This is a genomic window from Pseudomonas sp. FYR_5 (assembly GCF_043106315.1).
In the GTDB taxonomy this organism is placed as follows: domain Bacteria; phylum Pseudomonadota; class Gammaproteobacteria; order Pseudomonadales; family Pseudomonadaceae; genus Aquipseudomonas; species Aquipseudomonas putida_Y.
In genome coordinates, this window is sequence record NZ_JBICMK010000034.1 from 1 (window position 1) to 46,215 (window position 46,215).

Consider the following 46,215-nt stretch of genomic DNA (forward strand, 5'->3'; position numbering starts at 1 on the left):
CCCCGGCCCTTTCGCGATGAACCCGCGCCTACAAGGGGTGGGGCATGGGTGGTTACCTCATACCGGGTCGGCGTGCACCATCACGTCCGCCTGTGGGTAACGCTGGCGGATCACCCGCGAGGCCTCCACGCACAAGCTATGCGCCTCATGCAACGGCAGGTGCCCCGGCAGCTCCAGGTGCAGTTGCACAAACCACTGGTTGCCCGACACGCGCGTGCGCAGGTCATGCACGCCTTTCACGCCTGCAACGGCCAGCACCAGCGCGGCCATGTCCTCGCCAACATCGCTGGGTAACGCCTTGTCCATCAGGATCGCCGTACTTTCGCGGGCAATTTGCAGCGCACTCCAGAGGATGTAAAAGGCGATGCCCAGGCCGAACAGCGCATCCAACTGAGGCCAGCCAAAACGCGCCAGCAACAAGGCCAGCAGAATGCTGCCGTTGAGCAGCAAGTCCGAGCGGTAGTGCAGGGAATCTGCCCGCACCGCAGTAGAGCCGGTGAGCCGGATAACCTTGTACTGCAGTGCCAGCAGGGCGACCGTCAGCACCAGCGACAGCAGCATCACCGCGATGCCGATGGCGGTATCACCCAGCGGTTGCGGGGTGTAAAGGCGCTCGACCGCCTGCACCCCGATCAGCACCGCACTGACTCCGATGAACAGCGCCTGGGCCATACCGGCCAAGGCCTCGGCCTTGCCATGGCCAAACCGGTGATCGTCGTCGGCCGGGCGCAGGGCATAGTGCACCGCCAGCAGGTTGAGGAACGAGGCCACTGCGTCCAGTGCCGAATCGGTCAGCCCAGCCAGCAGGCTCACCGACCCACTCAGCCACCAGGCCAGCGCCTTGCTCAGCACCAGGATGCTGGCCACTGCCAGTGACGCGCGTGTGGCCAGGCGCAGCAGGCGCTGGTGTTCAGCTGGGGTCGTGGTCATCCGTGGTCAGCGTCCGTGTGGCTCAGGCTGCCGGGACCAGGCCGAGGCTGGCCAGTTGTTCGATGCTGCCGCGGTGCTGGATCAGCCGTGGGTCGTTCAGCGGCAGGCGCTGGCCCAGTTCGCTTTCCAGAATGGCCTGCAACTTCAGGTTGTCGACCTTGCCATCGGGGCTGACGGCTTCTTGCAGTTTGGCCGGGTCAACCTGGGCAGTACGGCCACCCGGGTAGTAGATGGCGCCGGTGGCAAAGTCGATGCCGAAGGCAATGAGCCCCGGGATCACGTAGAAAAGAATACCGATGGCATCCATTGCAGCAACCACAGGGTCGATCTTGCCGCCGATCTGGCCGCGCCGGTCCGGGTAGAAAATGGTGCCGCAGGCCGTCAGTTGAGTCAGCAGGGTGGCGATGAGGGCGCCACCGATGACGCGGGTCGAGATGCGCATGTAAATCTCCGAGAAGGTGTTCAGCAGGACAAGCGATGCGCCTGCACCTGATGTTAAGACCATGATAGAGCAGGCTGGGTTCGCCGTTATACTCGCGACACTGTTCGAGGACCACCATGATTTCATTACCCATTGATGCTGCCTTGCCCGCCCTGCGCCAGGCGCTGGAAAACCGTGACGAAGTGGTGCTTGAAGCCCCGCCCGGCGCTGGCAAGACCACCCGCGTGCCACTGGCGCTGCTGCACGAACCGTGGCTGGCTGGGCAGACCATCCTCATGCTCGAGCCTCGGCGCCTGGCTGCGCGTGCTGCGGCCGAACGGCTGGCCAGTGAACTGGGCGAGCAGGTTGGGGAAACCGTGGGTTACCGCATCCGCCTGGACAGCAAGGTCGGGCCGAAAACCCGTATTGAAGTGGTGACCGAAGGCATCCTCACACGCCGTCTGCAAGCCGACCCGGCGCTGGAAGGTGTGGGCTTGCTGATCTTCGATGAATTTCATGAGCGCAGCCTGGATGCCGATCTGGCCCTGGCGCTGAGCCTTAACGGCCGCGAGTTGCTTCGTGACGACCCGCCCCTGAAGATTCTGCTGATGTCGGCGACGCTGGAAGGCGAGCGCCTGTCGCGGCTGTTGGACGATGCCCCGGTGGTCACAAGCGAAGGGCGCATGCATCCGGTGGATATCCGCTGGGGGCGGCCGTTCCAGCCAGGCGAGTTCATCGAGCCACGGGTGGTGGACAGCGTGCTGCATGCGCTGGCTGACCAGGCCGGCAGCGTGCTGGTGTTCCTGCCTGGGCAAGCCGAGATCCGCCGGGTTCACCAAAGCCTTCAGGAGGCGCTGGGGGCGCGCCCCGAGATTCTGCTGTGCCCGCTGCATGGCGAGCTCGACCTCAATGCCCAGCGCGCCGCTATCGACCCGCCGGCCAAGGGCCTGCGCAAGGTGGTGCTGGCCACCAACATCGCCGAAACCAGCCTGACCATCGATGGCGTGCGCGTGGTGATCGACGCAGGGCTGGCCCGGGTGCCGCGCTTCGACCCCGGCAGCGGCATGACCCGCCTGGACACCCAGCGCATTTCCCGCGCCAGTGCCACCCAGCGCGCCGGGCGTGCCGGCCGTCTGGAGCCCGGCGTGTGCTACCGCCTTTGGTCCGAGGCCCAGCATGACCAGTTGGCCGCCCATGGCAGTGCCGAGATCCTCCAGGCCGACCTGGCCGGGCTGGCCCTGCAACTGACCCGCTGGGGTGTAACCCCCGAGCAGTTGCGTTGGCTCGACCAGCCGCCTGCGGCAGCGTTCGCTCAGGCGCAGGACCTGTTGGCGCGACTCAGCGCCTTCAAGCCGGGCAGCCGCGACAACCTCAGCGAGCATGGCCAGGCCATGGCCGAACTGCCGGCTCACCCACGCATCGCGCACTTGTTGCTGCGCGGTCAGGACCTGGGCCTGGCACAGATGGCATGCGATGTGGCTGCACTGCTGGGGGAGCGGGACATTCAGCGCGGCGGTGGTGCCGACTTGCACAGCCGACTTGCGCTGGTCAGCGGTGAGAGCAAGGCTGCGCGTGGCGGCCAGGGTGGGGTGCAGCGTGCTCGCCAGCTGGCCCGGCAATACCGTGGCCTGTTGCGTGGCAAGGTTGGTGCGCCGGTCGCCGACCCGGACCACCCTCGCTGGTTGGGCGCCCTGCTGGCGCTGGCCTACCCTGACCGGGTCGCCCAGCAGCGCCGGGCGGGTGGGGCTGAGTATCGGCTCGCCAACGGCCGTGCGGCCCTGTTTGGCGAAGTCGATGCCTTGATGAAGTCCCCATGGCTGGTGATCGCCGACCTGGGTAGCCGCCAGGGGCAGCGTGAGGAGCGGATCTATCTGGCAGCCGAATTCGATCCGGCGTTGCTCGAGGGTGTACTGGCCGAGCAGGTCGAGCGGTTCGATATCCTCGATTGGGACGAGCGCGAGCAGGTGTTGCGCGCCGAGCGCCAGGTGAAGGTTGGCGAACTGGTCCTCAGCCGCGAGCCGCTGCCCGGGCTGGATGACGAAGCCAGGGCCCGAGCGCTGCTTGGCCTGGTCCGGCGCAAAGGTTTGAACCTGCTGACCTGGACGCCCGAGCTGCGGCAATGGCAGGCACGCGTGGCACTGCTGCGTCAGCTCGACCTGGAGAAGGATGGCCACAGTGAATGGCCTGACCTGGGGGACGAGGCCCTGCTGGCCAGCCTGGAAGACTGGCTACAGCCTTACCTGAGCAAAGTATCGCGTCTCAGCCACTTTGCCGCGCTGGACTTGCCGTCGATGCTGCGCAATCTGCTGCCCTGGCCGCTGCCGCAACGCCTGGAAGAACAGGCCCCGGCGCATTTGGCCGTGCCGTCCGGCTCGAACATCCGCCTGGATTACAGCGAAACCCCGCCGATTCTCGCCGTGCGTCTGCAAGAACTGTTCGGCCTTGCCGACACCCCGCGCATCGCCAATGGCCGGCAGCAGGTCAAGCTGCACCTGCTGTCACCGGCGCGTCGGCCGGTGCAGGTGACCCAGGACCTGGCCAGTTTCTGGCGCACGACCTATGCCGAGGTGAAGAAAGACCTGAAAGGGCGATATCCGAAGCACTACTGGCCGGACGACCCTCTGGTGGCCGAGGCTACCGCCAGGGCCAAGCCGAGAGGGAGCTGATGCACACCACCGAGTACGGCAGGCCGAAAAATCATGCTCTGGCCACGACGTGGCAGTGGTCGTGCCATTTATCGTATTGCCCCCGTCAGTGAAGCTCGATCTGCCTGCCTCAACAGGAACGTGATCACTTCGCCTTCCTCGACGTTGAGCCAGGCTACCCACTCCCCACTCCTGTGCGGCGTATCCGTGAGGGCGCCGACCCTGTAGCCCCGCTGGTCGCGCAGATGGCAGACAAGGCCTTCATCTGTCAGCGCCAGCGGCTCGATTTTCCAGTATTCGCCAACCTCTGCATGCCAGTAGAAGCCCAGATAGCCATTGCGGCTGAATCCTAGCTTCTTGGTCTCCGGGCGCCCTGGCATGCTGATGCGGTAGTGCAGGCGATCGTTGGTCCGCGAGTGGTAATGAAAGTCCATCACCGGCGAGTCCTGCCTACCTCCCGCCTGCAACCAGTCATCCTCGGGGGTAATGCCCCAGCCGAATTTGTCTGTACTGCGGCTGAGGCGCAGCGGGATGTCTCGGTCGACGGCGCGCATGTACAGTTGGCCGCGAAATGACCGGGCGTACCCTGCCTTGATGGTTTCGTTCATGGTGCACTCCTTGAATGGCGTTGAGGGTGTGCACTCTGGCGCCAAGGCTGGGCAGCCGGCAGATCGAAAACATTCCCCGGTGGCCTCAGGTGCTGGCTTCACCTTCCAGCAACATGAACAGGCGATACAGCACCACGGTGCTGAACAACTGCAGGAAGCCGCTGAGGCTGTCCATGGCCAGTTCCATCCCTGGTGATGGCTCGGGGAAGGCCATCAACAGCAGCCCGTCGATCAGCCAGATCGGCGCCAGCACGCCTAAAACGCAGATCATGATGCGCATGAAGTGCCCGGTGGTCATGCTCGCGCTTTCGCGCATCGCCTGCACCACCGGCCGGCCGCGCAGTACCAGCAGGTACTCGGCGAACACCAGGTTGATCATGATCCACACCCCCGGGAAGATGAACAGCGCAAGGCCGGCCATGATCAGCAGCGAGCTGATCAGGATCAGCAGGGCCAGTTGTGGCCACAACTGCAGGGCGCGGGCGAACAGGTCGCGCTTGGCGATTTCCTGGCCGTTGCTGCGCGTGTCCAGGTACAGGATCAGGGCTGCGCTGTACAACGGGTAGAACAACAGGCTGACCAGCATGCCGTAGGCCGGTGATGCCTGGTCGCCCAGCTGTCGGTCCAGCAACTGGGTGAGCAGGGCTTCCACGACCACCAGCGGCAGGCACAGCTGGAGGATGTTTGGCAGGTGACGGCGGAAGAAGTACAGGGAGTCGCGCAGAACGCTCAGCGGATTCATCAGTCAACATCGCATGGCAGTAAAAACAGGGGCCTAACTTTAGCCCAAAGCAGGCCTGGGGCTGTCACTTGCTGAAAAAAGTTTCACCGCAGCAGTGATTGAATCCCGCGCCTGTACGCCCCATCTTTGACGCTGTCCGTTGTCCCGCTACCCCACGAGGTCGCCCCATGAACACTGAAGAACAAACCCTGATCGACGGCCTGTTCGGCCGTCTCAAGCAAGCCGAAGACCCGAGCCAGCCGCGTGACGCGCAAGCCCAGGCGTGTATCGAGCAGCACGTGCGTCAGCAACCGGCGGCGCCTTACTACATGACCCAGGCGATTCTGGTGCAGGAGGCCGCGATCAAGCGCCTCGACGAACAGAACAAGCAGCTGCAAGCCGAGCTGCAACAGGCACGTGCCCAGGCTCAGGTGGCACAAGCCGCCAGCAGTGCGCCGAGCAATGGCGGGGGTGGCTTCTTGTCCGGCATCTTTGGTTCGGGTGGGCGCAACGCGGCCCCGGCGGTGCAGCCACAGCGTCCTTCGGCGCCCCCAGTAGCGTCCGGTGGTGGCTGGCGCGAGCCGTCGGCACCTGGTTTCGCCCGGCCTCAGGCGCCGCAGCCTGGCTATGGCGCCGCGCCTGCGCGCAGTGGGGCCAGCAGCTTCCTTGGCGGGGCCATGCAGACTGCCGCCGGCGTGGCAGGTGGTGTGTTGCTGGCGCAGGGTATCAGCAGCCTGTTCAACCACAACTCGCAACCGGAGGAAGTGGTCGAGGTCATCAAGGAAGAGCCGGTACCAGCCAGTGACAGTGGCGGCTGGAACGATCAGGGCGGGCAGCAGCAGGTGGCTGACAACGGTGGCTGGGGCAGTGACCAGGGCGGTTACGCCGACAGTGATTACGGCAGCGATGATGGCGGGTTCTTCTCGGACGACGACTCGTTCGTCTGACAGGTCTGGCATACTGCTGGCATTTCCGGGGGCGCTTTGCGCCCCTTCGCGGGCACGCCCGCTCCCACAGATGTACGCGCGACACCTGTGGGAGCGGGCGTGCCCGCGAAGGGCTGCGCAGCAGCCCCCCCCAGCACTCCAGGCCAAATGAGGTTCCCAGGTGAAAAAGATCGCGCTGTTCGCCGATGTGCAGAACCTCTACTACACCGTACGCCAGGCCCACGGCTGCCACTTCAACTACACCGCCCTGTGGGCTGACGTCAGCCGCGAAGGCCAGATCGTCGAGGCCGTGGCCTATGCCATCGACCGTGGCGACAGCAAACAGCAGCAGTTCCAGCAGATCTTGCGCAACCTCGGTTTCGATGTGCGCCTCAAACCGTTCATCCAGCGCAGCGATGGCTCGGCCAAAGGCGACTGGGATGTGGGCATTACCCTGGATGTGATCGACGCGGCCAGCCGGGTCGACCAGGTGGTGCTGGCCTCCGGCGACGGTGACTTCGACCTGCTGCTGGAGCGGGTAATCCAGCGCCATGGCACCGAAGCGGTGGTGTATGGCGTGCCGGGGCTGACGGCGTTGTCACTGATCCGTGCTGCCACCCGCTACGTGCCCATCGAAGGCGCGCTGTTGCTCAAACACTAAGGTCTTTTCATGGAACGTATCGCTGTCATCGACTTTGAAACCACCGGCATTTCCCCCGGTACCGGCTGCCGTGCCACCGAGGTGGCGGTGGTAATGCTCGAGGGTGGGCGCATTGTCGAGCGCTACCAGAGCCTGATGAACGCCGGTGTGCCGGTGCCGGCCTTCGTCGCAGGGCTGACCGGCATCACCACCGCCATGCTGCGTGGTGCGCCGCCGGTGGACAAAGTGATGAACGAGGTGGCCGAGTTCGTCGGTAGCACCCCATTGTTGGCGCACAACGCTGCTTTCGACCAGAAGTTCTGGGACTATGAGCTGGGCCGTATTGGCCGCAACCGCAGCCAGCCCTTCGCGTGTTCCCTGTTGCTGTCACGGCGCCTGCTGCCCACCGCGCCCAACCACAAGCTGGGCACTTTGACACGCTGGGCTGGGTTACCTGACACGGGCACCGCGCACCGGGCCATGGCCGATGCCGAAATGGCCGCCAACCTGCTGCAGCATCTGGCGGGTGTGTTGCACCAGGACCACGGGGTTCAGCAACTGTCGCACGAGCTGCTTTGCCGGCTGCAGAAAACCCCGGCTGCGAAGGTGCGCGAAGCGCTGGCCAAGTATCGTCAGGGCTAGCAGGTGATCGTCTGGGGTGTCGCCTGCGCCGCACGCACCAGAATTGTGCCGCTCATTTGCACCCGTTCTGTAACGTACCTTCACTCAGGCAGGCCGTTAAACTGAGCCACCCGTAAATGGATTTCGAGTTTTCCCCATGCCTGCCTCCCGTCGTTTCCCGCTGTTGCTGATTGGCGCCTTCCTGGCCCTTTATCTGGTCTGGGGTTCCACTTACCTGTTCATTCGCATCGGCGTCGAGAGCTGGCCTCCGATGCTCATGGCCGGGGTGCGCTTCCTGATCGCCGGGGGGCTGCTATACGGCTTCCTGCGTTGGCGCGGCGTGCCGGCACCTACCTGGCCGCAATGGCGGGCGGCAGGGGCGATCGGTTTCTTGCTGCTCAGTTGTGGCAACGGCGGGGTGACCGTGGCCGAGCATGCGGGTGTGGCTTCGGGCGTGGCGGCTTTGGCAGTGGCGACGGTGCCGCTGTTCACCTTGCTGTTCGGCCTGTTGTTCGGGCACCGCAATTCCAAGCTGGAATGGGCGGGGATCGCCCTTGGGCTGGTGGGCATCGGCCTGCTGAACCTGGGTTCCAACCTGCAGGCAAGCCCGATAGGTGCGGCGCTGATCATCTTCGCGGCGGCGTCCTGGGCATTCGGCTCGGTGTGGAGCAAGACCTTGCCGCTGCCCCAGGGGCCGATGGCCAGCGCAGCGGAAATGCTGGTCGGGGGTGCGGTGCTGTTGCTGGGCAGTGTGCTGTCGGGCGAACGCATGACACAGCTGCCGACCGCTGCTGGCTGGGGGGCGTTGGCCTACCTGGTGTTCTTCGGTTCGATCCTGGCGTTCAGTGCCTACATGTACCTGCTCAAGCACGTGCGCCCGGCAGCGGCCACCAGCTACGCCTACGTCAACCCGGCGGTGGCGGTGCTGCTGGGTATCGTCTTTGCCGGTGAGCAGATTGGCGCTGAAGAGTGCGTGGCGATGGCAGTGATCATCGGCGCGGTGGTGCTGATCGGCCTGCCACAGTGGCGCAAGGCGCCCGTAACTGTGCCACCGTTGAAAGGTGAAATCTGCAAGTAGGCAGGGGCGATGCGGTAAACTTGCCGCCTTCGCTGAACCCCCTGACGGTATTGCCATGAATTTCGCCAAACTCGGCCTGATCGAACCGCTGCTGCGCACGCTGCAGCAACTGGACTACACCACCCCGACCCCAGTGCAGGCCAAAGCCATCCCCGCCGTGCTGGCCGGCCGCGACCTGATGGCCGCAGCCCAGACCGGTACCGGCAAGACCGCAGGCTTCGCCCTGCCTGTGCTGCAGCGCCTGGCGCTGGAGGGCGAGAAGGTGGCCAGTAATTCGATCCGCGCCTTGGTGCTGGTACCCACCCGCGAGCTGGCCGAGCAGGTGCACAACAACGTGCGCGAATACGCCGAGAACCTGCCACTGAGTACTTACGCGGTGTATGGCGGGGTCAGTATCAACCCGCAGATGATGCGCCTGCGTCGTGGTGTCGACCTGCTGGTGGCTACACCTGGCCGCTTGCTCGACCTGTTCCGGCAGAACGCCGTGAAGTTCAACCAGGTGCAGACCCTGGTGCTGGATGAAGCCGACCGCATGCTTGACCTGGGCTTTGCCGAAGAGCTGCAGTCGGTGTATGCGGCACTGCCGCGCAAGCGCCAGACGCTGCTGTTTTCCGCCACTTTCTCTGATCAGATTCGCATGCTGGCGGGGCTTGCGCTGAATGACCCGCTCAGTATCGAAGTGAGCCCGCGCAACGCCACGGCCACCAGCGTCAAGCAGTGGCTGGTGCCTGTGGACAAGAAGCGCAAGGCCGACCTGTTCTGCCACCTGCTGCGCAAACAGCGCTGGAAGCAGGTGCTGGTGTTCGCCAAGACCCGTAATGGCGTCGATCAACTGGTGGAGCGCTTGCTGGCCGAAGGCGTGAATGCCGACGGCATCCACGGTGATCGCCCACAGGCGACCCGGCAGCGTGCGCTGGACAGCTTCAAGGCCCGTGAGGTGCAAGTGCTGGTGGCGACCGATGTGGCGGCCCGTGGCCTGGATATCGATGACTTGCCGCTGGTCGTCAACCTCGACCTGCCGATCGTTGCCGAAGACTACGTGCACCGCATCGGGCGTACCGGGCGGGCGGGCAACAAGGGCGAGGCGATTTCGCTGGTGTGTGCGGATGAAGTGCAACTGCTGGCGGCTATCGAGGTGCTGACCCGGCAGACCCTGCCGCGTCATGAAGAGCCGGATTTCATCCCCGAGCACCGGGTGCCGATGACCGATGCCAGCGGGCAGGTTATCAAGAAACCGAAGAAGCCCAAGAAGCCGAAAGAAAACAGCGCCAAGCGCGGGCTGGGGCGCTGGATGGACAGCACTGAAACCGGCAGCGCGGAACCGGCGGTGAAGGCTGTTCGCAAGGTGCCGAGCTTCAATGGTGGGCCGCGCAAGCGTAAGCCTTGAGGTTTTGGGGCCGCTTTGCGGCCCTTTCGCGACGCCAGGCCGCTCCCACAAGGACTGCGCCAGGCTTTAGATGTGTACGGCGACCTTCAGGGCTTCCAGCGCCGGCTCGACCTTGATGCCCAGCGCTGCACCCAGCTCCATTACCCAGGGTTGATGGGCGGGTTTGCGGTGATGATGTTTCTCGACACTGCACTGGGCTGAGGCTGAACACCGGCCTGTGGGAGCGGCCTTGTGTCGCGAAAGGGCCGCGAAGCGGCCCCGGCATTATTTGCATCGACGCTGAAACCCCCGGGGCTGCTGTGCAGTCCTTTCGCGACGCAAGGCCGCTCCCACACGGATCGCGCCAGCTTTCAGAAATTGAGCAAGACAGTTGCTCCCACATGGGCTGCGCAATCTGGATTGATGCAGTACTTGTGGAAGCAGCCCCGGCAAGCTGTCAGGAAGCCCGCACCCAATCCGCCGCTGCCCGCCCGGCGCGCAAGCCACTGGCAAAGCACGCCGTGAGCAGATACCCCCCGGTTGGCGCCTCCCAGTCCAGCATCTCGCCGGCACAGAATACCCCCGGCATGCCCTTTACCATCAATCCCTCATCCAGCCCCTCGAAGCGGACCCCGCCGGCACTGCTGATCGCCTCATCCAGCGGCCGCGTGCGTATCAGGGTGATGGGCAATGCCTTGATGGCTCGAGCCAAGGCATCAACGTCGGCAAAGGTCGCCGGATCAGTCAGCTCGCGCAGCAGTGCGGCCTTGACCCCATCAATTCCCAGCTGGCTGTGCAGGTGCTTGGCCATGGAGCGTGAACCGCGTGGTTTGGCCAGTGCCTGGGTAATCTTGTCCACAGGCTTGTCCGGCAGCAGGTCGAGCAACAACACCCCATGGCCTTCACGGTGGATGGCCTCGCGTACCGGTGCCGACCAGGCATACACCAGGCTGCCTTCCACACCTTGAGCGGTGAGGATGAACTCGCCCTTGCGCGGTGTGCTGCCCGGGACACTGAGGGCGATGTTCTTCAGCGGTGCGCCCGCGAACTTGTCCTTGAGCAGCGCGCTCCAGCCCTCTACTTCAAAACCGCAGTTGCTCGGCTGCAAAGGCGAGATATCCACAGCCCGTTCTGCCAGCAGCGGTTGCCAGCTGCCGTCAGAACCCAAGCGTGCCCAGCTGGCGCCACCCAGCGCCAGCACCACGACCGAGGCTTTCACCTGCCGTTCGCCCTGTGGATAAGCAATTCGCAAGCTGCCATCGGTGTTCCAGCCCAACCAGCGATGGCGGGTGTGGATAACTACCCCGCTGTCGCGCAGGCGCTTGAGCCAGGCACGCAGCAACGGTGCGGCTTTCATGTCGGTGGGGAACACCCGGCCCGAGGTGCCGACGAAGGTTTCGATGCCCAAAGCATGAATCCACTGGCGCAACGCGTCAGCATCGAAGTCGCGTAGCAGGGCCTCGATTTCGCCCTGGCGTTCGGCATAGCGGGCCACGAACGCCGGGTAGGGCTCGGAATGGGTGATGTTCATGCCGCCGACACCCGCCAGCAGGAACTTGCGCCCAACCGAAGGCATGGCATCGAACACCTCGACCGCCAGGCCTGCGTTGGCCAGTGCTTCGGCAGCCATCAGGCCGGCGGGGCCGCCACCGATGACGACAGCGGGAGGAGGGGATGCGGGGTTCAGATCGGGCATGGTGGGCAGCAGGCTGTGGAAAAGAGGCGCATTCTACCGCAGCGCTGCCCACGGAAGCACTGGTCAAAAAATAGCCAGCGTCACGCAGGCCTTGCCAGCAAAGGGCTACAGCGCCTTTCGCGCAGGTTATCCACAAGCGGTTCCACAGTCATTGTGAACAACCCATGACACGTGCCGCGCTGTGGTGAAGGATGCCGTGGCGTTTGGCCAGGGCTGTGCGGTCCTTGCTGTAGCCTCCACCGATCACGCCCACCACCGGGATATCGCGGCCCAGGCAATGGCGCAGCACGGCTTCGTCACGGGCGGCAACGCCTGCGTCGGTCAGTTGCAGGTAGCCCAGGGCGTCGTCCTTGTGCACATCGACACCGGCGTCATACAACACTAGGTCGGGTTGATAAAGCGGCAGCAGGTAGTTGAGGGCGTCGTCCACCACCTTCAGGTAGGCCGCGTCGCCCATGCCTCGGGGCAGAGGGATGTCCCAGTCGCTTTGTGCCTTGCGGGCGGGGAAGTTCTGTTCGCAGTGCAGCGACACGGTGATGGCCTCAGGCGTGTCGTGCAGGATGCGCGCGGTGCCGTCACCCTGGTGCACGTCGCAATCGAAGATCAGCACCCGGTGTACCCGGCCTGCTTCCAGCAGGTAGCGGCTGATGACCGCCAGGTCGTTGAAAATGCAGAAGCCGGCGGGGTGGTCGTAATGAGCGTGGTGGGTGCCACCGGCGAGGTGGCAGGCGATGCCGTGCTGCAGCGCCATCTCGGCAGTCAGCAGTGAGCCGCCGACGGCGCGCACGGTACGCCGGGCCAGGGCCTCGCTCCAGGGCAGGCCGAGGCGGCGCTGGTCCTCGCGCGACAGCTCGCCGTTCATGTAGCGCTCGATGTAGCTGCGGTCATGGGCCAGGGCGAGGATGTCGTTGGGGCAGATGTCCGGGCGCAGCAGGGCCTGGTCGGTGGTCAGCCCGCTGCCGACCAGGTGGTCGTGCAGCAGTCGGAACTTGTCCATTGGGAAGCGGTGTTCGGCGGGGAACTCCGGGCTGTAATCTTCGTGGTAGATCAGCGGCAACGGCATGGTTGAGGTCGTAATCAGGGCTAGTGCTGATCTTGCCATGACGGGTGACTGTAATGGGAGTACCTGTTTCTTGCGCCGGTACCGGCCCTTTGTGGGAGCGGCCTTGTGTCGCGATTGGGCTGCACAGCAGCCCCAAAATTTCAGCGCAGATGCACACATTGCTGGGGCTGCTGCGCAGCCCAATCGCGACACAAGGCCGCTCCCACAGAGATGGCCGCTATTTTCCTGTGCTGGCCAATACGCGTTGCCAGTCCGGTTCGTTCAGGCGCCCCAGGATGCGTGCCTTGCCATTGCCATCCACCGATACGAACAGGGCGCTGGCATAGTTACTTTGACGTTCGCCGCCGGCAACGTGCTGCTGGCGGGCAAAGTGGTCGATGCAGCCGTTGTGAGTCACCAGCACCAGGTTGTGGCCCGCGCGTTTGTGTGCAAGCGCTTCGTTGGCGAACTGGCTGTCGCAGCTTTCCAGCCAGTCTTCGCTGGCCACCGCCTGGCCGAGGATGAAGTGCGCGGTTTGCCGGGTGCGCCGTTTCGGGCTGGTGAGCAAGTCGGCGTTGTTCAGGCCCAGCCGGTGCAGCCCCTGGCCAACGCGGGCGGCAGCCTGGCTACCGCTCAGGGTGATCCCCGTGGGGTCGTCCAGGCAGGGGCCGGGGGCGCTGTCGCAGCGTTCGGCGTGGCGGATCATCACGATCACCGCACCTTCGGCCCAGTCCTGCAGCAGGCCGCTGTCACTCAGTTGTTGCTCGTTGCCAAGGTCCACGATATGCGTCCTCGTCGCCAGCCAGGTGGTCAACGCCGCCACGACCATGCACAGGCCCAGGGCGGCTCCGAGGGCTTTGCGGGTCAGGCGTCGCTTGCGCCGGGCGTGAATGGCAGAGTGCCCCAGAGTATTGCTCAATTGCATGCGTGGCTCCGTTGGCATGGCCGTGCTTGGCGCGGCAGGGATGGCGGCATCCTGCCAAGTGGCCTGTCGGGGGCCGGTGAAGGGCGTGTGAAAATTGCATTCGGCTACTACCGGCTGGGTGAAACCCGCGCCCGCGCCTACGCTGTAAACTGCAACACGGCAAAACCGGAGCAGGCCCGATGACCCCTATTCTTGAACTGGAAAGCGCACGGTTGGTGCTGCGCCAATGGCATGACGACGACCTGCGCGAGTTCGCCGCGCTGTGCGCCGACCCGCAGGTAATGCGTTACTTTCCGGCGCCGTTGACGCGTCTTGAGGCCGCTGCGTTGATCGGCCGGGTGCGTGGGCACTTCAATGAATACGGTTTTGGTTTGTGGGCCCTGGAGCGCAAGGACAGCGGCGCGTTCATCGGCATGACTGGCTTGCTGCACGTGGGCTTTGACGCCGATTTCACCCCCGCCGTAGAGATTGGCTGGCGCCTGGCCCGCCGCCACTGGGGCCTTGGCTTTGCCAGCGAAGCGGCGTGGACCTGCCTGCGTTGTGCTTTTGCCCAATTGCGCCTGGAGGAGGTCGTGTCGTTCACTAGCGAATGCAACCTGCCGTCGCAGAAGGTCATGCAGGCCATCGGCATGCAGCAGGACCCACACGGCAGTTTCGAGCACCCCCGCCTGCCCATTGGCCACCCACTGCGCCCGCATGTGCTGTACCGCATTGACCGCGCGCACTGGGAGCGCACCCTGCGCGCCTGAATGCACGGCCATGCCCGGCGCGAATGACAAACGCTGTATCATTTGCCCATCTTGGAAGGCGCTTGCCCGTAACACGTTCAGCGCCTGTGAAATCGAGCGCCGCTCGGGCGGCGCATCGCGAGCTAGGCTCGCTCCTACGGAGATCCCCCGATGAGTCATGTGTTGGACGACCTGGTCGACCTGTTGAGCCTCGAATCCATCGAGGAGAACCTGTTCCGTGGACGTAGCCAGGACCTGGGCTTCCGCCAGCTTTACGGTGGGCAGGTGCTGGGCCAGTCGTTGTCGGCTGCCAGTCAGACCGTCGAGGACGCGCGCCATGTGCATTCGTTGCACGGTTACTTCCTGCGCCCGGGCGATGCCAGCCTTCCAGTGGTGTACTCGGTGGACCGGGTGCGCGATGGCGGCAGCTTCAGTACACGGCGGGTGACGGCGATCCAGAAGGGCCAGACCATCTTCACCTGCAGCGCGTCGTTCCAGTACGACGAGGAAGGCTTCGAGCACCAGGCGCAGATGCCTGACGTGGTCGGCCCGGAAAACCTGCCTACCGAGGTGGAACTGGCCCGTGCCATGGCTGACCAGTTGCCTGAGCGCATCCGCGACAAGGTGCTGTGCGCCAAGCCGATCGAGATCCGCCCGGTCACCGAGCGCGACCCGTTCAACCCCAAGCCGGGCGACCCGGTGAAATACGCCTGGTTCCGCGCCGACGGCAACCTGCCTGACGTGCCTGCCCTGCACAAGTACATGCTGGCCTACGCCTCGGACTTCGGCCTGCTGACCACGGCGTTGCTGCCCCATGGCAAATCGGTATGGCAGCGCGACATGCAGATCGCCAGCCTCGACCATTCGCTGTGGTTTCACGGCAACCTGCGCGCCGACGAGTGGCTACTGTACGCCACCGATAGCCCCTGGGCCGGCAATTCCCGTGGTTTCTGCCGCGGCAGCATTTTCAACCAGGCCGGGCAATTGGTGGCATCGTCGAGCCAGGAAGGCCTGATTCGCCATCGCAAGGACTGGGCATGAGCCTGGGCGAGGTGCGCAACTGGGTGTTCGACATGGACGGCACCCTGACCGTGGCCGTGCACGACTTCGCCGCCATTCGGGTGGCGCTGGACATCCCGGCCGAGCACGACATCCTCACCCACCTGGCGGCCTTGCCGGCGGCGGAAGCGGCGGCCAAGCATGCCTGGTTGCTGGAACACGAAAGGGACCTGGCAACGGCCTCCACGGCGGCCACCGGGGCGGTGGAACTGGTGCGCGAGTTGGCCGAGCGCGGGTGCCGGCTGGGTATTCTGACCCGCAATGCGCGTGAGCTTGCGCATGTAACGCTGGAGGCCATCGGCCTGGCGGACTGCTTCCCGGTGGAACATATTCTTGGGCGTGACGAGGCTGCGCCCAAGCCGAGCCCGGATGGGCTGCTGAAGATTGCCAGCGCCTGGGGCGTGACACCGAGCGAACTGGTGATGGTGGGGGATTACCGCTTTGACTTGGACTGTGGGCGGGCTGCAGGAGCACGCACGGTGCTGGTGAACCTGCCGGACAACCCCTGGCCAGAGCTGGTGGATTGGCATGCGGCGGATTGCCGGGCGTTGAAGGTGATGCTGGGCTGATGCGTGTGTTGGCCATGCGGGCCTCTTCGCGGGCACGCCCGCTCCCACAGGTATTGCGCACGTCTCGGGGCCTGTGGTGCCCCTGTGGGGGCGGGCGTGCCCGCGAAAGGGCCGGATCTGTCTATGCTGAACCCCATTCTTTGCTCTGATACGGAGACCCACCCATGAGCAGCAAGGCCATCTACGTACAACCCGGCGGCGGCTACGACAAAGTCGAGGTCGGCACCTGCGAGGCCCAGGCCCCCCAGGCCGACGAGATTACCGTGCGCCTGCACGCCAGTTCCCTCAACTACCACGATTTCGCCGTGGTCAGCGGCATGTGGGGCCCGAGCGAGCGACGCATCCCCATGGCCGATGGCGCCGGCGAGGTGGTTGCGGTGGGGGCTGGCGTCACTGAGTTCCAGGTCGGCGACAACGTGGTCAGCACCTTCTTCCCCGACTGGCTCGATGGCCAGGCCAATGTCGAGGGCTTTGCCCGGGTGCCCGGCGACGGCATCGATGGCTACGCCCGTGAGCAGGTGACTGCCCGCGCCAGCGCCTTCACCTTGGCACCCCAGGGTTTCAGCCATGCCGAGGCTGCCACCCTGACCACCGCCGGCCTTACCGCCTGGCGCGCGCTGATGAGCGATGATCACCTCAAACCCGGCGACACGGTGCTGGTGCAGGGGACCGGCGGTGTGTCGATTTTCGCCCTGCAGTTCGCCAAGCTGGCGGGTGCGACCGTGATCGCCACCTCGTCCAGCGATGCCAAGCTGGAGCGCCTGAAGGCTCTGGGTGCCGACCACCTGATCAACTACAGGAGCACCCCGGCCTGGGGTGAGAAGGTGCGCGAGCTGACTGGCAACCGCGGTGTCGATCATGTGATTGAAGTGGGCGGCCCGGCGACGCTGGAGCAGTCGATGATTGCCGCGCGCATTGGCGGGCATGTTTCGCTGATCGGCATCCTTACCGGGGTGGCCGGGCAGTTGCCGCTGGTGCAGGCGCTGGTGCGGCAGATTCGGCTGCAAGGGGTGCTGGTTGGCAGCCGAGCGCAGCAGCAGGCGATGGTGCGGGCGATCGACGCCAACGGCCTGCGGCCGGTGGTGGACAAGCATTTCGAACTGGAGCAGATCGTCGAGGCGTTCCGTTACCAGGAAAGCAACCGGCACTTCGGCAAGATCTGCCTGACCTGGTGAAGTGAGGGCAGGGTAGCTGGATGTAACGGCCACCCTGCATGCCATTATCCTCGTCTTGCACTGCCTGACAGTCAGTCCGGCAATAGCCGGTCGCGGCTGTTGGACAGGTGCAGGCACACCGCCGCCCGCGCCGCATCCGGGTCTTGTCGGCGGATGGCATTGAGGATCGCCTCATGCTCCAGGTTGGCCAGGTACGCTTGCCGCGCCAGCTTGGCCCCCGCGCGCTCGGCCTTGGCCATGCGGTTGCGCGGGATCAGACCATTGCCCAGTTGCAGCAGCATCTCGGTGAAATACAGATTGCCGGTGGCCTCGGCAATCAGCAGGTGAAAGCGCCGGTCGGCTTCGATGCAGCTGTCGCCAGCAGCGGCCAGGTCCTGATAGTCATCCAGTGCCTGGCGCATGCGCGCCAGTTGCCCCTCGTCACGACGCAGCGCGGCCAGTGCGGCAGCCTGGCCCTCAAGGCCAATACGCAGCTCCAGCAGATCGCGCACATTCGCCGCGCTCTCCGCCGCAACGCGCAGGCCGGCCTGGGCCTGGCGCTCCATCACGAAAGTACCGATCCCGTGGCGCGGCTCCACCAGCCCCGAGGCTTGCAGCTTCGACAAGGCTTCGCGAACCACCGTGCGGCTGACCCCGTGCTCGCGCACCAGGGTGTTTTCCGAAGGCAGTTTGTCGCCTGGTTTGAAGGTGCCCAGCAGAATTTGCTGGGTCAGGCTGGAAACCAGGTCATGGGCACGGCTATGGCCGCGTTTGCGCGCGTGTTCGGGTTCCATGAGTGATTCGCTTCTTGATTACTTGTACGACAAGTTAATCGATAGAAAAATTTTTTGCCGATTTTTCGCGCATCCAATTCAGCATGTAATTGATCTGTTTCTGCACGTTCGGATCAAATTAGCATTGTGACAGCTTGTATATTGCTATTTTGCCGACGTTAATGATCTTGTCGTACAACTTCGCTGCGCATAAGCTCCTCCCCACTGCCATGTCAGACAACCCGACCCGCACAAAAACAATTAGTGGGAGATCCGCAAGTGAACGACACCCTCGCTCCGTCTGCCCGGCATGAAGGCGACGCGTTGGCCAGTGCCGTGGCCAAGGTCAAGCGCCACGTCCTGCCGCTGTTCGTCATCATGTTCATCGTCAACTACCTCGACCGCGTCAACATTGGCTTCGTCCGCCCGCACCTGGAAAGCGACCTGGGCATCAGCGCTGCGGCCTTTGGCTTTGGTGCCGGGCTGTTCTTCATCGGTTACGCGCTGTTCGAAGTACCTTCGAACATGCTGCTGCAAAAGGTCGGCGCCCGGCTGTGGCTGACCCGTATCATGTTCACCTGGGGGCTGGTGGCCACGGCCATGGCCTTCGTGCAGAACGAAACCCAGTTCTACGTGTTGCGTTTTCTGCTCGGGGTGGCCGAAGCCGGCTTCTTTCCTGGCGTGATCTACTACTTCACCCGTTGGCTGCCGGCGGCCGAGCGCGGCAAGGCCATTGCTATCTTCCTCAGCGGTTCTGCACTGGCATCGCTGATTTCCGGGCCGCTGGCCGGGGCGTTGATGCAGATCCAGGGCCTGGGCCTGCATGGCTGGCAGTGGATGCTGTTCATTGAAGGCATGGCCTCGGTGGCGCTGTGCTTCTTTGTGTTCTTCTGGCTGGACTCGAAGCCGCAGGACGCCAAATGGCTGAGCAAGGCCGAGCAGGACGCGCTGGTCGCCACCATCGACCGCGAGCAGCAAGCGCGTGAGGCCATCGGCGCGGTCAGGCCGTCGGCCTGGCGCCTGCTCAAGGACCGCCAGATCGTGCTGTTCTGCCTGATCTACTTCTGTATTCAGCTGACCATCTACGCTGCGACCTTCTGGCTGCCTAGCATCATCAAGCGTATGGGCGACCTCAGTGACATGCAGGTCGGTTTCTTCAACTCGATCCCTTGGCTGATATCGATCCTGGCCATGTACGCCTTCGCCGCCGGTTCCGCTCGCTGGAAGTTCCAGCAGGCCTGGGTGGCGGGCGCGCTGCTGGTCGCTGCCACGGGCATGTTCATGTCCACTACGGGTGGGCCAGTGTTCGCCTTCGTCGCCGTGTGCTTCGCCGCGATCGGCTTCAAGTCAGCGTCGTCACTGTTCTGGCCAATCCCCCAAGGCTACCTGGATGCCCGCATCGCTGCGGCGGTGATTGCCCTGATCAACTCGGTCGGCAACCTCGGCGGTTTCGTTGCCCCCACCACCTTCGGCTTGCTGGAGCAGCAGACTGGCTCGATCCAGGGCGGGCTGTACGGCCTGGCGGTGACCTCGGTGCTGGCGGCGATTGCCATCTTCTTCGTACGCATTCGCCCCAAGGGCGTCCCTTCCGATGACCTCAAGGCCCCTTCGGCCCTGGGCCAGACCCACTGATGACTGCGAGACAACCCTCATGAATATGCAGACCCTTCACACCAGCACCCCGGTGGTCACCGACCTGCGCGTGGTCCCCGTGGCCGGCCATGACAGCATGCTGCTCAACCTCAGTGGCGCCCATGGCCCGTACTTCACCCGCAACGTGGTGGTGCTGCGCGACAGCGCCGGCAATACCGGCCTGGGCGAAGTGCCCGGCGGCGAGAACATTCGCCAGACCCTGGAGGACGCCCGCAGCCTGGTGGTCGGCCAGCCGATCGGCCATTACCAGCGTGTGCTCAATGCCATGCGCCAGACCTTCGCCAACCGCGACTCGGCAGGCCGTGGCCTGCAGACCTTCGACCTGCGCATCACCGTGCATGCGGTGACGGCCATCGAGTCGGCGTTGCTCGACCTGCTTGGCCAGCACCTGAACGTGCCGATGGCGGCACTGCTGGGCGAGGGGCAGCAACGGGATGCGGTGAAGATGCTCGGCTACCTGTTCTACATCGGCGACCGCCAGCAGACCGACCTGGCTTATCGCAACGAAGCCGACAGCGATGACGACTGGTTCCGCCTGCGCCACGAAAAGGCCCTGACCCCGGAAGCAGTGGTGCGGCTGGCCGAGGCCGCCAAGGCGCGCTATGGCTTCAGCGACTTCAAGCTCAAGGGCGGTGTGCTGCGCGGTGAAGAAGAGATGGAGGCTGTGACAGCGCTGGCCGAACGCTTCCCCGAAGCGCGCATCACGCTCGACCCCAATGGCGCGTGGTCGCTGAAGGAGGCCATCGCCCTGTGCCGCGACAAGCACGATGTACTGGCCTACGCCGAAGACCCGTGCGGTGCCGAGAACGGTTACTCGGGCCGCGAGGTGATGGCCGAGTTCCGCCGCGCCACCGGCCTGCCTACCGCGACCAACATGATTGCCACCGACTGGCGACAGATGGGCCATGCCATTCAGTTGCAGTCGGTGGACATTCCGCTGGCCGATCCGCACTTCTGGACCTTGCAGGGTTCGGTAAGAGTGGCGCAGATGTGCAATGACTGGGGCCTGACGTGGGGATCGCACTCGAACAACCACTTCGACATTTCGCTGGCGATGTTCACCCAGGTGGCGGCTGCGGCGCCGGGCGAAATCACGGCGATCGATACGCACTGGATCTGGCAGGATGGCCAGCGCCTGACCCGTGAGCCCCTGCGCATTGTCGACGGGCATGTGCGGGTGCCGGCGCGGCCGGGGTTGGGCGTGGAACTGGATGAAGACCAGCTGGCCAAGGCCCATGAGTGTTACCGCAACATGGGGCTGGGTGCGCGGGATGACAGCGTGGCGATGCAGTTCCTGATCCCGGGTTGGCGCTTCGATAACAAACGGCCCTGCCTGGTGCGTTGAGGCTGCTGGCCTCTTCGCGGGCAAGCCCGCTCCTACATCAACCGGTGGTGTTGCCACGCCGTCGTAGGAGCGGGTTCACCCGCGAAAGGGCCGGACCTGCCGGCCAATCCCCCCATTCATTCACCACCGCACCCGCCACCGCATCCACCAATCGGTACCGTCGCCACGTACCATCGTAGGAGCGGGTTCACCCGCGAAAGGGCCGGCACAGACAACACACATTCATATGAAAAACAAAAGCTCCATTTGGGCCCATGGCGCGATCGGACATGCCATTCGCGACATTTGGCGTTGATGGAAATGCCCTGTCGTGATCGAACAGTTCCGGGGCGTTCTCGTGTAATTCCCCACAGCCATGCGGGGATTAAATGAAGCCCGCCCTGCACTGACACGTTGCTCTGTGAAGCGCTCCAAAGATCAACAACAGAGCGCGAGTAACGTGTCGACTTATTGATTTCAAAGGAGATATTTTTCGCCTACGCCTGCCCGTCCTTCCTTGTGTCAGCAAAAAGAGAACAACATCAATGAACACCGTGGGATCTGATGGCAACCTTGCACAAGGTTTCAAGCCACGTCACGTAACGATGCTGTCCATCGCCGGCATCATCGGCGCCGGACTTTTCGTAGGTTCTGGCCATGCCATCGCGGCAGCCGGGCCAGCAACCATAATTTCCTATTTCGTGGCCGGAACCTTGGTGGTACTGGTCATGCGCATGCTCGGCGAAATGGCCGTGGCACACCCCGACACCGGATCGTTTTCCACCTATGCCGACCAGGCCATTGGCCGCTGGGCCGGCTATACCATCGGCTGGTTGTACTGGTGGTTCTGGGTACTGGTCATTCCTATCGAAGCATTGGCCGCCGGGCATGTGCTGAACGCCTGGTTCCCGCAGGTGGACAGCTGGATCTTCGCCCTGGCTTCGGTGTTGCTGCTGGCCGGTACCAACCTGTTCAGCGTGGCCAAGTACGGCGAGTTCGAGTTCTGGTTCGCCATCCTCAAAGTCACCGCCATTCTGGGCTTCATCGGCCTGGGCTTTGCCGCGCTGATGGGCTGGCTGCCCAACCGCGAGGTCAGTGGCCTGAGCAGCTTGGTTGCCGAATACGGCGGCTTTGCACCGAATGGCTGGTCGGCAGTGGTGGGGGCGTTCATCACCGTGATGTTCAGCTTCATCGGCACCGAGGCGGTGACCATCGCCGCGTCCGAGTCCAGCGACCCGTCGCGCAACATTGCCAAGGCCACTCGCTCGGTGATCTGGCGTATCAGCACCTTCTACATCCTGTCGATCTTCGTGATCATTTCGGTGGTGCCGTGGAACGACCCGCAACTGGCAGTGGTGGGTTCGTACCAGCGTGCGCTGGAAATCATGAACATCCCCAACGCGGCATTCATGGTCGACCTGGTGGTTCTGGTAGCCGTTACCAGCTGCATGAACTCGTCGATCTACATCGCTTCGCGGATGATGTTCTCGCTGGCCAAGCGCGGTGACGCCCCGGCCTTCCTCAACAAGACCTCCAAGGTCGGCGTACCGCGTGCTGCAGTGTTCGGCAGCACCTTGATCGGTGCGGCCATCGCGGTCCTCAACTACTTCGCACCCAAGGGCGTGTTCGAGTTCCTGCTGGCCAGCTCCGGCGCCATCGCCCTGTTGGTGTACATGGTTATCGCCATCTCCCAGCTGCGCATGCGCCGCCGTCTGGAGCGCGAGAACACCGAACTGAAGTTCCGCATGTGGCTGTTCCCGTACCTGACCTGGGCGGTGATCATTTTCATTGCCGGGGCGCTGGCGGTGATGATGTACACGCCTGAGCATCGGGCGGAAGTGAGCTCGACATTGGGCCTGGCGATCGTGATTTCCTTCCTGGGGATCGTGACGGCGAGGGGCCATGCGCAACCGGTGGGCGCGCGATCGATGGGGTGATTCAGTTCACCTGGCTGTAAGGCAAAGGGCACCCGAGGATGGGTGCCCTTTGTTTTTCTGGGCCAGACGAAGGTTCAGCAGCAAGACATGGGGCGGTTCTTCTGGTGTGCTCCAGCAGACTTTTCAAGTAAGGAAACTGGCATGACCACGTGTAAACTCATCCTGCCCGTCCTGGCAGCCGTGGAGAGTTGTGATGCCGTACTTACCCACAGTTCGGCTGTCGACAGAGGCGCGTACCCGGCCAATATTGCGCCTGGTGACTTTATGCAGTATGTGGTGCGCTTCACCGTTTCGTCACTCTCGTGCAGGGATGCTTTGCACGGATACAAGAGCGCTTCGCGCTAAGAGAAAGGAGCTTTTTATGCACGACGAAGGCAGTTCAACTTTAGCGAATGGCGCAGCCGTCGAGTTGCCGCCTGGAGTGTTTCCACCGATGGCGGGCTACACCATCGGAGATCTTCTGGCGGTAGCCAATGCCCCTTTCGAGGCATTGCTGAATAATCACGATACCGACCCTGGGCTGATTCGTGAAACGGTTACTGCGCTGGCCCAGCACTTGTACGCGGCATTCGAAAGAGAGGACGCCCAGTACCAGATTGCCACGTGGTATCAAAAGCCGTACGACCAGCCTGGGAAGCGCCAGCGCAGTATTGAGACCATCGCAGAGCAGTTCGGCGTCATCACGCTGAAGGCAACGGCTGAATCATTGAAGGGATCACCGTTGCTCGGCCTGGGCAAGGGGTTCTATATGAGCCTTGTCGATGCCGCCGGGCAGGCCATAAAGACGCATATTCTGAAGTTGAATCAGGGCTGATGATCTGCCGATGTTCACCCTCGTAGTGGCCGTCACTACCACGCCCGCCCCTGACCTCACCGTTGCGCTCGCTGCCCTGGTCGAAACCGATACGCTGCGACCACACCTGCCAGCGCACCATGCGTGATGAGGCGATGACGGGCGGTGTTATGCACCTGCATGCGTAGCTTGGGGGCGGCGGCGATGACCTCGCGTAAACGGGCAGGGATACCCAGGGCGTCCTTGACCGTTTTCAGAAACTTGCAGCCAGTGTCCTGAAGCTCATGGCGTGACGCCTTTCAGCGCATACAGGTTTGCGTGGCGTTACTGCGTGGCACTCGGCTGGGCAATTTTGCCTTGCCTCAGGCCGAGGCCCAGCAAGCAAATGGGAGCGAGGTAAAGATCATGCGTTGAACCCGGTCGACAGTATCGGGTTTGGCATTGACCAGAATCTAGCGGCGAATTTTTTAGGGACGCGTCGAACCAGGGAGATGGCGAAATGGACAATAACTGGGGTACGGGTAGAGCGGGCGGCGGCCTGGATGGTGGATATACCGGGTCGCTCGATCATGCAATCTCCAACCTGCATGTCGGGCGCAGTCGGCTGCACCCGAACAGGATGGTGACGAATCTGCCCCGGCGCCATGAATGACATGCGCGACACAAGGCCGCTACAGGGATTGCGCCAGATGTAATTGATCAGCCTCAGGGGCCAGGGTGCTGGCTGTTCCGCTGGCGGGGCTGTCGGAGGCGGTTGGGGGACTCGTGGCGCCAGCAGCCAGGGCCTCGACAGGCATACAGACCAAGGCCGCGCACACCTGGGCGGGGTATTGCTGCCTCTCGTAGCGCTGGGCGTTGCGGGACGATTTGGCGAAATGGCCAAGAACGCCATGCGCCCTGAGGTCAAGCGGGTCGATCGGGGCAAGCTCGCTTCGCCGCGCGTGTGCCGTCCATTCCCGGCAACGATTGGGTCAACGCAAGGCCATCCACCGCGCGGTTTTGTATCGGGGTAGGCGGGTGGTTCGCGCAAGATGCCCAGTGTAAAAATAAATGAGGTGTTTTCTCATTCTCGTTCGGCATGTAGAGAAGGCCGGATTACAGGCCAGCCCGCCGACCACCGACACGGAGCGAGAGAATGAGTTTTACCCCGGTTCCACAGCGCCACCCCTTGAGTCGTGCCCTGCATGCTGCACTGTTGGGGCTGGCAGTCAGCACCTACGCACTGCCGTCGCTTGCACAGCCTTTGAGCGCTGATCACAACGCCCCGCTCAAGCAATGGGGCATTCCCGCGGGCCCGCTGGCGCCGGCACTGGACCGCTTTGCACGCGAGGCGGGTATCAGCCTTTCGTTCGATGCGCAGAACGTGGCCAACCGCAATACCAACGGGGTGCAGGGCGCGCTGGATACACGCTCGGCACTGTCGTCGCTGCTGCGCGGAACCGAGTTGCAGTTTGAGCCGCAGGGCCCCAATGCGTACCTGGTAATACCACAACCAAAGCCTGCCGGCCCGCTGGAGCTGGGCGCGACCGAGGACTACCGCCTGGCGCCTGTCATCATCAATGCCAAGGTCAAGGCCAGCGCCGACGATGACGCCAACTCGGTGGTTGCCAAGGAGCTGTGGGTAGGTGGCAAGGTGGCGACCAGCATCCTCAACACGCCCGCGTCCGTGTCTGTGGTGACCAACAAGGAAATGCAGCAGCGCAGCGTCAGCACCACCGAAGAGGCGCTGCAGTACACCCCCGGCGTGGTCAGCGACTACTACGGTTCGGACGACCGCAACGACTACTTCCTGATCCGAGGCTTCCAGGCCACCACCTACCGAGACGGCCTGACCCTCAGCTCGATGCGCGGTGTGCGCGAAGACCCTTACGCCTACGAGCGTATCGAAATTCTGCGGGGTGCCAACTCCACCCTGTTCGGCCCGGCAGACCCGGGTGGCTCGGTCAACTTTGTGACCAAGCAACCGCGCTTCGAGAAGTTTGGCCAAGGCTACGTGACCTACGGCTCCTATGACCATGCCGAAACCGGGATCGATGTAGGCGATGCGCTGAACGACGAACAAACCCTGGCCGGCCGCTTCACGGCCAAGATGCAGAACAGCGACCGCGAGTACGACCACTCCCAGGACGACAACCGCTTCGTGATGGGCGGCCTGACCTGGGCGCCGACCGACTTCACCTCGGCCACGGTGGTGCTGGATTACCTGAAGACTAACAGCTCGCCGAACAGCGGTGGCTACCCGCTGGACAAGGAATACGACCGCAGCGACTTCTACGGCGAGCCCAGCTACAACTTCCACGATGTCGAGCGCACCAGCCTCAGCGGCAACATCACCCACGACTTCGACAACGGCTTCGTGCTGCGCAGCAACCTGCGCTACAGCGAGCTGACCGATGACTTTGGCTACGCCTACCTGAGCGACAACGCCTCGCGTGTTGGCACCACCATTCCACGCTACGTCTTCGGCACCGACAGCGATGCCGACCAGCTCAACGGCAACTTGATGCTGCAGTACGATGCCCAGTTCGAGCACATCGACAGCAGCACGCTGGTGGGCGTCGAGTACCTCGACTCGACGACCAAACAGAGCTCGGTCTACGGCCTGGCGCCTTCCATCGACATCGCCAACCCGGTATTCACCGGCGTGCCTGGCGGCATCACGCCCTATACCCGCAAAAAGAATGACGCCACCACCAAGGCGGTTTTCCTGCAGCAGAACTTGTCGTTCTTTGACCGCGTCATCGCGACCGCAGGCGTGCGTAACGACTCGATGGACCTGTCGAGCAAGGAATACATCGGTGGCGAGCAGACGGAAAAGGACAACTTCTCCGAAACCTCCTACCGCGCGGCACTGACCTATATCGTCAACGATGAAGTGTCGACCTACGTGAGCATGGTGGAGTCCGTCTCGCCCCCGCAAGTAGGCGTTACCCCGCAGACCGGCAAGCAATACGAAGTGGGCATCAAGTACTCGCCCATGGGCATGGACGCACTCTTCTCCGCCGCTGTTTACGACCTGACCCAGGAGAACGTCACCATTGCTGTGGTGTTGCCAAGCGGCATCATCGAGCAGCAGACGGTGGGCGAGTCACGCGTGCGTGGCCTTGACCTGGAAGCCAAGGCACAAGTCACGCAAGACATCAGCGTGATTGGTGCTTACTCCTACATGGAGTCCGAGGTGCTGCGCGGGTCGCTGTATGACGGCTCTTCCTTGAAGGGCAATGAGTTCACCACGGCGCCCAAACACACCGCATCGCTGTGGAGCTACTACGACATACCTGGCACTGACGTGAGCGTCGGCCTGGGCGCGCGGTATGTGGGGGCGTACTACATGGATGCTGCCAATACCAAGAAGAGCGATGGGACCACGTTGTTTGATGCGGCGCTGAACTACAAGATCGCCAAAGGGACCGACCTGGCGCTGAATGTGAGCAACCTGTTCGATGAGCAGCATGTGGTGGGGTCGGGGACGGCGAATTACTACAACCCGGGGCGGGAGGTGACGGCGAAGGTGAGTTATAGCTGGTAAGGCGGGTAGGGGATGGCACGGGTTGCGCCCCTGTTCGTGGGTAAACCCGTGCCTACAGGTGCGCAAGATCCTGAAGCTTGCTATGAACCCCGCATCTTCAAAGAGGCTCACTTGTGAGTCGGTGTTTTTAGACCTTCAAATCGGCACCGCTAAAACCGTTGCGCTGATAAAAGCGCTCCAGCTCACGGGCTTCCGGCTCCCTGCCGGTGAAAATCTTCAGGTACTCGGGAATGTAGCGCATGCGCTGGGCCAGGGGCTCCCGGGTTTTCATGCTGATGTAGCCGATTTGCGTCAGGTAGATGGAGCGGGCGCGGGTAATCGCGGCATCGTGTTCAAAGCCGAAACGGTCGAACATCTGCCGCAATGCCTCGACGCGTTGCGCGTCTGCCTGGCCGATTTCCTGCGCCACTTCCGGCGACTGGAGTGCCCAACTGCGCATGGCGAACTCGAATTGCGAGTCGAACAATTCGCTGTTCAGCCAGCAGTCGAAGACGTTGAGAATCGCCTCGGTGATGGACTCGGCATAGGCCTGGGATTTGGTCACCAGGTTGAAGGTGTTCTTGTTTTTCCATTGCTCGATCAAGGCCACGAGCAAGGCATCGCGGTCTTCGAAAAACCAGTAGAAGCTGGTGCGCGACAAATTCAGCTTTTTGGCTAGCGGCATCACGCGCACGGCATCCACACCTGACTCGGTCAGGCTTTCATAGGCCGCATTAAGCCAGCCTTCCAGTGAGCCTCGGCCTGCTGGTTCCGCCTTTGAGGTGGTTCCTTTCATGGGCATTTCTTCCCTTTTCAATGTGCGCTTTGTGGTAACTGTACACCATCGTCAAGAGTATTGACACCTGTGTACACAGGGGCATATTGTCGGCGTGCCTGATGACCTGTTTGCGAGACCGATATGAAAAACGATCCGCTACTTCAGCCTTATCGCCTCAAGCATTTGACCCTGCGCAACCGCATCATCACCACTTCCCACGAGCCGGCCTACCCGGAAGACGGGATGCCGAAAAAGCTCTACCGGGCCTACCACGTTGAACGTGCCAAAGCCGGCGTAGCCATGACCATGACCGCAGGCTCCGCCGCAATCTCCCGTGACAGCCCACCTGTGTTCAACAACATTCTGGCCTACAAGGACGAAGTGGTCGGCTGGATGAAAGACCTGACCGACGAGTGCCACGAACATGGTGCAGCGGTGATGATCCAGCTCACTCACCTGGGCCGGCGTACCCGCTGGGACAAAGGCGACTGGCTACCGGTGGTGTCGCCCTCCCACAATCAGGAGCCCGCACACCGCGCCTTCCCCAAGCAGCTTGAACAGTGGGACATCGACCGCATCATTCGCGATTATGCCGATGCCGCCGAACGCATGAAGGCCGCGGGCCTGGATGGCATCGAGCTGCAAGCCTACGGCCACTTGATGGACCAGTTCTGGTCGCCACTGACCAACGAGCTGGAAGGGCCGTACGGCGGCTTGCTGCAAAACCGCCTGCGCTTCACCTTCGATGTGCTCACGGCCATTCGCAAGCGCGTGGGCCCGGAGTTTATTGTCGGCATTCGCTACACCGGGGACGAAGTGCTCGCCGGTGGCCTGCAAAAAGAGGAGGGCTTACAGATCTCTCAACTGTTGAAAGACAGTGGCATGATCGACTTCCTCAATGTGATTCGCGGCAACATCGCCACTGACGCCGGGCTGACCGACATCATCCCGATCCAGGGCATGCGCAATGCCCCGCACCTGGACTTTGCCGGCGAAATCAAGACGCTGACCGGCTTCCCGACCTTCCATGCAGCAAAAATTCCCGACGTGGCCACGGCGCGTCATGCCATTGCCTCGGGGTTGGTGGACATGGTCGGCATGACCCGCGCGCACATGACCGACCCGCACATCGTGCGCAAGATCATCGAAGGCCGTGAAGACGATATCCGCCCATGCGTAGGCGCCAACTATTGCCTGGACCGCATTTACAACGCAGGCGCGGCCTATTGCATCCACAACGCCGCGACCGGGCGTGAAACCACCATGCCTCATGAAATACCCAAGGCTGTGCAGAAGCGCAAAGTGGTGATTGTCGGCGCCGGCCCTGGTGGCCTGGAGGCGGCACGTGTGGCAGGCGAGCGCGGCCACGAGGTGGTGGTGTACGAGCTGGCGGACAAACCCGGCGGGCAGATTCGCCTGACCGCACAGTCCGAGCGGCGCAAGGAAATGATCAGCATCATCGACTGGCGCATGGCGCAATGCGAGCGCCTTGGTGTGAGGTTCCACTTCAATACCTGGGCAGACACCGCGATTGTGCTCGATGAAAACGCCGACGTGGTGATCGTGGCGACCGGGGGCATGCCGCACACCGAAGTGCTGGAGCACGGCAATCAGTTCCTGGTTTCAAGCTGGGACATCATTTCCGGCGACGTGAAGCCTGGGCGCAATGTGCTGGTGTACGACGATGCGGGCGACCACGCCGGCCTGCAAGCCGCCGAATTCATCGCCCGCAGTGGCGCCAAGACTGAAATCATGACCCCCGACCGCTCGTTCGCGCCAGAAGTCATGGGCATGAACCTGGTTCCCTACATGCGCGCGTTACAGCAACTGGACACCACCTTTACCGTCACCTACCGGCTCAAGGCCGTGGAGAAACAAGGCGACCAATTGCTGGCCACGATCGGCACCGATTACAGCGACCTGACCAAAACGCGCCTGGTGGATCAGGTGGTGGTCAACCACGGCACCCGGCCGCTGGACGAGCTGTATTTCGACCTCAAACCCCTGGCCAGCAACGAAGGTGCCTTGGAGTACATGGACCTGATTGTCGGCAAGCCGCAAACCGTTGTCAGCAACCCCGAAGGGCGCTTCCAGCTGTTCCGCATTGGTGATGCAGTGGCGTCGCGCAATACCCATGCGGCCATCTACGATGCCCTGCGGCTGGTCAAGGACCTCTAGCCGCCCTGCGTCGCCCACAACAATAAAGACAGCCGTCACCAGATTTAGAAACCTTTTAGTTACTGCCCCGAAAGTTGGTCTGACTCAGCGGAGGTTGTTGCATGCAAACGGGTTCTGATTCCATTGAGCTGCTCACGGCGTTAACCGAACGCGACCTGCGCTTTCGCAGCGATGCCAAGGTCACTGAACATGCCATCGCGCCGGTCGACACGGCGTTACTCGATGCGTATGCCGCCATCGATCGCAAAGCCTTGCGCCATTACCGCCTGGAGCGCATTCGCGAGCAACTGCGCGCCCAGGATTACGCCGGCATTCTGTTGGCCGATCCGATCAATATTCGCTATGCCACCGACACCAATAACCTTGGTTTGTGGGTGATGCACTCGCCCAGCCGCTATGTGTTCGTCGCCACCGACGGCCCGGTGGTGCTGTTTGAATTCACCAGCAGCCGGCACAACAGCGAGCACGTTGAAACCATCGATGAAATTCGCCCGGCGATTCCCTGGCTGTATTTCCTCGCCGGCCCCCGCGTGCAGGAAAAAGCCGAGCGCTGGGCACAGGAGGTAGCGGACCTGATGGCCCGCCACGGTGGCGGCAATCGCCGCTTGGCGGTCGACCGCTGCGACCCTTGGGGCGCGCAGCGCCTGACACACCAAGGCATTGAGCTGTTCGATGCGCAGCCATTGATGGAGCAGGCACGCTTGATCAAATCGGCTGAAGAAGTGGCCAGCCACCGGGTGTCCATGGGCGTTTGCGACCTGGCCATTGCCCGGATGCGCACAAGCCTGGTGCCGGGGGTTACTGAAAATCAGCTGTGGAGCATCATGCACGGCACCAACGTCGCGCACGGCGGAGAGTGGGCCGAAAGCCGCCTGCTCAGCTCCGGGCCGCGCACCAATCCGTGGTTTCAGGACGCCACCGACAAGGTCATCAAGGCAGGTGAGATGGTCTGTTTCGACACCGACATGGTCGGGCCCGGTGGTTACCTTTCAGACATCTCGCGCAGCTTCATCTGCCCCGGCAAGGCGCCGAGCATGGTCCAACGCGACTTGCTGGACATCGCCTCGCAGCAGATCAACCACAACGTCGAACTGCTGCGCCCGGGCCTGTCCTTTCGCGAGTTCGCCGAGCGCTGCTGGCCGGTGCCCCAGCGCTTCGAGCACAACCGCTACATGATGATGCTGCACGGTGTCGGGCTGGTGGACGAGTACCCCAGCGTCGCCTACGCCGTGGATTTTGCCGAGTGGGGGTACGACGGCCTGTTCGAGGAAAACATGGTGGTGTCGGTGGAAAGTTACATCGGTGAGCAAGGCGGTGGGGAAGGGGTGAAGCTCGAAGAACAGGTGCTGATCAGCGCCAACGGGCCGATCAAACTCTCGCGCACACCCTTGGTCGACGGCGATCGATAGCTGGAGCAAAACCATGAGCAGTATGACCGTGATCGAAACCGCACCCACCTTGGCGCCGCGCCCGGTGGCCAGCGCCGAACCGTTCTTGCGCCTGGAGGGCATTCATAAACAGTTTGGCCCTTACCCCGTTTTGCACGACGTGTGTTTTGAAATGAACAAGGGCGAGGTGGTGGCCATTATCGGCCCCAGTGGGTCGGGCAAAAGTACCTTGCTGCGCTGCATCAACCAACTGGAGCCACCGACCAAGGGGCGGGTCAGCATGGATGGCGTGCACATCGAAGCTGGCAAGGCGTTGCCCCGTACAGAGCTGCTGAAGTTGCGCCGGCGCATTGGCATGGTGTTCCAGTCGTTCAACCTGTTCCCGCATCTGACGGTGCTGCGCAACGTCAGCCTGGCGCAAATCCGCACCTTGGGCCGCAGCGCCAAAGAAGCCGACGCCCGCTCCTTGCAACTGCTCGAACGCGTTGGGCTGGCTGACAAGGCCCAGCATTATCCGGCGCGCTGCTCCGGTGGCCAGCAGCAACGGATCGCCATCGCCCGCGCCCTGGCACTGGACCCTGAGCTGATGCTGTTCGACGAGCCGACCTCGGCGCTGGACCCCGAGCTGGGCCTGGAGGTGCTGGCGGTGATGAAAGAGCTGGCCGGCGAAGGCATGTCGATGATTGTCGTGACTCACGAGATGCACTTCGCCGAAACCGTGTCCGACCGGGTGGTGGTCATGGCTGACGGGCGCATCATCGAACACGGGCCGAGCCAGCGAGTGATGCGCGAGCCCGAGCATGAACGGGTGATCCAGTTCCTCCAGGCAGTGAGGAATCGCTGATGAAAGACATCCTGATGATGCTGTTGAACGGCATACCCTGGACCATTGCCGTTACCGTGCTCGCATTCTGTGTCGGCGTAGTGCTGGGGTTTCCCATCTGTGCCCTGCGCATGTCCAGGTTCAAGGTGCTGAGCATTCTGGCTGCCATGCTGGTGCTGACCCTGCGCTCAATCCCCCCGATTGTCTGGCTGTTTTTCATCTTCTTCGGCATCGGTGGCGGCTATATCAGCCTGTCGCCGTTTACCGCAGCGGTGGTTGGCCTGGGGCTGATCACGGCGGCGCACATGTCCGAGGTGTACCGCGGTGCGTTCGCGGCGATTCCCGCCGGCCAGTTCGAAGCCGCCTATGTGCTTAACCTGTCGGCGCCGCAACGGTTTTTCGACGTGGTGTTGCCGCAGTTGGTGCGTATCGCCATTCCCACCTCAGCCACCTACGCCATTGGCCTGCTCAAGGATTCGGCCGTGGCCTCGACGATTGGCGTTGGTGAAATCAGCTTTCAGGCTTACCAGGTTTCACAGCAAACCTTTCAGGGCCTGAGCGTCTACAGCGCGGCGGCGGTGGTGTACCTGGTGCTCAGCGTGCCAGTGGCCTTGTTCTCTCGTTGGCTGTCGGCCACGTTGAAACAGAGGATTGCCCGATGAGCGAACTGCTGACGATGTGGGCGCAATGGTTACCGGAGTTGTGGAAGGGCTTTGTGCTGTCGATGCAGGTCACGGCCGTGAGCCTGGGCCTGGGCGTTGTGCTGGGGCTGTTGCTGGCACTGGGCGTTTCGTCGCCGAGCCGCTGGTTGCGTTATCCCTCCCTGGTGGTGGTGGAGCTGGGGCGTGGCGCACCGGCGTTGATCCTGCTGCAGTATTTCTACTTTGGCCTGCCCAGCGTCAACCTCACCCTGACCTCGTTCTGGGCCGCTGCGCTGGCCATGGCGTACTGCACGGCCGCCTACACCAGTGAAATCATTCGCGGTGGCATCGAGTCGGTGGCCGCAGGGCAAACCGAGGCCGCCGAAGTGATCGGCCTCAACCGGTTCGACGCGCTGCGCTTTGTGATCCTGCCTCAGGCCTTGCGGGTGGCGCTGCCATCGCTGCTGGGGTTCTCGATCATGATGTTCCAGGCCTCGTCGCTGTGTTTCACCATCGCCCTGCCAGAAATTGTCAGCCGGGCGTCCTCCATTGGCTCTTCCACGTTCGAGTACATGCCGGTGCTGATACTGGCCGGTTTGATGTATGCCGCTGTCTGCGCCCCGGCGACCCTGGGTGTGGCAGCGCTGGAAAAAAGACTGGCCCCCAGCCAGCCATAACAACAAATCCACTCGCGCCGATTTCGGCTGCTGCTCTCTTATTGCAAAGGTGACGTCATGACTCGCTCATTCAAGCGTTTTACCCGTTGGATGTTCTTGTGCTCGACCTTGGCCGGCGCCCCGTACGCCTTGGCCGAATGCACCCCCGCGAACCAGTTTGAAACCATCACCCCGGGTGTGCTGACCGTGGCGGCGTATGTCTTCCCGCCTTACTCGATACCGGGGCCGAACAACCAGTTGAGCGGCGTGGACGGCGAGATCATCAAGCGCATCGCCGAGCGCGAATGCCTGAAAGTCAAAACCATGGTGGTGGACACGGCAGCCGTCGTCCAGGCAGTGGTGGCAAAGCGCGCCGATGTCGGCATCGGTGATTGGTATCGCACGGCAGAGCGCAGCAAGGCGTTGGGCTTGTCGGCACCGTTGTACCTGGACGTGATGGGCATCATTTCGGATGAGGGTTACACCAAGATTTCCGAACTGGATGGCAAGCGTATCGGCACCGTGCAGGGCTACCTGTGGGTGGACGATTTGAAGAAAGCCTTTGGCGATAACCTGGTGCTCTACCCGAACCCCGTGGCCATGGCCCAGGACCTGGCGTCCAGGCGCATCCAGGTTGGCGCGGACAGCTTCGCTGTGGCTGTTTCTTCGCAGCAGAAGGGCGGCTACCCCGGCAAGAGCATCAAGGTGTCCGAGCCCGATCAACGGGTCAAGGCCACGCTTGAGCCCGGGCAGAGCGCCTTCCCGTACACCAAGGCCAACGCCGCCCTGGGCGAGGCGCTGGGCAAGAACATCCAGGCCTTGCATGCCTCAGGCGAAATCGCAGAAATCCTCGCCTCGTTTGGCCTGGACCGCGAGGCTGCAAAAGTGGGTGAGCCGAGGATGATTCAGTAAAGACAATCAAATCCCGTAGGAGCGGCTTTAGCCGCGAATGAACGCACCGCGAGCTTTCAGAAATGACGCGTTATCGTTCATTCGCGGCTAACACCGCCCTTGCAGGTTCGCTGGCTGCGGCACACCTTCAACCCGAGAGCACCGAAGCCCCCATGGACGACCACAAACCCGAAAAGCGCCTGTCGCTGACCGATGCCACCACCTTCGCGCGCCAACTCTGCCTGGCCCACGGCACCAGCTACGCCGTGGCCACGGCGCTTGCCAACGCCACCGTATCAGCCCAGGCCCATGGCCAGCACGAACTCGGTTTCGGCCATTTGCCTGACTACCTCAGCGGCTTTGCCGCCGGCCGAATCGCCACGGCTGCCGAGCCCATCGTGACCCAGGTCGCGCCGGCCATGATCCGCTGCGACGCGGCCCGAGGCATCGCGCAACTGGGGTTCGATCGCGCCTTCCCAGCGCTGTGCAGCAATGCGCATCAACTGGGTATCGCCCTGTTTGCGCAGTTCAACGCGTTCACCTGCGGCGAGTTGGGCTATTACACCCGTCGCCTGGCGCGCGAGGGGCTGGTCGCGTTGGCGTTCACCAATGGTCCACCGTTGCTCACCGTGGCGGGCCAGCGCCGGCCGCTGTACTCCACCAACCCCATCGCATTTGCCGCCGGCAGTGACACGGGGCGGTTACTGGCGATTGACCAAGCCAGCAGCGCCACTGCTTACGTAAACCTGCTGCGGGCCGCTGAAGCGGGAGAGGCGATACCGGCAGGCTGGGCGGTTGATGGGCAAGGCAATGAAACGCGCAGCGCGCGGGAGGCATTGCATGGGACGTTGCTGGCGTTTGGGGGTGGTCGTGGGGCTAATATTGCGTTGATGGTTGAGGTGCTTGCGGCGGGGGTGACGGGGGCTAATTGGTCGTTGGATGCAGCGGATTTTCGTGCTGGTAGCGAATCGCCTGGGGCTGGGATGCTGGTGATTGGTATTGCTCCCAGGTTGCTGGATGAGTGCTTTGCTGCACGGTTGGATGAGCAGATGGCTCGGCTTGAAGCCTTGGGGGTTTACTTGTCGGGGAGGGCCAAGGAGCAAGCTTATGCTCGTGCGGTCTGTGAGGGGATCAGCTTGCCGGTAGCGGCGTACGATGCGTTTAGGGGGCAGTTGAGGTAGTTACATCCTTTGCCATCGCCGGCTGCGGTAGCCTACCGGATCGGGGGGCTGTAGCTGAGCCGGGGTAATCTGAAACGATTATGTAATATTCTGATTATTAACGTTTTTTATTAGTTTTCTCTACGAGTTGGAATACTTTTTGGAATACAAGAAGGCCGCGAAAAGCAGGTGATTTTTGGTAGCTTCGTTCTCAAGGGCGCTGGGCTGGTCGATAGGGGTAGGCGTGACTGTGGGCCTGTTACCTCGGAAAATCGCAGTCAGGAGGGTCTAGTAATCGAGCTGATGAGCTAGACCTGTTGAAGGTGTCCTTGTCTTAAGATATGCCCACCAAGCCTTGACCATTCGTCCCAGAGGTTGACATGCCGGACCACCTTTCACATCTCACCTGGTTTACCATCGATCAAGCTCTACGGTACCTGGAGCAAGAAAAGGCTATCAAGCTAAGCGAGGGCGATCTGCTCAGCCATTGCGAGCAAGGGAACTGCATCGCATCGGTCAACGTACGCGGGCGATTTGGCAAAAGCACCTCATGGATACAAAACGGCGAAAGCTCGTACTTTCAGACTGTTTACGGCAGTGGCGAAGCTCAGATACTAAACCCTTTAGCGCTCCTAGATCCTGTAGGCCCAAGACCGATAGCAGTCTATCTATCAGGATATGTCACAGAAAAAGATGAACTCGATGCGCCCACTTACCTATGTGAAGAATGGGCTATTGACCTGATGCCCGATGAGTGCAAAGTCCGGTTTCACCGTTCGCAGATTGATAAATTTGCGGAGAGCATCAGTAGCAAGCCTTCCCCAGCCCCTTCAGCAGAAAAAGCATCACACCAGCTTGTGATTGCGGCTTTGCTTGAGCTCCTCCTCGACTCGAGCCGCCCACGTTACAACCAAAGCTCCGTAACAAATGAGATTGTCAAGCGCCACGGAAAATGGAGCGGGATCAGTCCGAGTAACCTCAGCAAAATTTTTGCAGCCTCCAACAAGGCTGCTGGTGAGGCTGAAAAAGCCTGAGCAAAATTGCAAATGCAAAACGAATATTTTCACTTGAAATGACTCCGGGGTGCTGTGTGGATTGAATAGGTGCACCTAGTCCACCAAGCGCCATAGGGCGCCAAGGAGTCCAGATGCACCCCTCCATGCTTCCCGAACCTTCACAAACATTTTCCGCCGTCCAAAGCCGCCAAATCCTTCGGCTACCCGAGGTTGAGCGCCGCGTAGGATTCAAACGAGCCCACATTTACAACTTAATTGGTCGAGGGCTATTTCCACGATCCGTTAGCCTCGGCGCGAGAGCGGTCGGTTGGGACTCGCTCGCGGTAGACCAATGGATCGAGGACCGTATTTCTGGCGAGTCGAGCCCTCGAACTAGTGTGATAGGAGAGATCCTATGAGCGCGTTAGTCTATTTCCTGGTTGGCAGCAATGGGGAAGAAGCTATGCCCCGCATCAAGGTCGCTGAAGAGGTGGCTGACGATGTTCACTGGTTTGCAGATATGGAGTGCTTGACGGCGCTCGTCGCGCTAGATCGGCCCGGCTTCGGGGATTTGTGCAAATTCGCAAGGAGAGGAGACGTCCTGATCGTCTCCACCCTCGAGAGCCTGGGTACGGATCGAGCAGAATTAATCGAGGTTCTTCAAGCCCTGAAGCGGAAAGGCATCGCAGTGTCCTCACTCCGCGAAGACTTACATTTGTTTGGTTCTGCAGGGGCGGACATTCGAGTCTCGTTCGGATTACTTAAAAAGGACTGACGCGCTCCCAGACGATCCGGCAGTGTATCGCCTCTGGATAAATATCTGGCTCAGAAGGTGTACTTTTTGAGCCAGCCGAGTCGGTCGCGCCCGGGAACGAAAAATATGGCCTTCGATATGGCTCAGATATGTTGAATTAATCTGAGCCATATCTTATATTTTGAGCCATAATTATGAGCCATCAAGGGCGCTGCAACCATGACCATTCTCGCTTACGTTCGGGTCAGTACCGAAGATCAAAGTACAGATGCTCAGCGTCACTCGATTTCACAACTCCACAATGTCGAGCATTGGTTCGCAGATGAAGCCACCAGCGGCGCAATCAAGGCCCTAGAGCGTCCCGGCTTTGCGGAGCTTTTCAAATTCGCGAGGAAAGGCGACACCCTTATCGTCTCTGCTATAGATCGTCTTGGCCGGGACACCATCGACGTGCTCGAAACGGTGGAGGCTCTCAAATCCAAAGGCGTGGCGGTAGTTTCAATGCGAGAGGGATTTGACCTTTCCAGCCCAATCGGAAAAGCCATGCTGACCATGCTAGCTGCCGTTGCGGAGCTGGAGCGCTGCAACATCAAGGCCCGACAGATGGCCGGCATTGAGCGAGCCAGGGCATTGGGGCAGAAGCTGGGCGCGCCAAAAAAGGTCGACGACCTAGCCGTTAGCGCGTGGCGGGTAGCGAACTCGGCAACAATTCAGGAAACGGCTGCTCAATTCGGTATTTCGATTGCATCCGTTAAAAGAGCTTGCGCCAGCAAGCCCTCAGTCACCGTACAAGGGGAATGAAAATGGCTGGTAAACAATCTACGCCGGATCAAGCTGCCCAAGCGGTGATACTCCGGGAGGCAGGGTGGACAGTCACAGCGATTGCACAGCGGATGTCTATCAGTGTCAGTACGACGCAACGGCTGCTTAAGAAACACAAAGCCGTTGCTGGTGCCGGAACTCAGATAATGATCGAGAAGGCCAGAGAAGAACTGCTCACCACAGCATTCTCCCTCGATGCCGTACAGCAAACAGCAGCCTCGTTGGTGGCTGATGAGCTGGCGCTGAACCAACAAATCAGGACCAAGCTTGCGAACGCTCTTGAAGTGCTCGATCCGACCAACCCGATTGTCTTTCGCTCGCTTGCAGCGGCATCCACCGCACTCAAGCTGACTCAGGATGTGACGCGACGAGCTCTCCCGTTAGAAAAGCTCAACCAGGCCCTCAGTGTTGAAGAGCTCCCGGAGCTGAAGATTCATATCATGACTGACGCGGATGTTGCAGAAATGCGCGCGCAGCAGCGGCTAGAAGAGGCCGAACACGAAGGGAATCTTCAGGGCGTTGAAGACGAGCTAGAGACATTGCGCTGGCTCGACAGCAGACGCCTTGCTCAGCTTCAACACGATGACGACGACATTGTGAGTGAAGGCTCTGACCCAATCTTGCCCGGATCATGACCGGGCAATCGTCAAACCCTTAGAGATTAGTAGAAATATCGAACACCCTGATGCCATCCAGGGTACGTCAAAAATGAAAATTAGCCCCTAACCTGGACATCTGTAGGTAGCCATGAGCAATGATAATCACTGCCTAACCACCGAGGTTTATCAGCTCGGCGCTGGAGTAAATGCAAATACCGGCCACTCACAAAAGACCGGAAAATTGTTATCTACTCCAGGCAGGGCGGGGCTTGTGGCTGGCTTCCACCTAAGGCACACAAAGCTCGTAGCAGCTACTAGTGATCTCAATTCAGAACATGATCATCAACAGCTAGAAGCAGTTAGGAACACGGATGTCTTCATTCGCGAGTTGGTGAAAAGCTATCAGGGAACCGGAGTATTGCGGGACTGGGCTAAATTTGTCAGTCCAGAAATGAAGCAATACTTCCGTCTTCATCTGCTCTGTACCAAGCCTGACGCCAAAACGACCACCATCCGGCTAGATCACGATTCGGCAGAGGCAGCCTTGGCAGCGCCACGAGGGCCAGCTAACTATCTCGCTGAGATCATCAAGCGAACCCTGGTGAAGCTGGGCATCCATACCGACGTAGCTTTCAACTTGGAGTTCAACCATTCCGGGGGTACGGAGAATCATCCCCTCCACATTCACGGAGCGTTCTGCATTCCTGATGACCGCGTGGATGATGTCTCAGAGGCCCTCAGAACGGCTCTGGCGCTAGGTTACAGGCAGCGTTATACGAACCTAGCTGTGCATATAGAGAAGCCCCGGAGCGCTCATTGGTGGGCGGCTTACTGCATAAAGGAATACTTGATCACCGCCTGTAGCCTGAACGGGAGTCGTAAGCTAAAGAATCGTCCGAGCTACGCCACTCAAAAGCTCACACAGGGCGCGAAAGGTTTCTATGAGGACATTAGTGCTTGGCTAAATTCCTGAGCGGTCAATGAGCCTTGGATCGCGGCTGCGCGAGCGAAAGGCCCAATCCATGGATGGGGACAAAATATCCGGTTTCAGAGCCCCGACGATTTTCCTCTTCATCAAAGCGGCTGACCTGTACCTAGCTTGTCTCGACTGTCTGCTCGCGATAACCTCCACAGGCCCAACACCTGACGTTAAAGGACTCTCCGTTTGGTGACGACTGCTGCTTCGTCTATCCCGCTCTGTTACGGAGTCACCACGTCTTTAAGCGGAGGTGCGCACCTGCCTTGGAAATCCATCCAACAAGCCCACCTAGTAATTTTACTCGGCATTATTACACCTGCTTTCCAAGATTTAGAATCCTCATTTTTTATATGTCGGTCAGGCCAGCATGAGCCATACAGCTCACTAGAGAGTTTTTTGTGAAAATTATTGAAGAGTTTGTAAGTAAGGTTGTCGCCATCTACAAGACAGGTGTGGCAACAGAGCATTCGTATCGTTCTGCATTAGAAAGTCTCTTCGGGTCTTTAGATGCCAGCGTGTCTGCTCTGAACGAGCCAAAACGCATTGCCTGTGGTGCTCCTGACTTCATCATTCAACGTGGTGAAATCGTCATAGGACACGTTGAGGCAAAAGATATAGGCGTCGGCTTGCGGGGAATGAAGGACGCCAATAAAGGTCAGCAGGATCGCTACCGGAAAGCCTTGCCCAATCTGATCTATACAAACTGTCTTGACTGGGACTTCTACCGAGACGGTGAGCGGGTCGAGTCCGTCACTATCGCTGATTTTTTAATGGGGATCCAAGCTAATCCGGATCAGTACGAAAAACTAGATAGCTTACTTCGTAATTTTATTGCCCAACGTCCTCAGACCATCACATCGCCACGAGTGCTCGCTGAAATGATGGCGGGCAAAGCTATTTTGATTAAAGAAGTTCTACACAATGCTTTGAAGGCTGACGGAGAGGAACAGACTGAACTCTCTGGGCAGTATCATGCTTTCAGAGAGCATCTAATTCATGATATTACGACCGGTGACTTTGCGGATATCTATGCCGAAACCATAGCATATGGAATGTTTGCGGCACGTTTGCACGATACGTCACTTGAAACATTCAGTCGTCAAGAAGCATTAAAGCTTCTACCCAAATCAAATCCCTTCCTCCGAAGCCTATTCAGCTACCTGGCTGGCGAGGATTTGGATGAGCGTATTGTATGGATTATCGACGATTTGGCAGCTGTGTTTCAGGCCGCCAATGTCAAGAAAATCATGAGTAGTTTTGGGAGGCTTACCGGTCAAAGCGATCCGTTCCTACATTTTTATGAAACGTTTCTTGCTGCTTACAACCCGTCCAAGCGTAAAGCGCGCGGAGTGTGGTATACACCCGAGCCGGTAGTTAATTTTATAGTTCGTGCTGTTGATGAAATATTGCAAGCTGAGTTTGGGCTTTCTGATGGTTTAGCAGATACGTCCAAAATTATGATCGACTGGGATACTGGTCAGACAAAAAAAGGGAAGCGGATAACTCTTCCGAAAGAGGTGCATAGAGTTCAAATACTCGATCCGGCTACAGGGACCGGAACATTTCTTGCGGAGGTGATAAAGCAGATAGCCCCGAAAGTAAAAAACGTTGCAGAAGGTATGTGGTCTCCCTACATTGAGAATAATTTAATCCCGCGCCTGCATGGGTTTGAGCTCTTGATGGCGTCCTACGCCATGTGTCACATGAAGCTTGATATGATTCTGACTGAGCTTGGATATAAGCCAACGGGTACGCCACCTCGGCTTTCTGTGTATCTCACAAACTCTTTAGAAGAGGGTGAGTCTGCAAATCAATCGCTGCCTTTCGCGCACTGGCTATCTAATGAGGTTAAGCAAGCGAATGCCATCAAGCGAGACATGCCTATCATGTGTGTGATTGGAAACCCACCATACTCCGGAGTTTCTCAAAATATGGGGGCGTGGATTAGTGGGCTCATTGAGGATTATAAGTATGTAGATGGAGTGCACTTTGGTGAGCGAAAGCACTGGTTGCATGATGATTATGTGAAGTTTATTCGGCTTGCCGAAAGTTTGATTAGCAAAAACAACGAAGGTGTCCTCGGGTTTATTACAAATCACGGTTATCTTGATAATCCGACATTTCGCGGGATGCGTTGGCACCTTTTGAAGACATTCGACAAAATATATGTGTTGGATCTTCATGGAAATAGCAAAAAGGAAGAGGTTACACCAGCCGGCCTGCCGGATAAGAATGTATTCGATATTCAGCCGGGTGTAGCAATCATTATTGCTGTCAAGAAAAAGGATGGTCCCGATGGGTTGGCTGAGGTTTACCATGGCGACCTCTGGGGGGAACGTGCTGAAAAATATAAAAAGCTATTTGATGGTTCGCTGTCAGGCTTGGTTTCTCAAAGGCTGAATTACTCTGCGCCTCACTATGCCTTTGTAAGGCGTAACGATAAACATATGGATAGCTACGAGAAGGGATTTTCCATATCTGATTTTATGCCTATTAATGCAACAGGCATTGTAAGTATGGGTGATGGTTTTGCTATAGCTGAAAGCGCAGCAGAGTTGAGCGGTAGGCTAGAGGATTTTATTTCAAGTTCGCACACGGCTAACGAACTTAAAGTTCGATATGGGCTTGGTAAGAACTATGGTGACTGGCTTGTGGGGAATCGATCTGACATCGCTGGTCGAACGCTAAGGCCTGTAAGTATATGCTATCGCCCATTTGATAATCGCTGGACCTACTTCGATAATAAGATTTTGTGGCGTTGGCGCGAAAAGGTCATGAAGCATATGTTGGTCGGAGACAACATAAGCTTGGTGTCATGTAGGCAAAGTGCTGTTAAGTCGTGGGAGCACGTTTTTGTTTCAGATGGTATTTTTGATGATAGCTACATCTCTAATCGAACAAAAGAAAGAGGGTATTGCTATCCGCTCTATATATATCCGGATGATCAAGAACTCTATCAAGAGCGTCGGGTGAATTTTGACGAAAAATTATTTGATAAGTTAAAAGCTCTTGCGTATTGTTCCGAGCGGGGAGAGCCAAACGAAATAAATGTTTTTGATTATATCTATGGGGTACTCCACTGCCCTGCTTATCGAAGGTTGTATGCTGAACATCTGAAAATTGATTTCCCCCGCATTCCATGGCCGGTCAACTCTAGCGAATTTTGGGACGTTTCCACCAAAGGTGAACATCTCCGCAGGCTGCATCTCATGGACTCATCCGTCATTGGTACTCCGCACCATCCGCTCAAAGGATCAGGACATGCGCAGGTCGATCAGCCCTCATTTCACGATGGAAAGGTTTGGATCAACGATGATCAGTATTTTGATGACGTCCGGGAAGCCACCTGGGAGCTCTTCATTGGCGGTTATCAACCAGCTCAGAAATGGTTGAAAGATCGTAGAGGACGAACTCTGACTTTTTCTGAGGTCAAGCACTATCAGAAAATATTAAAGATTATTTCGGATACCAATAGCGTGATGGACTCATTATCGATGACGATGTAGCACTATCGGATAGTGTAAAATTTCTCATTGTGAAGGGGGGCTTTCTTTCAGGCGTTGGCCCCCCAAGAAAGGAAAAAGGCGGCATCGGCTCACTTTTTGACTATCAATGTGAACCAGCGTATTTGCTCACGGCGTCCACTTTGTAGCATTTCAACTTCTGTATCGACAAGAGCCGCTCACTGGCGCTAGCTTCATGAGCGAGTCGGGGGTGGACATAGTGTCGGTCGCTATGAAGCATTCGTTTTGCATCGCGAGCTAGGCTTTGGCCTAAGGGCGCTCGCTAGTCAACATTGCTAGCGGCACGGTTAACCGGGGTGAGCTGTGAATTTCCCCCGCCAATGATTGCTGACATTGAAAGACTTCCGGTAGCCGCTCCCTGGATGTGTTCGCTCCACCATTTCATCATTGGACGCCTGCGCTCGATGTAGTCGGCACGGTTATAGGCGCTGCGGACTTCGTCTTTATCAACATGTGCGAGTGCAACCTCAATCAATTCCGGGTCCCAACCGTGCTCGTTCAGTATGGTGCTCGCCATTGACCGCATACCGTGGCTGACTAGACGGCCCGCGAATCCCATCCGCTTAAGCGCCATATTGGCGGTCTGACTGTTGCAATGGGTGCGAGGATTTCGATCTGCGGGGAACACATACTCACGGTGCCCGCTGAAAGGCTTGATAGCTTCCAGAAGCTCTAGAGCTTGTTGTGTAAGCGGTATTATATGAGTGCGACGCTTTTTCATTCGTTCCGGTGGAATTGTCCACAACTTCCTTTCGAAATCGATATCAGCCCAACGAGTGGTAGCAGCCTCCGCAGGACGAGTCATGGTGTGGAGCTGCCACTCTATCAAGCAGCGCGTAGTTCTTTTGATGCTGGCATTGGCAACGGCTAACATCAATTCTCTCAGCTCATCCGGCGCGAGTGCCGCCATATTTTGCTTCTTCGGCCTTTTGAAGACAGAGCGGATGCCACTAAGTGGATTTGAGAAAATTAAGCCAGCATTCACCCCGTAAGTCATGATTTCGTTGAGACGCTGGCTAAGCCGCTTAACCGTCTCTAAGCTGCCCTTTGCCTCAAGAGGTCTCAGCAATTTAATCACCGCTGGCGCAGTGATCGCTGAAATCGGAGTGGTGGCTAACTCGGGAAAAATGTGTAGCGTTAGAGAGCGCCAAATGTCTTCAGCATAAGCATTGGTCACTGAGTCTTTCTTGAGATCGAACCAAGCGGTGGCCACATTTTTGAATGTGTGCTCTGTGGTCGCTTTTAGTGTTTGCCTATCTGAATCGCGTTTTTCCTTCGGATCAATGCCTTGAGCTACCAGCTCCCTAGCTTCAACGGTGCGCTTTCGTGCCTGGGCCAGCCCCACCTCAGGGAAGGTGCCCAGCCCCATATTCACGCGTTTTCTGGTGGCCGGGTGGATGTAGTTGAAATTCCACAGCTTTGATCCATTAGCTCGAACCCTCATCTGGAGGCCGTCCCCATCGGTGAGGATGTAGTCCTTCTCTTTCGGCTTAGCGGCTTTGACTTTGAGGTCTGAAAGGCGCGCGGCTTGAGCCCCCATGGCGTTTCTCGCTGCTGGTTATGTATTCCAAAAAATAGCAGGGGTGTGCTTGGAATACCACTTGGAATACACGTAGGGGTAGATGTTCCTGGAGGTTTAAAGACGCTGTTGGAGCCTAAATCCTTGATTTCGTTGAATTTCAGCCACAAAAAAAGACGTCCGTGGACGTCTTTAGATGATCATTTGGTGGAGCCGGGGGGATTTGAACCCCCGTCCGCCAGTACTCCGCTGTCGGTACTACATGCTTAGCCGTGTCTACTGATTTAATCCGCAGCCGCCCGACGGGCAGGGTGCTTTGGATGAGTTGTGTAAGTTTTAGTCACTTCGCCCACAACGTGCTACGCGACGATCCTGTTCTGTATGACAATCATTTCGGGTTTACAGGCATCCCCTAGTGATTGCTGGAGCCGAAGCTACCAGAAGCAAAGGTCACTTACGCTGCGAGAGCGTAGGATTCCTCGCCGTAGGTTTCGTCATTGGCAACTATAGAAGTTGCAACAGTGGATTTACGAGTTCTGTTACCAACTCGGCATGCACCTAGAGTTTCGCTACCGGCGTCGAATCCTAATCGGCCCCGCACTAGCTCTTGGCTAACGCACCTTACGGCGCGTAGGACGGAGTATACGCCATTGCGCGGGCGACGTCGACAGCCGGTCCAGTCGCCCGCTTTTGGGCTCACGCGCCGCCGCCGCTACTGCTGCTGCCTTTCTCGGTTTTTTCCAGGCGTTCCAGGACTTTGCTGGTAATGGCAATGCATTCCTTGGTGTCGCCCGAGGCCTGGGCGGCCTTGGCTTTGTCGACGTGCTCGGTGATGGCTTTGTCCAGGCCCTCGGAGGTGGCGCCGGCGGTGGCCATGCTGTCGTCGATCTTTTGCAGGTTGGCGGTGCAGAGGTCATCGGCGGCGAACACCGGCGAAGCCAGCAGGGTGGCGGCCGCGAACAGGGCCGAAAGTGCGGTACCTTTCATGGGTGTCTCCTCTGGGGCCTCTGGAAAGTGGGCCTGTAAGGTGGACTGCGGGGGATTGGCGGGGGTTCCATCGGGATGGTGGCGGGGCGATATTGAGGTGGGGATGGCACCGGCGTTGCCGGTGTTCGCGGGTGAACCCGCGGATACGGCGGGCTGTGTATAACCACCGATGTGTGGGCACCACCAATTGGTGTAGGGGCGGGTTTACCCGCGAATGCGGTGGTGGCAGCGACGGTGGACGATGGGTAGAGATTGGCCAGCAGGGCCGGCCTCTTCGCGGGTAAACCCGCTCCTACGGGGGGGCTGTGTACAACCACCGATGTGTGGGCACCACTAATCTGTGTAGGTGCGGGTTTACCCGCGAATGCGGTGGTGGACGACGGGTAGAGATTGGCCAGCAGGGC

At 60.3% G+C, this 46,215-nt stretch carries 41 protein-coding genes and 1 other RNA gene; 30 read left to right on the top strand and 12 right to left on the bottom strand.

From position 1 onward, the window contains the following. Positions 1-57 precede the first annotated feature (57 nt). Together ACF8RA_RS03580 and ACF8RA_RS03585 are read right to left on the bottom strand one after the other, a co-directional pair. On the bottom strand, positions 58-930 hold the full coding sequence (locus ACF8RA_RS03580; RefSeq protein ID WP_392518789.1) for a cation diffusion facilitator family transporter: 873 nt from the start codon (positions 928-930) through the stop codon (positions 58-60). A gap of 22 nt (positions 931-952) precedes the next feature. Then, positions 953-1,372, bottom strand: a complete 420-nt coding sequence (locus ACF8RA_RS03585; protein WP_014592516.1) for a hypothetical protein — start codon at positions 1,370-1,372, stop codon at positions 953-955. 116 nt (positions 1,373-1,488) lie between these two features. Between ACF8RA_RS03585 and hrpB the strand changes: the two genes are divergently transcribed. Next, positions 1,489-4,017 carry an ATP-dependent helicase HrpB gene (gene hrpB, locus ACF8RA_RS03590; protein ID WP_392518790.1) on the top strand — a complete coding sequence of 843 codons (2,529 nt, stop codon included), beginning with the start codon at positions 1,489-1,491 and terminating at the stop codon, positions 4,015-4,017. Between the two features lie 68 nt (positions 4,018-4,085). On the opposite strand, the gene ACF8RA_RS03595 is transcribed toward hrpB, so the two are convergent. Both ACF8RA_RS03595 and ACF8RA_RS03600 read right to left on the bottom strand, forming a co-directional pair. Continuing rightward, entirely contained in the window at positions 4,086-4,604 is a 519-nt protein-coding gene (locus tag ACF8RA_RS03595; RefSeq protein ID WP_176683228.1) for a hypothetical protein, read from the bottom strand. Between the two features lie 85 nt (positions 4,605-4,689). Next, on the bottom strand, positions 4,690-5,346 hold the full coding sequence (locus tag ACF8RA_RS03600; RefSeq protein WP_010955396.1) for a YciC family protein: 657 nt from the start codon (positions 5,344-5,346) through the stop codon (positions 4,690-4,692). 167 nt (positions 5,347-5,513) lie between these two features. Here ACF8RA_RS03600 and ACF8RA_RS03605 point away from each other — a divergent pair, with 167 nt between their 5' ends. The 6 genes from ACF8RA_RS03605 to ACF8RA_RS03630 all read left to right on the top strand — a co-directional run bounded on the left by ACF8RA_RS03605 (position 5,514) and on the right by ACF8RA_RS03630 (position 10,178). After that, positions 5,514-6,272, top strand: a complete 759-nt coding sequence (locus ACF8RA_RS03605) for a DUF2076 domain-containing protein (RefSeq protein ID WP_176683230.1) — start codon at positions 5,514-5,516, stop codon at positions 6,270-6,272. Between the two features lie 160 nt (positions 6,273-6,432). Continuing rightward, positions 6,433-6,912 carry an NYN domain-containing protein gene (locus ACF8RA_RS03610; protein ID WP_004576858.1) on the top strand — a complete coding sequence of 160 codons (480 nt, stop codon included), beginning with the start codon at positions 6,433-6,435 and terminating at the stop codon, positions 6,910-6,912. A gap of 9 nt (positions 6,913-6,921) precedes the next feature. Beyond that, a complete protein-coding gene (locus tag ACF8RA_RS03615) occupies positions 6,922-7,533 on the top strand; it encodes a PolC-type DNA polymerase III (protein WP_392518792.1) in 612 nt (203 codons plus the stop codon). A gap of 136 nt (positions 7,534-7,669) precedes the next feature. Then, entirely contained in the window at positions 7,670-8,590 is a 921-nt protein-coding gene (gene yedA, locus ACF8RA_RS03620; protein ID WP_176683232.1) for a drug/metabolite exporter YedA, read from the top strand. 55 nt (positions 8,591-8,645) lie between these two features. Then, complete coding sequence (locus ACF8RA_RS03625; RefSeq protein ID WP_176683233.1) at positions 8,646-9,977, top strand: DEAD/DEAH box helicase; 1,332 nt, start codon at positions 8,646-8,648, stop codon at positions 9,975-9,977. Between the two features lie 72 nt (positions 9,978-10,049). Beyond that, a complete protein-coding gene (locus ACF8RA_RS03630; RefSeq protein WP_019750923.1) occupies positions 10,050-10,178 on the top strand; it encodes a hypothetical protein in 129 nt (42 codons plus the stop codon). A gap of 235 nt (positions 10,179-10,413) precedes the next feature. Here the strand turns inward: ACF8RA_RS03630 and ACF8RA_RS03635 are convergent, their stop codons facing one another. From ACF8RA_RS03635 to ACF8RA_RS03645, 3 genes are all read right to left on the bottom strand, one after another. Continuing rightward, complete coding sequence (locus tag ACF8RA_RS03635) at positions 10,414-11,652, bottom strand: TIGR03862 family flavoprotein (RefSeq protein ID WP_176683234.1); 1,239 nt, start codon at positions 11,650-11,652, stop codon at positions 10,414-10,416. Between the two features lie 148 nt (positions 11,653-11,800). Beyond that, on the bottom strand, positions 11,801-12,715 hold the full coding sequence (locus tag ACF8RA_RS03640; protein ID WP_021784367.1) for a histone deacetylase: 915 nt from the start codon (positions 12,713-12,715) through the stop codon (positions 11,801-11,803). 217 nt (positions 12,716-12,932) lie between these two features. After that, the gene (locus ACF8RA_RS03645; protein WP_392518793.1) at positions 12,933-13,619 is read right to left on the bottom strand and encodes a histidine phosphatase family protein; all 687 of its coding nucleotides are present in this window, start codon (positions 13,617-13,619) and stop codon (positions 12,933-12,935) included. Positions 13,620-13,798: 179 nt separating this feature from the next. On the opposite strand from ACF8RA_RS03645, the gene ACF8RA_RS03650 reads away from it, so the two are divergent. The 4 genes from ACF8RA_RS03650 (at position 13,799) to ACF8RA_RS03665 (ending at position 17,150) form a co-directional block, all read left to right on the top strand. After that, positions 13,799-14,368: a GNAT family N-acetyltransferase gene (locus tag ACF8RA_RS03650; RefSeq protein WP_084851515.1), complete on the top strand. Its 570-nt coding sequence runs from the start codon at positions 13,799-13,801 to the stop codon at positions 14,366-14,368. 150 nt (positions 14,369-14,518) lie between these two features. After that, positions 14,519-15,388, top strand: coding sequence for an acyl-CoA thioesterase II (tesB, locus tag ACF8RA_RS03655; RefSeq protein WP_003249851.1), 870 nt, complete (start codon positions 14,519-14,521; stop codon positions 15,386-15,388). Then, entirely contained in the window at positions 15,385-15,975 is a 591-nt protein-coding gene (locus ACF8RA_RS03660; RefSeq protein WP_021784364.1) for an HAD family hydrolase, read from the top strand. The genes tesB and ACF8RA_RS03660 overlap by 4 nt, the downstream gene beginning before the upstream one ends. Before the next feature lie 164 nt (positions 15,976-16,139). Continuing rightward, positions 16,140-17,150: an NAD(P)-dependent alcohol dehydrogenase gene (locus ACF8RA_RS03665; RefSeq protein WP_209963293.1), complete on the top strand. Its 1,011-nt coding sequence runs from the start codon at positions 16,140-16,142 to the stop codon at positions 17,148-17,150. Between the two features lie 71 nt (positions 17,151-17,221). Here the strand turns inward: ACF8RA_RS03665 and ACF8RA_RS03670 are convergent, their stop codons facing one another. After that, entirely contained in the window at positions 17,222-17,923 is a 702-nt protein-coding gene (locus ACF8RA_RS03670; protein ID WP_339444657.1) for a FadR/GntR family transcriptional regulator, read from the bottom strand. 258 nt (positions 17,924-18,181) lie between these two features. Here ACF8RA_RS03670 and ACF8RA_RS03675 point away from each other — a divergent pair, with 258 nt between their 5' ends. From ACF8RA_RS03675 to ACF8RA_RS03695, 5 genes are all read left to right on the top strand, one after another. Beyond that, complete coding sequence (locus ACF8RA_RS03675; protein WP_176683238.1) at positions 18,182-19,534, top strand: MFS transporter; 1,353 nt, start codon at positions 18,182-18,184, stop codon at positions 19,532-19,534. A 19-nt stretch (positions 19,535-19,553) separates the two neighbouring features. After that, the gene (gene gudD, locus ACF8RA_RS03680) at positions 19,554-20,900 is read left to right on the top strand and encodes a glucarate dehydratase (protein WP_209963300.1); all 1,347 of its coding nucleotides are present in this window, start codon (positions 19,554-19,556) and stop codon (positions 20,898-20,900) included. Positions 20,901-21,424: 524 nt separating this feature from the next. Beyond that, entirely contained in the window at positions 21,425-22,816 is a 1,392-nt protein-coding gene (gene gabP, locus ACF8RA_RS03685) for a GABA permease (RefSeq protein ID WP_209963304.1), read from the top strand. Between the two features lie 361 nt (positions 22,817-23,177). Beyond that, positions 23,178-23,630 carry a hypothetical protein gene (locus ACF8RA_RS03690; RefSeq protein WP_392518794.1) on the top strand — a complete coding sequence of 151 codons (453 nt, stop codon included), beginning with the start codon at positions 23,178-23,180 and terminating at the stop codon, positions 23,628-23,630. 1,114 nt (positions 23,631-24,744) lie between these two features. After that, a complete protein-coding gene (locus tag ACF8RA_RS03695) occupies positions 24,745-27,138 on the top strand; it encodes a TonB-dependent siderophore receptor (RefSeq protein WP_392518795.1) in 2,394 nt (797 codons plus the stop codon). 127 nt (positions 27,139-27,265) lie between these two features. On the opposite strand, the gene ACF8RA_RS03700 is transcribed toward ACF8RA_RS03695, so the two are convergent. After that, positions 27,266-27,913 (bottom strand): TetR/AcrR family transcriptional regulator, encoded by a 648-nt coding sequence (locus tag ACF8RA_RS03700; protein WP_176683242.1) that lies wholly within the window; start codon positions 27,911-27,913, stop codon positions 27,266-27,268. A gap of 123 nt (positions 27,914-28,036) precedes the next feature. Here ACF8RA_RS03700 and ACF8RA_RS03705 point away from each other — a divergent pair, with 123 nt between their 5' ends. The 14 genes from ACF8RA_RS03705 (at position 28,037) to ACF8RA_RS03770 (ending at position 43,287) form a co-directional block, all read left to right on the top strand. Then, the gene (locus ACF8RA_RS03705; RefSeq protein WP_392518796.1) at positions 28,037-30,073 is read left to right on the top strand and encodes an FAD-dependent oxidoreductase; all 2,037 of its coding nucleotides are present in this window, start codon (positions 28,037-28,039) and stop codon (positions 30,071-30,073) included. A gap of 101 nt (positions 30,074-30,174) precedes the next feature. Beyond that, positions 30,175-31,482 carry a Xaa-Pro peptidase family protein gene (locus ACF8RA_RS03710; RefSeq protein ID WP_176683243.1) on the top strand — a complete coding sequence of 436 codons (1,308 nt, stop codon included), beginning with the start codon at positions 30,175-30,177 and terminating at the stop codon, positions 31,480-31,482. 13 nt (positions 31,483-31,495) lie between these two features. Continuing rightward, a complete protein-coding gene (locus tag ACF8RA_RS03715) occupies positions 31,496-32,305 on the top strand; it encodes an amino acid ABC transporter ATP-binding protein (RefSeq protein ID WP_004576155.1) in 810 nt (269 codons plus the stop codon). Then, on the top strand, positions 32,305-32,946 hold the full coding sequence (locus ACF8RA_RS03720; protein WP_004576156.1) for an amino acid ABC transporter permease: 642 nt from the start codon (positions 32,305-32,307) through the stop codon (positions 32,944-32,946). Before ACF8RA_RS03715 ends, ACF8RA_RS03720 begins: the two co-directional genes overlap by 1 nt. Beyond that, positions 32,943-33,602 (top strand): amino acid ABC transporter permease, encoded by a 660-nt coding sequence (locus tag ACF8RA_RS03725; protein WP_019752558.1) that lies wholly within the window; start codon positions 32,943-32,945, stop codon positions 33,600-33,602. The genes ACF8RA_RS03720 and ACF8RA_RS03725 overlap by 4 nt, the downstream gene beginning before the upstream one ends. Before the next feature lie 57 nt (positions 33,603-33,659). Further along, the gene (locus ACF8RA_RS03730; protein WP_004576158.1) at positions 33,660-34,493 is read left to right on the top strand and encodes an ABC transporter substrate-binding protein; all 834 of its coding nucleotides are present in this window, start codon (positions 33,660-33,662) and stop codon (positions 34,491-34,493) included. A gap of 152 nt (positions 34,494-34,645) precedes the next feature. Beyond that, the gene (locus ACF8RA_RS03735) at positions 34,646-35,653 is read left to right on the top strand and encodes an Ldh family oxidoreductase (protein ID WP_392518797.1); all 1,008 of its coding nucleotides are present in this window, start codon (positions 34,646-34,648) and stop codon (positions 35,651-35,653) included. Between the two features lie 359 nt (positions 35,654-36,012). Beyond that, complete coding sequence (locus ACF8RA_RS03740) at positions 36,013-36,666, top strand: hypothetical protein (RefSeq protein WP_392518798.1); 654 nt, start codon at positions 36,013-36,015, stop codon at positions 36,664-36,666. 125 nt (positions 36,667-36,791) lie between these two features. After that, entirely contained in the window at positions 36,792-37,046 is a 255-nt protein-coding gene (locus tag ACF8RA_RS03745) for a helix-turn-helix transcriptional regulator (protein WP_392518805.1), read from the top strand. Next, entirely contained in the window at positions 37,043-37,402 is a 360-nt protein-coding gene (locus tag ACF8RA_RS03750; RefSeq protein WP_392518799.1) for a recombinase family protein, read from the top strand. The genes ACF8RA_RS03745 and ACF8RA_RS03750 overlap by 4 nt, the downstream gene beginning before the upstream one ends. A gap of 198 nt (positions 37,403-37,600) precedes the next feature. Continuing rightward, complete coding sequence (locus tag ACF8RA_RS03755; RefSeq protein ID WP_392518800.1) at positions 37,601-38,182, top strand: recombinase family protein; 582 nt, start codon at positions 37,601-37,603, stop codon at positions 38,180-38,182. A gap of 2 nt (positions 38,183-38,184) precedes the next feature. After that, positions 38,185-38,838 (top strand): helix-turn-helix domain-containing protein, encoded by a 654-nt coding sequence (locus ACF8RA_RS03760; protein ID WP_392518801.1) that lies wholly within the window; start codon positions 38,185-38,187, stop codon positions 38,836-38,838. A gap of 112 nt (positions 38,839-38,950) precedes the next feature. Continuing rightward, entirely contained in the window at positions 38,951-39,775 is an 825-nt protein-coding gene (locus ACF8RA_RS03765) for a hypothetical protein (protein WP_392518802.1), read from the top strand. Between the two features lie 404 nt (positions 39,776-40,179). After that, on the top strand, positions 40,180-43,287 hold the full coding sequence (locus ACF8RA_RS03770) for a type ISP restriction/modification enzyme (RefSeq protein WP_392518803.1): 3,108 nt from the start codon (positions 40,180-40,182) through the stop codon (positions 43,285-43,287). Positions 43,288-43,567: 280 nt separating this feature from the next. Here the strand turns inward: ACF8RA_RS03770 and ACF8RA_RS03775 are convergent, their stop codons facing one another. The 3 genes from ACF8RA_RS03775 to ACF8RA_RS03785 all read right to left on the bottom strand — a co-directional run bounded on the left by ACF8RA_RS03775 (position 43,568) and on the right by ACF8RA_RS03785 (position 45,811). Then, positions 43,568-44,845 carry an integrase domain-containing protein gene (locus tag ACF8RA_RS03775; RefSeq protein ID WP_392518804.1) on the bottom strand — a complete coding sequence of 426 codons (1,278 nt, stop codon included), beginning with the start codon at positions 44,843-44,845 and terminating at the stop codon, positions 43,568-43,570. Between the two features lie 184 nt (positions 44,846-45,029). Beyond that, positions 45,030-45,421: a transfer-messenger RNA gene (gene ssrA, locus ACF8RA_RS03780) on the bottom strand. Between the two features lie 99 nt (positions 45,422-45,520). Further along, entirely contained in the window at positions 45,521-45,811 is a 291-nt protein-coding gene (locus ACF8RA_RS03785; protein WP_104962591.1) for a hypothetical protein, read from the bottom strand. Positions 45,812-46,215 lie beyond the last annotated feature (404 nt).

What these genes read in the sequence shown, in the direction of transcription:
- ACF8RA_RS03580 (WP_392518789.1), bottom strand. Translation starts at nt 930, where the DNA reads ATGACCACGACCCCAGCTGAACACCAGCGCCTGCTGCGCCTGGCCACA.
- ACF8RA_RS03585 (WP_014592516.1), bottom strand. Translation starts at nt 1,372, where the DNA reads ATGCGCATCTCGACCCGCGTCATCGGTGGCGCCCTCATCGCCACCCTG.
- hrpB (WP_392518790.1), top strand. Translation starts at nt 1,489, where the DNA reads ATGATTTCATTACCCATTGATGCTGCCTTGCCCGCCCTGCGCCAGGCG.
- ACF8RA_RS03595 (WP_176683228.1), bottom strand. Translation starts at nt 4,604, where the DNA reads ATGAACGAAACCATCAAGGCAGGGTACGCCCGGTCATTTCGCGGCCAA.
- ACF8RA_RS03600 (WP_010955396.1), bottom strand. Translation starts at nt 5,346, where the DNA reads ATGAATCCGCTGAGCGTTCTGCGCGACTCCCTGTACTTCTTCCGCCGT.
- ACF8RA_RS03605 (WP_176683230.1), top strand. Translation starts at nt 5,514, where the DNA reads ATGAACACTGAAGAACAAACCCTGATCGACGGCCTGTTCGGCCGTCTC.
- ACF8RA_RS03615 (WP_392518792.1), top strand. Translation starts at nt 6,922, where the DNA reads ATGGAACGTATCGCTGTCATCGACTTTGAAACCACCGGCATTTCCCCC.
- yedA (WP_176683232.1), top strand. Translation starts at nt 7,670, where the DNA reads ATGCCTGCCTCCCGTCGTTTCCCGCTGTTGCTGATTGGCGCCTTCCTG.
- ACF8RA_RS03625 (WP_176683233.1), top strand. Translation starts at nt 8,646, where the DNA reads ATGAATTTCGCCAAACTCGGCCTGATCGAACCGCTGCTGCGCACGCTG.
- ACF8RA_RS03635 (WP_176683234.1), bottom strand. Translation starts at nt 11,652, where the DNA reads ATGCCCGATCTGAACCCCGCATCCCCTCCTCCCGCTGTCGTCATCGGT.
- ACF8RA_RS03640 (WP_021784367.1), bottom strand. Translation starts at nt 12,715, where the DNA reads ATGCCGTTGCCGCTGATCTACCACGAAGATTACAGCCCGGAGTTCCCC.
- ACF8RA_RS03645 (WP_392518793.1), bottom strand. Translation starts at nt 13,619, where the DNA reads ATGCAATTGAGCAATACTCTGGGGCACTCTGCCATTCACGCCCGGCGC.
- ACF8RA_RS03650 (WP_084851515.1), top strand. Translation starts at nt 13,799, where the DNA reads ATGACCCCTATTCTTGAACTGGAAAGCGCACGGTTGGTGCTGCGCCAA.
- tesB (WP_003249851.1), top strand. Translation starts at nt 14,519, where the DNA reads ATGAGTCATGTGTTGGACGACCTGGTCGACCTGTTGAGCCTCGAATCC.
- ACF8RA_RS03660 (WP_021784364.1), top strand. Translation starts at nt 15,385, where the DNA reads ATGAGCCTGGGCGAGGTGCGCAACTGGGTGTTCGACATGGACGGCACC.
- ACF8RA_RS03665 (WP_209963293.1), top strand. Translation starts at nt 16,140, where the DNA reads ATGAGCAGCAAGGCCATCTACGTACAACCCGGCGGCGGCTACGACAAA.
- ACF8RA_RS03670 (WP_339444657.1), bottom strand. Translation starts at nt 17,923, where the DNA reads ATGGAACCCGAACACGCGCGCAAACGCGGCCATAGCCGTGCCCATGAC.
- gudD (WP_209963300.1), top strand. Translation starts at nt 19,554, where the DNA reads ATGAATATGCAGACCCTTCACACCAGCACCCCGGTGGTCACCGACCTG.
- gabP (WP_209963304.1), top strand. Translation starts at nt 21,425, where the DNA reads ATGAACACCGTGGGATCTGATGGCAACCTTGCACAAGGTTTCAAGCCA.
- ACF8RA_RS03690 (WP_392518794.1), top strand. Translation starts at nt 23,178, where the DNA reads ATGCACGACGAAGGCAGTTCAACTTTAGCGAATGGCGCAGCCGTCGAG.
- ACF8RA_RS03695 (WP_392518795.1), top strand. Translation starts at nt 24,745, where the DNA reads ATGAGTTTTACCCCGGTTCCACAGCGCCACCCCTTGAGTCGTGCCCTG.
- ACF8RA_RS03700 (WP_176683242.1), bottom strand. Translation starts at nt 27,913, where the DNA reads ATGAAAGGAACCACCTCAAAGGCGGAACCAGCAGGCCGAGGCTCACTG.
- ACF8RA_RS03705 (WP_392518796.1), top strand. Translation starts at nt 28,037, where the DNA reads ATGAAAAACGATCCGCTACTTCAGCCTTATCGCCTCAAGCATTTGACC.
- ACF8RA_RS03710 (WP_176683243.1), top strand. Translation starts at nt 30,175, where the DNA reads ATGCAAACGGGTTCTGATTCCATTGAGCTGCTCACGGCGTTAACCGAA.
- ACF8RA_RS03715 (WP_004576155.1), top strand. Translation starts at nt 31,496, where the DNA reads ATGAGCAGTATGACCGTGATCGAAACCGCACCCACCTTGGCGCCGCGC.
- ACF8RA_RS03720 (WP_004576156.1), top strand. Translation starts at nt 32,305, where the DNA reads ATGAAAGACATCCTGATGATGCTGTTGAACGGCATACCCTGGACCATT.
- ACF8RA_RS03725 (WP_019752558.1), top strand. Translation starts at nt 32,943, where the DNA reads ATGAGCGAACTGCTGACGATGTGGGCGCAATGGTTACCGGAGTTGTGG.
- ACF8RA_RS03730 (WP_004576158.1), top strand. Translation starts at nt 33,660, where the DNA reads ATGACTCGCTCATTCAAGCGTTTTACCCGTTGGATGTTCTTGTGCTCG.
- ACF8RA_RS03735 (WP_392518797.1), top strand. Translation starts at nt 34,646, where the DNA reads ATGGACGACCACAAACCCGAAAAGCGCCTGTCGCTGACCGATGCCACC.
- ACF8RA_RS03740 (WP_392518798.1), top strand. Translation starts at nt 36,013, where the DNA reads ATGCCGGACCACCTTTCACATCTCACCTGGTTTACCATCGATCAAGCT.
- ACF8RA_RS03745 (WP_392518805.1), top strand. Translation starts at nt 36,792, where the DNA reads ATGCTTCCCGAACCTTCACAAACATTTTCCGCCGTCCAAAGCCGCCAA.
- ACF8RA_RS03750 (WP_392518799.1), top strand. Translation starts at nt 37,043, where the DNA reads ATGAGCGCGTTAGTCTATTTCCTGGTTGGCAGCAATGGGGAAGAAGCT.
- ACF8RA_RS03755 (WP_392518800.1), top strand. Translation starts at nt 37,601, where the DNA reads ATGACCATTCTCGCTTACGTTCGGGTCAGTACCGAAGATCAAAGTACA.
- ACF8RA_RS03760 (WP_392518801.1), top strand. Translation starts at nt 38,185, where the DNA reads ATGGCTGGTAAACAATCTACGCCGGATCAAGCTGCCCAAGCGGTGATA.
- ACF8RA_RS03765 (WP_392518802.1), top strand. Translation starts at nt 38,951, where the DNA reads ATGAGCAATGATAATCACTGCCTAACCACCGAGGTTTATCAGCTCGGC.
- ACF8RA_RS03775 (WP_392518804.1), bottom strand. Translation starts at nt 44,845, where the DNA reads ATGGGGGCTCAAGCCGCGCGCCTTTCAGACCTCAAAGTCAAAGCCGCT.
- ACF8RA_RS03785 (WP_104962591.1), bottom strand. Translation starts at nt 45,811, where the DNA reads ATGAAAGGTACCGCACTTTCGGCCCTGTTCGCGGCCGCCACCCTGCTG.